Origin of the sequence: Micromonospora sp. WMMC241 (genome assembly GCF_027460165.1) — a bacterium.
Classification (GTDB): Bacteria; Actinomycetota; Actinomycetes; order Mycobacteriales; family Micromonosporaceae; genus Micromonospora; species Micromonospora humi.
The window spans coordinates 4839488-4896412 of the sequence record NZ_JAPZBF010000001.1 but is presented as its reverse complement, the minus strand read 5'-3'; the positions used below and the strand labels follow the sequence as shown (position 1 = coordinate 4896412).

Annotated in this window: 49 protein-coding genes and 1 riboswitch (1 of these 50 running past the window's edge); of the genes, 36 read left to right on the top strand and 13 right to left on the bottom strand. The window is 74.6% G+C overall.

Annotation, left to right across the window (positions count from 1 at the left end):
- The 3 genes from O7598_RS22055 to O7598_RS22045 form a co-directional block, all read left to right on the top strand.
- Positions 1–836, top strand: the 3' portion of a protein-coding gene (locus O7598_RS22055; protein WP_269693204.1) for a sugar ABC transporter substrate-binding protein. It extends 412 nt beyond the left edge of the window; the window shows 836 of its 1248 coding nt (coding positions 413–1248); its start codon lies beyond the left edge, outside the window; the stop codon is at positions 834–836.
- A gap of 83 nt (positions 837–919) precedes the next feature.
- The gene (locus O7598_RS22050) at positions 920–2038 is read left to right on the top strand and encodes a carbohydrate ABC transporter permease (RefSeq protein ID WP_269693203.1); all 1119 of its coding nucleotides are present in this window, start codon (positions 920–922) and stop codon (positions 2036–2038) included.
- A gap of 1 nt (position 2039) precedes the next feature.
- Positions 2040–2924, top strand: coding sequence for a carbohydrate ABC transporter permease (locus tag O7598_RS22045; protein WP_269693202.1), 885 nt, complete (start codon positions 2040–2042; stop codon positions 2922–2924).
- 79 nt (positions 2925–3003) lie between these two features.
- Here the strand turns inward: O7598_RS22045 and O7598_RS22040 are convergent, their stop codons facing one another.
- The gene (locus O7598_RS22040) at positions 3004–3588 is read right to left on the bottom strand and encodes a GNAT family N-acetyltransferase (RefSeq protein ID WP_269693201.1); all 585 of its coding nucleotides are present in this window, start codon (positions 3586–3588) and stop codon (positions 3004–3006) included.
- Between the two features lie 35 nt (positions 3589–3623).
- Between O7598_RS22040 and O7598_RS22035 the strand changes: the two genes are divergently transcribed.
- Positions 3624–4934, top strand: coding sequence for a glycosyltransferase 87 family protein (locus tag O7598_RS22035; RefSeq protein WP_269693200.1), 1311 nt, complete (start codon positions 3624–3626; stop codon positions 4932–4934).
- Here O7598_RS22035 and O7598_RS22030 read toward each other — a convergent pair.
- A complete protein-coding gene (locus O7598_RS22030) occupies positions 4833–5384 on the bottom strand; it encodes a GNAT family N-acetyltransferase (RefSeq protein WP_269693199.1) in 552 nt (183 codons plus the stop codon). The two genes, O7598_RS22035 and O7598_RS22030, sit on opposite strands and share 102 nt — an antisense overlap.
- Before the next feature lie 80 nt (positions 5385–5464).
- Between O7598_RS22030 and O7598_RS22025 the strand changes: the two genes are divergently transcribed.
- From O7598_RS22025 to O7598_RS21995, 7 genes are all read left to right on the top strand, one after another.
- Positions 5465–6694 (top strand): winged helix-turn-helix domain-containing protein, encoded by a 1230-nt coding sequence (locus O7598_RS22025; RefSeq protein WP_269693198.1) that lies wholly within the window; start codon positions 5465–5467, stop codon positions 6692–6694.
- Positions 6684–7364: a DUF2752 domain-containing protein gene (locus tag O7598_RS22020; protein WP_442929883.1), complete on the top strand. Its 681-nt coding sequence runs from the start codon at positions 6684–6686 to the stop codon at positions 7362–7364. Before O7598_RS22025 ends, O7598_RS22020 begins: the two co-directional genes overlap by 11 nt.
- Positions 7365–7786: 422 nt before the next feature.
- Positions 7787–8524, top strand: coding sequence for an FAD-dependent thymidylate synthase (gene thyX / locus O7598_RS22015; protein ID WP_269694938.1), 738 nt, complete (start codon positions 7787–7789; stop codon positions 8522–8524).
- Positions 8525–8576: 52 nt separating this feature from the next.
- Positions 8577–9503 carry a 4-hydroxy-tetrahydrodipicolinate synthase gene (dapA, locus tag O7598_RS22010; RefSeq protein WP_269693197.1) on the top strand — a complete coding sequence of 309 codons (927 nt, stop codon included), beginning with the start codon at positions 8577–8579 and terminating at the stop codon, positions 9501–9503.
- 51 nt (positions 9504–9554) lie between these two features.
- Positions 9555–11243, top strand: a complete 1689-nt coding sequence (locus tag O7598_RS22005) for a ribonuclease J (protein ID WP_269693196.1) — start codon at positions 9555–9557, stop codon at positions 11241–11243.
- A gap of 174 nt (positions 11244–11417) precedes the next feature.
- On the top strand, positions 11418–12962 hold the full coding sequence (locus tag O7598_RS22000) for a S1 family peptidase (RefSeq protein ID WP_269693195.1): 1545 nt from the start codon (positions 11418–11420) through the stop codon (positions 12960–12962).
- Between the two features lie 191 nt (positions 12963–13153).
- On the top strand, positions 13154–14056 hold the full coding sequence (locus tag O7598_RS21995; RefSeq protein ID WP_269693194.1) for a TolB family protein: 903 nt from the start codon (positions 13154–13156) through the stop codon (positions 14054–14056).
- A 22-nt stretch (positions 14057–14078) separates the two neighbouring features.
- On the opposite strand, the gene O7598_RS21990 is transcribed toward O7598_RS21995, so the two are convergent.
- Together O7598_RS21990 and O7598_RS21985 are read right to left on the bottom strand one after the other, a co-directional pair.
- On the bottom strand, positions 14079–15659 hold the full coding sequence (locus O7598_RS21990; protein ID WP_269693193.1) for a YbjN domain-containing protein: 1581 nt from the start codon (positions 15657–15659) through the stop codon (positions 14079–14081).
- Positions 15656–16135, bottom strand: coding sequence for a YbjN domain-containing protein (locus tag O7598_RS21985; protein ID WP_269693192.1), 480 nt, complete (start codon positions 16133–16135; stop codon positions 15656–15658). Before O7598_RS21985 ends, O7598_RS21990 begins: the two co-directional genes overlap by 4 nt.
- Positions 16136–16248: 113 nt before the next feature.
- Between O7598_RS21985 and O7598_RS21980 the strand changes: the two genes are divergently transcribed.
- The gene (locus O7598_RS21980) at positions 16249–18708 is read left to right on the top strand and encodes a DNA translocase FtsK (protein ID WP_269693191.1); all 2460 of its coding nucleotides are present in this window, start codon (positions 16249–16251) and stop codon (positions 18706–18708) included.
- Positions 18709–18765: 57 nt separating this feature from the next.
- On the opposite strand, the gene O7598_RS21975 is transcribed toward O7598_RS21980, so the two are convergent.
- Both O7598_RS21975 and O7598_RS21970 read right to left on the bottom strand, forming a co-directional pair.
- A complete protein-coding gene (locus tag O7598_RS21975; protein WP_091070989.1) occupies positions 18766–19011 on the bottom strand; it encodes a hypothetical protein in 246 nt (81 codons plus the stop codon).
- A gap of 86 nt (positions 19012–19097) precedes the next feature.
- The gene (locus tag O7598_RS21970) at positions 19098–19412 is read right to left on the bottom strand and encodes a DMT family transporter (protein WP_269693190.1); all 315 of its coding nucleotides are present in this window, start codon (positions 19410–19412) and stop codon (positions 19098–19100) included.
- Between the two features lie 56 nt (positions 19413–19468).
- A riboswitch (guanidine-III (ykkC-III) riboswitch) is annotated at positions 19469–19533 on the bottom strand.
- A 96-nt stretch (positions 19534–19629) separates the two neighbouring features.
- Here O7598_RS21970 and O7598_RS21965 point away from each other — a divergent pair.
- From O7598_RS21965 to pspM, 7 genes are all read left to right on the top strand, one after another.
- On the top strand, positions 19630–20553 hold the full coding sequence (locus O7598_RS21965) for an ornithine cyclodeaminase family protein (protein WP_269693189.1): 924 nt from the start codon (positions 19630–19632) through the stop codon (positions 20551–20553).
- Between the two features lie 63 nt (positions 20554–20616).
- Positions 20617–22116, top strand: coding sequence for a 30S ribosomal protein S12 methylthiotransferase RimO (gene rimO, locus O7598_RS21960; protein ID WP_269693188.1), 1500 nt, complete (start codon positions 20617–20619; stop codon positions 22114–22116).
- 47 nt (positions 22117–22163) lie between these two features.
- Positions 22164–22745: a CDP-diacylglycerol--glycerol-3-phosphate 3-phosphatidyltransferase gene (gene pgsA, locus O7598_RS21955; protein ID WP_175441531.1), complete on the top strand. Its 582-nt coding sequence runs from the start codon at positions 22164–22166 to the stop codon at positions 22743–22745.
- Positions 22746–22795: 50 nt separating this feature from the next.
- Complete coding sequence (locus tag O7598_RS21950; RefSeq protein ID WP_269693187.1) at positions 22796–23341, top strand: CinA family protein; 546 nt, start codon at positions 22796–22798, stop codon at positions 23339–23341.
- Positions 23342–23509: 168 nt separating this feature from the next.
- A complete protein-coding gene (locus tag O7598_RS21945) occupies positions 23510–23959 on the top strand; it encodes a helix-turn-helix domain-containing protein (RefSeq protein WP_269693186.1) in 450 nt (149 codons plus the stop codon).
- A 127-nt stretch (positions 23960–24086) separates the two neighbouring features.
- Positions 24087–24941, top strand: coding sequence for a PspA/IM30 family protein (locus O7598_RS21940; RefSeq protein WP_269693185.1), 855 nt, complete (start codon positions 24087–24089; stop codon positions 24939–24941).
- A gap of 14 nt (positions 24942–24955) precedes the next feature.
- Positions 24956–25717: a phage shock envelope stress response protein PspM gene (pspM, locus tag O7598_RS21935; protein ID WP_269693184.1), complete on the top strand. Its 762-nt coding sequence runs from the start codon at positions 24956–24958 to the stop codon at positions 25715–25717.
- A gap of 246 nt (positions 25718–25963) precedes the next feature.
- Here the strand turns inward: pspM and O7598_RS21930 are convergent, their stop codons facing one another.
- Together O7598_RS21930 and O7598_RS21925 are read right to left on the bottom strand one after the other, a co-directional pair.
- Positions 25964–29644, bottom strand: a complete 3681-nt coding sequence (locus O7598_RS21930) for a fibronectin type III domain-containing protein (RefSeq protein ID WP_269693183.1) — start codon at positions 29642–29644, stop codon at positions 25964–25966.
- Between the two features lie 170 nt (positions 29645–29814).
- Positions 29815–30606, bottom strand: a complete 792-nt coding sequence (locus O7598_RS21925) for a DNA-formamidopyrimidine glycosylase family protein (RefSeq protein WP_269693182.1) — start codon at positions 30604–30606, stop codon at positions 29815–29817.
- Between the two features lie 107 nt (positions 30607–30713).
- Here O7598_RS21925 and O7598_RS21920 point away from each other — a divergent pair, with 107 nt between their 5' ends.
- Positions 30714–31961: a hypothetical protein gene (locus O7598_RS21920; RefSeq protein WP_269693181.1), complete on the top strand. Its 1248-nt coding sequence runs from the start codon at positions 30714–30716 to the stop codon at positions 31959–31961.
- A gap of 100 nt (positions 31962–32061) precedes the next feature.
- On the opposite strand, the gene O7598_RS21915 is transcribed toward O7598_RS21920, so the two are convergent.
- On the bottom strand, positions 32062–32850 hold the full coding sequence (locus O7598_RS21915; RefSeq protein ID WP_269694937.1) for an SAM hydrolase/SAM-dependent halogenase family protein: 789 nt from the start codon (positions 32848–32850) through the stop codon (positions 32062–32064).
- Positions 32851–32960: 110 nt separating this feature from the next.
- Positions 32961–37922 (bottom strand): Lhr family helicase, encoded by a 4962-nt coding sequence (locus O7598_RS21910; RefSeq protein ID WP_269693180.1) that lies wholly within the window; start codon positions 37920–37922, stop codon positions 32961–32963.
- 178 nt (positions 37923–38100) lie between these two features.
- Here O7598_RS21910 and O7598_RS21905 point away from each other — a divergent pair, with 178 nt between their 5' ends.
- The 10 genes from O7598_RS21905 (at position 38101) to O7598_RS21860 (ending at position 48732) form a co-directional block, all read left to right on the top strand.
- The gene (locus tag O7598_RS21905; RefSeq protein ID WP_269693179.1) at positions 38101–38454 is read left to right on the top strand and encodes a hypothetical protein; all 354 of its coding nucleotides are present in this window, start codon (positions 38101–38103) and stop codon (positions 38452–38454) included.
- A 462-nt stretch (positions 38455–38916) separates the two neighbouring features.
- Positions 38917–41748, top strand: coding sequence for a Na+/H+ antiporter subunit A (locus O7598_RS21900; RefSeq protein WP_269693178.1), 2832 nt, complete (start codon positions 38917–38919; stop codon positions 41746–41748).
- Positions 41745–42224: a Na(+)/H(+) antiporter subunit C gene (locus O7598_RS21895; protein ID WP_269693177.1), complete on the top strand. Its 480-nt coding sequence runs from the start codon at positions 41745–41747 to the stop codon at positions 42222–42224. Before O7598_RS21900 ends, O7598_RS21895 begins: the two co-directional genes overlap by 4 nt.
- The gene (locus O7598_RS21890; RefSeq protein WP_269693176.1) at positions 42221–43726 is read left to right on the top strand and encodes a Na+/H+ antiporter subunit D; all 1506 of its coding nucleotides are present in this window, start codon (positions 42221–42223) and stop codon (positions 43724–43726) included. Before O7598_RS21895 ends, O7598_RS21890 begins: the two co-directional genes overlap by 4 nt.
- Positions 43723–44337 carry a Na+/H+ antiporter subunit E gene (locus O7598_RS21885; protein WP_269693175.1) on the top strand — a complete coding sequence of 205 codons (615 nt, stop codon included), beginning with the start codon at positions 43723–43725 and terminating at the stop codon, positions 44335–44337. The genes O7598_RS21890 and O7598_RS21885 overlap by 4 nt, the downstream gene beginning before the upstream one ends.
- Entirely contained in the window at positions 44334–44597 is a 264-nt protein-coding gene (locus O7598_RS21880; protein WP_269693174.1) for a monovalent cation/H+ antiporter complex subunit F, read from the top strand. The genes O7598_RS21885 and O7598_RS21880 overlap by 4 nt, the downstream gene beginning before the upstream one ends.
- Before the next feature lie 120 nt (positions 44598–44717).
- Positions 44718–45047 carry a monovalent cation/H(+) antiporter subunit G gene (gene mnhG, locus O7598_RS21875; RefSeq protein WP_269693173.1) on the top strand — a complete coding sequence of 110 codons (330 nt, stop codon included), beginning with the start codon at positions 44718–44720 and terminating at the stop codon, positions 45045–45047.
- 163 nt (positions 45048–45210) lie between these two features.
- The gene (locus tag O7598_RS21870) at positions 45211–46566 is read left to right on the top strand and encodes a hemolysin family protein (RefSeq protein ID WP_269693172.1); all 1356 of its coding nucleotides are present in this window, start codon (positions 45211–45213) and stop codon (positions 46564–46566) included.
- Positions 46563–47627, top strand: coding sequence for a hemolysin family protein (locus tag O7598_RS21865; protein WP_269693171.1), 1065 nt, complete (start codon positions 46563–46565; stop codon positions 47625–47627). Before O7598_RS21870 ends, O7598_RS21865 begins: the two co-directional genes overlap by 4 nt.
- A 175-nt stretch (positions 47628–47802) precedes the next feature.
- A complete protein-coding gene (locus O7598_RS21860; protein WP_269693170.1) occupies positions 47803–48732 on the top strand; it encodes a sporulation protein in 930 nt (309 codons plus the stop codon).
- Positions 48733–48815: 83 nt separating this feature from the next.
- Here the strand turns inward: O7598_RS21860 and leuE are convergent, their stop codons facing one another.
- Both leuE and O7598_RS21850 read right to left on the bottom strand, forming a co-directional pair.
- Positions 48816–49478 carry a leucine efflux protein LeuE gene (gene leuE, locus O7598_RS21855; RefSeq protein ID WP_269693169.1) on the bottom strand — a complete coding sequence of 221 codons (663 nt, stop codon included), beginning with the start codon at positions 49476–49478 and terminating at the stop codon, positions 48816–48818.
- On the bottom strand, positions 49478–50722 hold the full coding sequence (locus O7598_RS21850) for a bifunctional pyridoxamine 5'-phosphate oxidase family protein/GNAT family N-acetyltransferase (protein WP_269693168.1): 1245 nt from the start codon (positions 50720–50722) through the stop codon (positions 49478–49480). Before O7598_RS21850 ends, leuE begins: the two co-directional genes overlap by 1 nt.
- A 38-nt stretch (positions 50723–50760) precedes the next feature.
- Here O7598_RS21850 and O7598_RS21845 point away from each other — a divergent pair, with 38 nt between their 5' ends.
- Both O7598_RS21845 and O7598_RS21840 read left to right on the top strand, forming a co-directional pair.
- Complete coding sequence (locus tag O7598_RS21845) at positions 50761–52098, top strand: aminotransferase class I/II-fold pyridoxal phosphate-dependent enzyme (protein ID WP_269693167.1); 1338 nt, start codon at positions 50761–50763, stop codon at positions 52096–52098.
- A gap of 82 nt (positions 52099–52180) precedes the next feature.
- A complete protein-coding gene (locus O7598_RS21840; protein ID WP_269693166.1) occupies positions 52181–52879 on the top strand; it encodes a UdgX family uracil-DNA binding protein in 699 nt (232 codons plus the stop codon).
- Between the two features lies 1 nt (position 52880).
- Here the strand turns inward: O7598_RS21840 and O7598_RS21835 are convergent, their stop codons facing one another.
- Entirely contained in the window at positions 52881–53537 is a 657-nt protein-coding gene (locus O7598_RS21835; RefSeq protein ID WP_269693165.1) for a 4a-hydroxytetrahydrobiopterin dehydratase, read from the bottom strand.
- Between the two features lie 83 nt (positions 53538–53620).
- Between O7598_RS21835 and O7598_RS21830 the strand changes: the two genes are divergently transcribed.
- From O7598_RS21830 to O7598_RS21815, 4 genes are all read left to right on the top strand, one after another.
- Positions 53621–54154, top strand: coding sequence for a hypothetical protein (locus tag O7598_RS21830; protein ID WP_269693164.1), 534 nt, complete (start codon positions 53621–53623; stop codon positions 54152–54154).
- Positions 54155–54174: 20 nt separating this feature from the next.
- Entirely contained in the window at positions 54175–55317 is a 1143-nt protein-coding gene (locus tag O7598_RS21825; protein WP_269693163.1) for an acyl-CoA dehydrogenase family protein, read from the top strand.
- A gap of 67 nt (positions 55318–55384) precedes the next feature.
- Positions 55385–56704, top strand: coding sequence for an MFS transporter (locus O7598_RS21820; protein WP_269693162.1), 1320 nt, complete (start codon positions 55385–55387; stop codon positions 56702–56704).
- Positions 56705–56708: 4 nt separating this feature from the next.
- Positions 56709–56909 (top strand): DUF3046 domain-containing protein, encoded by a 201-nt coding sequence (locus O7598_RS21815; protein WP_018785963.1) that lies wholly within the window; start codon positions 56709–56711, stop codon positions 56907–56909.
- Positions 56910–56925: the final 16 nt, after the last annotated feature.

Genomic DNA, 56925 nt, shown 5'->3' with positions numbered 1-56925 from the left:
CCTACGAGGGCAAGCTCTACTGCGCGCCGAAGGACTTCTCCACCCTGGCCCTGCAGATCAACACCGATCTGTGGACCAAGGCCGGCCTCACCGACGCCGACGTGCCGACCACCTGGGACCAGCTCACCGCCGTCAGCCAGAAGATCAAGGCGAAGGGCCAGGTGGCGATCGCGCTCGGCGACACCCGGGACCGCATCGGCGCGTTCATGGTGCAGAACGGCGGCTGGCTGATGAGCAAGGACGGCAAGCAGCCGACCGCCGACACCCCGGAGAACCTCCAGGCCCTGCAGTACGCCAAGTCGCTGCTCACCAACGGCTACGCGAAGTTCCCGAAGCAGCTCGACTCCGGCTGGGCCGGCGAGGCGTTCGGCAAGGGCAAGGCCGTGATGACGATCGAGGGCAACTGGATCAAGGGCGCCCTGCAGAACGACTTCCCGAACGTCAAGTACAAGGTGGTGCCGCTGCCGGCCGGCCCGAAGGGGCAGGGCACGCTCTCCTTCACCCAGTGCTGGGGCATCGCCGCCAAGTCCAAGTACAAGGACCAGGCGATCAAGTTCGTCGAGGCGATGACCGCCGGCGAGCAGCAGATCGGCTTCGCCAAGGCGTTCGGCGTGATGCCGTCCCGCCAGTCGGTCCGCGACCAGTACAGCAGCGCCTTCCCGGCGGACAAGCCGTTCATCGACGGCGTCGAGTACGCCCAGGGCCCGGTGAACGCCCCGAAGATGGACAGCGTGCTGCGTGACCTGGAGGCCGGCCTGCAGGGCCTGGCCACCGGCGACCCGAAGAGCATCCTGGCCAACTTCGACAAGAACGCCAAGGCGGCGCTCGGCGGCTGAGGTGTGAGAAGGGGCCCCTTGTTAACAGACGGGTGTTAATAGAGGGCCCCTCCTTCCACCTCCACCGAGCGAAGGAGGAGGGAATGGCAACGGACACGCTCGCCGCGCCGGGCACCGCGTCGGCCGGCCCGCCGCGCCGCCGTCGGGGCGGCATCCGCAGCAACGAGAACCTCGCCGGCTGGCTCTTCGTCGCGCCGGTGATCCTGATCCTCGGGCTCTTCATGGTGCTGCCGATCCTGATGGCGCTCTGGGTGAGCCTCACCGACTGGAACGGCCAGGGCAGCCCGTTCACCGGCGACGTGCCGTTCGTCGGCGGCGACAACTACGGCCGGCTGTTCACCGAGGACGGGCTGGCCCGCCGCGACTTCATGACCGCCATCCGCAACAACATCTACTACGTCGGGATCGTGGTGCCGGTGCAGACCGCGCTCGCGCTCGGTCTCGCCCTGGTGGTCAACAACCGGCTGCTCAAGGGGAAGGGCTTCTTCCGCAGCGCGTTCTACTTCCCCTCGGTCACCAGCTCGGTGGCGATCAGCGTGGTGTTCCTCTTCCTGTTCGCCAACTCCGGCGCGGTCAACCGGCTGCTCGCCCTGCTCGGCATCGACGGGCCGGAGTGGTTCGCCGACGGCCGCGGTGTGCTGCACCTGCTGCTCGGCGCGTTCGGCGTCGACACCCCACCGGCCGCGCTCACCTCCGGCGGCCCGCTCGGGCTGACCTGGTGGGACTGGCTCTCCGGGCCGAGCGTCGCGATGACGTCGATCATCTGCCTGGTCATCTGGACCACCTCGGGCACGTTCATGCTGATGTACCTGGCCGCGTTGCAGAACGTTCCGGTGGCGCTCGACGAGGCCGGCATGCTCGACGGGGCCACCCGCTGGCAGCGCTTCCGGTACGTCACCCTGCCGCTGCTCAAGCCCACCACGTTCCTGGTGGTCACGCTGGGACTGATCGGCTCCTGGCAGGTCTTCGACCAGGTGTACGTGATGAGCCAGGGCGACCCGGCCAAGACCACGCTCACCCCGGCGTACCTGTCGTACCGGACCGCGTTCCGGGACTTCGACTACGGCTCCGGCGCGGCCATCTCGTTCGTGCTGTTCCTGATCATCATCGTGCTCACCCTGTTCCAGCGCCGGCTGATGGCCGACCGGGACGGCCCCCGGCGTGGCCGGTGTTGGCGGCGACGCGTACCGGAGGGGTCCTGACATGGCCGTGCTGACCGACCGGCCGGCGCCCGCCGCGCGCCGCGCCGACCGCGGGCCGCGCGCCCGGGTCAACCGCTTCCTCGGGTACGGCGTCCTGATCTTCTTCGGGCTGGTCTTCCTCTACCCGTTCGTCATCCAGCTCGCCAACTCGCTCAAGACCGAGCCGGACGCGGCGGCCAACCCGCTCTCGCCGCTGCCCGACCCGCTCACCCTGGCCGGCTTCGAGCGGATCTTCGCGGGCACCGCCTTCCCGCTCTGGCTCGGCAACTCGCTGCTGGTCACCGTGGTGGTGACGCTCGGCCGGGTGTTCCTCGACTCGCTCGCCGGCTACGCGCTGGCCCGGCTGCGGTTCCGGGGCCGGGCCGGGCTGTTCGCCGCCGTCATCGCGGTGATGGCGGTGCCGGGCGTGGTGCTGCTGATCCCGAAGTTCCTGGTGCTCAAGCAGATCGGCCTCTACGACAGCTACGCCGGCCTGATCGTGCCGCTGCTCGCCGACGCGGCCGGCGTCTTCATCATGAAACAGTTCTTCGAGTCGATCCCGGTCAGCGTGGAGGAGGCGGCCCGGATCGACGGCGCCGGCGTGTTCCGCACGTTCTGGTCGGTGGTGCTGCCGATGGCCCGGCCGGCGCTGATCACGCTGACCATCCTGTCGTTCCAGGGCTCCTGGAACGAGTTCCCGCACAGCCTCGTCGCGGTGCAGGACCCGGACCTGTTCACGTTGCCCCGTGGACTGGCCGACCTGGTCAGCGGCTCGCTCGGCAAGGGCACGCAATATCCGCTGAAGCTCGGCGCGGCGCTGCTGGCCACCATCCCGGTGGCGGTGCTCTTCGTGATCTTCCAGCGCTACTTCGTCCGGGGCGCCAACGACGGCGCCGACAAGGGGTGAACGGCGGCCGGCGGTCCCGCCCCGTGCCGGGACCGCCGGTGTCTCCCGTCAGGTGTCAGACCGGCGGGCGGGCGCGAACTCATCGCTGCGCGGGGACTTTTTCCTCCGGGACGGCCACGTGCAGCCTGAGCTGGGGGACCAGCATGTCGTCCACGTCCAGCGCCCGGGTCGCGCCGTCCGGCTCCCAGCCGGTCGACCCGAGGAACGCGCGGGTCGCCGCGTCCGCGTCGAACGTCCACGCCACCGCGCGGGTGAAGCCGTCCGTGCGCCAGTGCTCGACCGCGGCGGCGAGCAGCCGGCTGCCGTGCCCGCGCCGGCCCCAGCGCGGCTCCACCAGCAGGTCGGTCACCGCCACCACGCCCGACGCGAGCGCGTCGGGCGGCTCGCCCGGTGCGAGCGCCTCGGCGTCGGCCGGACCGGAGGCGGCGAACCCCACCAGATAGGATTGCGCGGCCTGTTCGACGGCGACCAGCACCCGGTGCGCGCCCGAGGGCGGCTCCTGCACCGCCGCGCCCCACCGCCGCGCGAGGTACGCCTCGTCCAGGTTGTCGAGCACGTGCCGGGGCAGGATCCGGCGGTACGCGACCCGCCAGGTCGCGAGCTGGATGCGGGCGATCTCGGCGACGTCCTCGGGACGCGCGGGGCGGACGTAGCCTTCAGCCATGGCACGTGAGCCTACGCAGGGCGAGGAGGGTGACGGTGGCGCAGGGTGCCGGGCGGACGACCGCGCAGGTCGTCGCCGTGGCGGCGCTCGCCGCGGCGGTCACCGTGTTCCTCTCCGTGGCGGCGGTCCGGCACGGCTTCTTCGACCTGCGGGTCTACTACGGCGCGCTGACCTACTGGGCGCGTGACGGCGGGGAGATCTACGACTTCCTGAAGGCCGGCACCCAGTACGGCTTCACCTACCCGCCGTTCGCGGCGCTCGTCATGCTGCCCATGGCGTACCTGCCGTGGAACGCCGCGATCGTGGTCAGCGTCGCGGCGACCGTGGTGGTCAGCGCCGTGGTGATCTGGTGGCTGCTGGACCCGGTGGCCCGCCGCTGCGGCTGGACCCGGTGGTTCACCCTCGCGGTCGCGCTCTGCCTGGCCGCCGCGTACGAGCCGATGCGCGAGACGGTCAACTTCGGGCAGGTCAACATGCTGCTGCTGTTCCTGGTGGCGGTGGACCTGCTCCGGCTGCTGCCGGCGGGCAACCGGTGGGCCGGCGTGGGCATCGGGCTGGCCACCGCGATCAAGCTGACCCCGGGCATCTTCGTCGTCTACCTGCTGGTCACCGGCCGCTGGCGGGCCGCCGCGACCGCGGTGGGCGCGGCCGCCGTCGCCACGCTGGTGGCCGCCGGCCTCTTCCCGGACGCCTCCCGGGAGTTCTGGACCGAGGCGCTGTGGAACACCGACCGGGTCGGCGAGCTGGCGTTCGTCTCCAACCAGTCGCTGCGCGGGGTGGTGGCCCGGCTCGACCCGGAGCACCCGAGCACGCTGGCCTGGCTGCTGCTCGTACTGGTCACGCTGGTGGTCTGGGGCTGGCGGTGCCGACGGGCGGTGGCCGCCGGCGACGAGGCCACCGGTCTGGCCCTGACCGGTGCGGTGATGTGCCTGGTCAGCCCGGTGACCTGGGTGCACCACCTGGTCTGGCTGCTGCCGGGGCTGATCCTGCTCGTCGACAACGGCACGGCGGCGCCCGCCCGGGGGCGCCGACGCCGCGTGCTGCTGGCCGCCGCGCTGGTCGGGTACGCGCTGCTGTGCAGCCGGATCGTCTGGGCCTGGGAGAAGGACTTCACCGGCGTGGACGGCTTCCTGGGCAGCAACACGTACGTCTGGATCAGCCTGGCGCTGCTGCTCGGCCTGCCGATCCGGCGCCGGGCGACGCCGACCGGCGGCGGCCGGGACGGCGTCCGCGGACCGGACGGGTCAGCCGTCGAGCCGGCCGGTGTAGCGCAGCTCGCGGAGGACGACGGGGTCGCGCCCGCCGTGCAGCGGCACCGGATAGGCGGACTCCTCCCCGTCCGGTGAGTGCCCGGCCCGTTCGTAGAAGCGGCGGGCCCGGGCGTTGTCGGCGAGCACCCAGAGCCGGTAATCCGTCCACCCCCGCTCGGCCAGGCCGGCCCGGGCCGCCGTGAGCAGCGCCGAGCCGGCGCCGGAACCCCAGTGCGCCGGCTCCAGGTAGATGGCCAGCAGTTCGCCGTGCGCCGGGTCGAGGTCGCCGCGGTCCTGGTTGTTCCGGTACGGCCCGAACGTGGTGAAGCCGGCGAGCACGCCGTCGGCCTCGGCGACCAGCGTGGTGAACGGGTGTTCCGGGTCGGCGGTGCCGAGGTCGCGGCGGCGCTGCGCCCAGGCGCGCGGGTTGAGCCGGCGCAGCACCTCGTCCGGCATGATCCCGGCGTACCCGGCCTGCCAGCCGTGGATGTGCACCCGGGCGATCGCCTCGGCGTCGTCGGACTCCTCCTGGCGGATGGTGAGCACCTGTCCGTTGTATGCCCCGACGGGCGAGGGGTCCAGCCGCCGCACCGGCGACGTCGTAGGTGTGGATTAGGGTCCCGACGATGGCCGCACCGGAATCGCTCTCGCTCGCCCAGGCCCGCCGGGTCGCCCTGGCCGCCCAGGGCTTCGCCGACCCGGCACCCACCGGCGTGCCCACCCGCCGGCACCTGCGCCGGGTGCTCGACCGGGTCGGGTTGATCCAGATGGACTCGGTGAACGTGCTCCAGCGCGCGCACTACCTGCCGCTCTACAGCCGGCTCGGGCCCTACCCGACCGCCCTGCTCGACACCGCCGCCTACCGCCGCCCCCGCGAGCTGTTCGAATACTGGGCGCACGAGGCGTCGCTGGTCCCGGTGGGGCTGCACCCGGCGCTGCGCTGGCGGATGGCCAAGGCGCGCGACGAGGCCTGGGGCGGGATGCGCCGGATCGCCCAGGAGCAACCCGAGCTGGTGACGTGGGTGCGCGACGAGGTGGCCGCCCGCGGTCCGCTCACCGCGGCCGAGATCGAGCACGACGCGCCCCGGGAGACCGGCAACTGGGGCTGGAACTGGTCGACCGTGAAGCGGGCGCTGGAGTTCCTGTTCTGGTCCGGCGAGGTCACCGCCGCCGACCGCACCAGCTCGTTCGCCCGCCGCTACGACCTGCCCGAGCGGGTGCTGCCGGCGGCGGTGCTGGACGCGCCCACCCCCACCGACGCGGACGCGCACCGCACGCTTGTCGCGATCGCCGCCCGGTCGCTCGGCGTCGCCGCCGAGCCGGAGCTGCGCGACTACTTCCGGCTGCCGGTGGCCGGGGCCCGGCGGGCGCTCGCCGAACTGGTCGAGGCGGGCGAGCTGACCCCGGTGACGGTGCAGGGCTGGCGGCAGCCGGCCTACCTGCACGCCGAGGCCCGGTTGCCCCGCTGGGTGCTGGGCAACACGCTGGTCAGCCCGTTCGACCCGCTGGTCTGGGAGCGGGCCCGCGCCGAGCGGCTCTTCGGCTTCACCTACCGCATCGAGATCTACGTGCCGGCGCCCCAGCGGGTTTACGGCTACTACGTGCTGCCGTTCCGGCAGGGCGAGCGCTTCACCGCCCGGGTCGACCTGAAGGCCGACCGGAAGGCCGGCGTGCTGCTGGTGCCGGCCGCCTGGGCCGAGCCGGGCGTCGAGGAGGGGGAGACCGCGATGGCGCTCGCCGCCGAGCTCTACCGGCTCGCCGGCTGGCTCGGCCTGGACGCGGTCGCCCCACCCGCCGCCGGCGACCTGGCCGCTCCGCTGGCCGCCGCGTTGGTGGGCGTGGCGGGTGTACGGTGAGCGCGTGACGAGCGTTGACCGGCCTGCCACCGCGCCCGACCCGCACGCCACCGCGCCCGGGCCCGCCGAGCCGCACGCGCACGCCGTCCCGCACGGGCACGCCGGCCCGCACATGCACTCCCATGCCGGCCCTGCCGGACCTGCCGCGCCGACCGGACCTGCCGCGCCGACCGGACCTGCCGGAGGGCCGTGGCCGGCCGGGGTGGCCTACCAGCCGGTCGAGCCCGACCGGTTCACCCGGATGGTGCTGCGCCTGCACGCCCGCGCCCCGCGCTGGGCGGTGCCGTTGGCCGCGCTCGGCTGCGTCGGCCTCGGCATGACCTACGCGCTGATCAGCGATCCCACCCAGAGCGACCCGGACGCCCGGCCGACCTGCCTGCTCAAGCTCACCACCGGGCTGGACTGCCCGGGCTGCGGCGGCACCCGCGCCCTCTGGTACGTGCTGCACGGCGACCTGCCGGCGGCCGCCCGGCACCACTTCCTGTTCGTCTTCGCGCTGCCGTTCCTGGCCTGGCTCTTCGTCGCCTGGGCCGGCAACCGGGCGTTCGGCTGGCGACTGCCCGAGTTGCAGCTCAGCCCGAAGGTGATCGGTGTGTTCCTGGCCGCCTGGGCGGTCTTCTCGGTGGCCCGCAACCTGCCGTGGGCGCCGTTCCCCTCGCTCTACGTCTGACGGCACCGCCACGCACGACGTGGTGGCGCGCCGTCCGGCCGTGGACGACCCGCTTCCCGACGCCCTGTCGAGATCACGCGACACGCGCACCTGGATGCCAGCTGCGGCAGCGCACGCGAACGCCGAGCTGCCGAATCCCACCGGCCCTTCGCGCATCTCCCGCGACCTGAGAGCCGTGTGCCACAATTCGAGAACGCCGAAGATCTTGGTATGAAATGGCCCCTGGAGGGGCCGATTCGTACCAAGATCTCGAAGCCGAATCCGGTGATGTCACCAACGACTCAGCTCGAAAGGCGCTTCAGGGGGAGCGCCGGGCCGCGCGAGACGGTGGCCAACGGCGCGGGATGCGACGGTGCCGACCCGGCCGCGTGCCCGATTTCCTCGGCGGGCGGGCGCCAACTACAGTCCTCGGCATGCCGGAGATGGTGCAGCCCCAGGTCAAGCTGATCGCGTGGACGCAGTTCCAGGCACCGGACGAGGTGCCGTGGTCGACCGACGCCGACGGTGGGCAGGCGCTCGCCGAGTTCGCCGGCCGGGCCTGCTACCAGAGCTGGAAGAAGCCGAACCCGGTCACCGCGACCAACGCCGGCTATCTGGCGCACATCCTCGACGTCGGTCACCTCTCCGTGCTGGAGCACGGCTCGGTGAGCTTCTACTTCAGCGGCGTCTCCCGGTCGTTCACGCACGAGCTGATCCGGCACCGGCACTTCTCCTACTCGCAGCTCTCCCAGCGCTACGTGCCGGAGCGGGACGCGGCGATGGTGGAGCCGGCGGTGATCGCCGAGGACCCGGAGCTGCACAAGCGGTTCGTCGAGGCGTCCGAGGCGGCGGTACGGGCGTACACCGATCTGCTGGAGGGGTTGGAGGCCCGCTTCGTCGACGAGCCGAACCCGACGCTGCGCCGCAAGCAGGCCCGGCAGGCGGCCCGGGCCGTACTGCCGAACGCGACCGAGACGCGGATCGTGGTGACCGGCAACTACCGGGCCTGGCGGCACTTCGTGAAGATGCGCGCCACCGAGCACGCCGACGTGGAGATCCGCGAGCTGGCCGTGGAGTGCCTGCGCCAGCTCCAGGGCGTGGCCCCGAATGTGTTCGCCGACTTCGTGATCTCCACGCTGCCGGACGGCACCGAGGTGGCGGCCTCGCCGCACGCCGAGTGAACCGTCGCCCTTCGCCGCCGGGGCACCGGTGGTCGTCCGCTAGGTTGTGAGCATGACGCACGACCACTCCGCCACCTCGGACCGTGGCCCGTCGCGCCCGTTCGGGCGGGTGATCACGGCCATGGTGACGCCGTTCACCCCCGACGGCGCGCTCGACCTCGACGGCGCGGCCCGCCTGGCCCGCCACCTCGTCGACGAGCAGGGCAACGACGCGCTGGTGCTCAACGGCACCACGGGCGAGTCGCCGACCACCACCGACGCGGAGAAGGAGAACCTGATCCGCGCCGTGGTCGAGGCGGTCGGCGACCGGGCCCGGATCGTCGCCGGGGTGGGCACCAACGACACCCGGCACACCGTCGAGCTGGCCGCGCAGGCCGAGAAGGCCGGCGCGCACGGCCTGCTGGTGGTCACGCCCTACTACAACAAGCCGCCCCAGGCCGGGCTGCTGCGTCACTTCACCACCGTCGCGGACGCCACCGGGCTGCCGGTCATGCTCTACGACATCCCGCACCGCTCCGGCGTGGCGATCGCCACCGAGACGCTGGTGAAGCTCGCCGAGCACGGGCGGATCGTGGCGGTGAAGGACGCCAAGGGCGACCTGATCGCCTCCGCGGAGGTGCTCGCCCGCAGCGACCTCGCGTTCTACAGCGGCGAGGACGCGCTGACCCTGCCGTTCCTGTCGATCGGCGCGGTCGGCGTGGTCGGCACGTCCACCCACTTCACCGGCGGGCAGACCAAGCAGATGATCGAGGCGTTCGCGGCGGGCGACACCGCCGGCGCGCTCGCGCTGCACCGTCGGCTGCTGCCGCTCTACACCGGAATCTTCCGCACCCAGGGCACGATCCTGGTCAAGGCCGGGCTCGCCGCCCAGGGCCTGCCGGCCGGCCCGGTGCGACCGCCGCTGGTGGAGGCCACCGGCGACGAACTGGCCCAGCTGCGCGCGGACTGCGCCGCAGCGGGCCTGCCCCTGCCCGAATGACCCGACGACACGACGGACGCCGCGCGGCGGCGTCGCAGAATGAGGTGACGCGTGACCGAGGCGCACATCGAGGGTGAGCTGCCCCCGCCGCTGCCGGAGGGCGGTCTGCGGATCATGCCGCTCGGCGGACTCGGCGCCATCGGCCGGAACATGACCGTCTTCGAGTACGACGGCAAGCTGCTCGTCGTCGACTGCGGGGTGCTCTTCCCCGACGTCGAGCAGCCGGGTGTGGACCTGATCCTGCCCGACTTCGGCCCGATCCTGGACCGACTGGCCGACGTGCAGGCGATCGTGCTCACCCACGGCCACGAGGACCACATCGGCGCGGTGCCGTACCTGCTCGCCCACAAGCCGGACATCCCGCTGGTCGGTTCCCAGTTCACCCTGGCGCTTGTCGAGGCGAAGCTGGCCGAGCGGCGGATCCAGCCCTACACGCTGACCGTGCGGGAGGGCGGCCGGGAACGGCTCGGCCCGTTCGAGTGCGAGTTCTTCGCGGTGAACCACTCGATCCCGGACGCGCTGGCGGTGGCCATCCGTACCCCGGCCGGCCTGGTGCTGCACACCGGCGACTTCAAGATGGACCAGCTCCCACTGGACGGCCGGATCACCGACCTGGCCGGCTTCGCCCGGCTCGGCGCCGAGGGCGTCGACCTGCTGCTGTCCGACTCCACCAACGCGGAGATCCCCGGCTTCGTCACGCCGGAGCGGGAGATCGGCCCGGTGCTCGACTCGATCTTCGCGAAGGCGAAGGGGCGGATCATCGTCGCCTCGTTCGCCTCGCACGTGCACCGGGTGCAGCAGGTCTTCGACTCGGCGATCGAGCACGGCCGCAAGGTGGCGCTGATCGGCCGGTCCATGGTCCGCAACATGGGCATCGCCCGCGACCTGGGCCTGCTCAACATCCCGGCCGGCCTGGTGGTCAACATCGAGGAGGCCACCAACCTGCCGCCCGAGCAGATCGTGCTGATGTCCACCGGTTCGCAGGGCGAGCCGATGAGCGCGCTCGGCCGGATGGCCAGCGGCGACCACCGGCACATCACCATCGCGCCGGGCGACACCGTGGTGCTGGCCTCGTCGCTGGTGCCGGGCAACGAGACCTCGGTCTACCGGGTGATCAACCGGCTGGCCCGGGCCGGCGCCGTGGTGGTGCACAAGGACGTGGCGAAGGTGCACGTCTCCGGCCACGCCCCCGCCGGGGAGCTGCTCTACCTGCTCAACGTGGTGCGACCGAGCAACCTGATGCCGGTGCACGGCGAGTGGCGGCACCTGCGCGCGCACGCCCGGCTCGGCATCGAGTCCGGCGTCGCGGCGGACCGGGTGGTGCTCTGCGAGGACGGCGACGTGGTCGACCTGGTCGAAGGCCGGGCCAGCCTGGTGGGGCACGTGCGGAGCCGCTACGTCTACGTCGACGGCCTCGCCGTCGGCGACGTCAGCGAGTCGCTGCTCACCGAGCGGCGGATCCTCGGCGACGGCGGTTTCATCGCCACCACAGTGGTAGTCGACTCGGTCACCGGCAAGGTGGTCGCCGGTCCGACCGTCTCGGCGAAGGGCTTCTCCGAGGACCCGGGCGCGTTCAACCCGGTGATCCCGCTGGTCACCGAGGCGCTCAACCGGGCCGCCGCAGACGGCATCACCGACCCGCACCAGCTCCAGCAGATCGTCCGCCGGACGGTCGGCCGCTGGGTCAACGACGCGTACCGCCGCCGTCCCATGATCGTCCCGACCGTCGTCGAGGTCTGACCCGACAGGTTCGCGCGCCGGCCCACCGTTCGCGGTGGGCCGGCGTCGTCGCATTCCGGGTACGCACCGACACGCTGCGTCGAAACCATTTGTCGCCGTTCAACCGATCGGCGCGCGTCTCCGTACTCCCTCCCGACCGGCGTGCCCCCGCGCCGGTCGGGAGGAGCGTGGCGGATGGACCGCAGACGGATGACAGCCATCGGCGTCGTGGTGGCGGCGGCCGGACTGACCGCGGCGGTGACCCTGCCGTCGTTCGCCGGTGAGGAACCCCGGCGGGCCGCTCCGGCGGCCGACGGCATCGCCCCGGAGGTCCTGGACGCGCTCGGCCGCGACCTCTCGATCACGCGCGACCAGGCGGTACGCCGGCTGAAGACCGAACGCTGGGCCGCCGGCACGGTCACCAAGCTCCGCACCGAACTCGGCGCCGACTACGGCGGCAGCTGGCTCAGCGACGACGGCGCCACGCTCAACGTGGCGGTTGCCGACCCGGCGGCCGAGGCCCGGGTGAAGGCGGCCGGCGCGGTGCCGAAACGGGTGGCACGCCCGGTGGCCGAGCTGGACGCGGTCAAGAGCCGGCTGGACGCGGCCGGCGCGGACGCGAGCCCTGACATCGCCGGCTGGTACGTCGACGTGGCCAGCAACTCCGTGGTGGTGGTCGCCCGGCCCGGTGCGGAGGCCGCCGGCCGCCGGTTCGCCGCCGTCGGCGGGACGGGCGCCGGCCCGGTCCGGGTGCGTACCGCCGACGAGGCCCCCCGCCCGCTCTTCGACGTGCGCGGCGGCGACGCCTTCTTCATCAACAACGCCGGCCGCTGCTCGGTCGGCTTCTCGGTGGTCGGCGGCTTCGTCACCGCCGGGCACTGCGGCCGGCCGGGGGACCGCACCGACGGGTCGAACCGGGTCGCCCAGGGCACGTTCTCGGCCTCCTCGTTCCCCGGTGACGACTGGGGCGTGGTCAAGGTGAACGGCGACTGGACGCCGCAGGGCGTGGTGAACGACTTCAACGGCGGAACGGTGCCGGTGAACGGCTCCACCGAGGCCCCGGTCGGCGCCTCGATCTGCCGGTCCGGCTCCACCACCGGCACCCGCTGCGGCGTGGTGCAGGCCAAGAACGCCACGGTCAACTACCCGGAGGGGACGGTCACCGGGCTGACCCGCACCGACGTCTGCGCCGAGCCGGGCGACTCGGGTGGCTCGTGGCTGTCCGGCGACCAGGCTCAGGGCGTCACGTCCGGCGGCTCCGGCGACTGCACCCGGGGCGGCGTCACGTTCTTCCAGCCGGTCAACGAGATCCTCCAGCGCAACAACCTGACGCTGGTCACGGCCGGCCAGCAGGCGCCCGCGGAGCCACCGGCCGGTGGTGGCGAGACCGCACCGCCGGCCAGCGCGCCGCCCGCCCCGCCGGCCGCCGACACCGAGTGCGCCGGCCAGGTGAGCCGGACCGGTCGGATCGCCGCCGGACGCGCCCAGGTGCAGCCGGACGGCCGGTTCTTCCGGGTGGCCGGCGGCGCGCAGGAGGCCTGCGTCGCCGCGCCGGAGGGCGCCCGGGTGGTGCTGGAGCTGCAACGCTTCACCGGCGGCACGTTCCGCACCGTGGCCCGCGCCGACAACGCCGACGGCATGGCGAAGCTGACCGCCGACACCCCGGCCGGCGCCTACCGCTACCGGGTCGTCGGCCTGGCCGGCTCCGGCGAGTACACGCTGGCGTTCTCCGCCCGCTGACCGCCGCCCGGCGGCTCCGAGACCGCGGCCCCCGACTGCCACCGCCCGGTGGTCGGGGGCCGCGCCGCGTCGGCGGCGCAGATCCTCCGGCACCCCCACCGCCCGGTGGTCGGGAGCCGCGCCGCGCCGGCGGGGCAGCAGGCCGCCCGTCGGACCTCTAGGCTCCGATGTGGACATCAACGGGGGTGGGCATGGCGAAGCGCGCGATGGCGGCGACGGTCGGTGCGATGATGGTGCTGGGGCAGGTGCTGCTCGGGGGCGCCGCGGCGGGTGCCGCCGAGCCGAGCGGCGGCCTGCTGGCCTCCGGCTACGACTCGACCCAGCGCCTGGACCCGGTCACCGGCCAGGTGCTCGGAGTGGTGGGCGCCGGTCAGGACGCCACGGTCAGCCGCTCCGGTCGCCCCGCCTACGTCCGCGACGTCGATCCCTGCCACCCGGAGACCGAGGGTTGCTTCGGCGCGGACGACCTGCTGGTCGCCGCGCGCGACGGCACGCGGGAACGGGTCCTGGTGCACAATCCCAATGCGCAGGGCGGTGTGTCCTGGCCCGATTGGTCGCCCGACGGCCGGTGGATCACCTACTACTGGGGCACGCGCGGCGAGCGCGGGCTCAACATCATCAATGTCGACGGCACCGGCAACGACCAGTTGGTGCAGGTCGGCGGGCCGGGCACGTTCTCGCCGGACGGCAGCTCCGTCGCCTACGTCAAGGACGGCGACGTGTTCGTGATCGACCTGGCCACCCGGGAGTCCCGCGCGGTGACGACCGAAGGGCTGGCCCAGTTCTCCCCGCCCGACTGGTCGCCCGACGGCGCGACGATCGTCTACGCCGGCCAGTCGGAGTTCCTCACCGTGCCGGCCGCCGGAGGGCCGTCCACGCACGCGGGCGTCTGGTCCGCCTCGCTGAGCGGCGTCGGCGCGCCGGTCTTCTCCCCGAACGGAGCGAAGGTCGCCTTCACCGCCACCGAGGCGTCCTCCGACCCGGACCTGCCGGGGATCCGGCGCGTCTTCACCGCCCGCGCGGACGGGTCGCGACTGCGCGCGGTGGCCGACCTGGACGCCGAGCTCACCGACTGGCTGCGGGTGCGCGGCTAGCGGACGGTGGATCAGGCCGGGGTCAGGGCAGCGCGGCGACCGCGTCGGCGTAGGCCGTGCCGGTGCGGACCGCGGCGGCCACCAGCACGGCGAGCTGCGTCGGGGCGACGCCGCAGGACAGGTCGGTGGTGATGCCGGCGGCCAGCACCAGCGTCTCGTCGTCGGGCTCGTGCACGTAGGCGGCGGGTAGCAGCCGGTCGTGGTTCCAGACGTTGCAGAACGCGTACGCCTCGGCGCGGCGGGCGGCCGGGAGCCGGCGGGTCGCCACCACCCGGGTGTGCAGCACGTCGCCGTGCCGGCCGAGCCGCCGGAACTGGATCGTCGCCTCGCCCCACCGCCCGACCAGCGTGCCGTCCGGCTCCACGGTGTACGTCTCGCCCCGGCCGTCCAGCACGGCGGCGAGCGTCGCCAGGTCGAGCGGGGCCGGTTCGTCCGGGTTGGCGCGGCCGGGTTCGGCCTCCTCGACCGCCGGCTCGTCGTCGAACTCGCTCTCGGCGGCCAGCGACACCGGCCCGGCGAGGGGCCGTTCGGCCAGCCAGGAGGCGATCCGCCCGGACTGGTGACCGGTGCCGTTGCGGGCGTCGAAGCTGCCGGCCAACGCGGTGGCCAGCGCCTGGAGTTGCGCGCCGAGCGTGGCCACGTCCACCTCGGCCGCCGGCCGGGAGCCGTGCCCGGGGCGGTGGATCCGCCGGCCGCCGAGACCGGCCTCCGCGGCCAGCCCGCAGAGCAGCGCGCCCGCCGCCGCGAACTCCATCGCGGACAGGTCGTCGGCCGGGTGGTCCAGTCGGGGCAGCTGCGCGGTCAGCAGCTCCAGCCCGCGGTGCAGGTAGCCACCCAGCGCGCAGAACCGCAGGTGCGTGGCGAGCAGCGGGAACGCGGTGCGCTCCCGCCGGTGCCGGCGGTATGCGCGCACGTGGGCCCGCGCCGCCTGGGTCACCGCGCCGGTGCGCAGCCACGGGAGAAGTCCCGCGGCGAGGGACCGTTCGGGTTGGTCGGTGCAGCCCGCCGGGTCGGTCGACGCCAGCGCCGCCAGGGCCGCCTCCGGCTCGCCCCAACGGGCCAGCAGGTCGGCCCGCCGTGCCGGGGCGCAGCCCGGGCAGCCGCCCACCGGGTCCGCCGGGTCGCCGGCCGTCCAGTCGGCGTACGCGCGCCGGGCGGCCGGCTCGTCACCGAGGTGGTCGGCGAGCCGGCAGCGCAGCTCGGCGACCGGCGCGGCGTCCGGGCCCAGCTCCTCGGCGAGCGTGTCGAGCAGGGACCGGGCCTGGTCCAGCCCCACCCGGGGGGTGCCGAAGAGCGCCTCGACCGCCTGCCGCTGGTGCCGGCGCAACCGGGTCAGCTCGTCGGGCCGGGCGTCGAGCAGCCCGGGGTGGCGGGCCAGTGTGGCCCGCAGGTGGCGGACCGGCTCCACGGTGCGCCACCGCTCACCCAGGTGCAGGTACGCCTCGACCAGCGCGAACCGCGCGGCGAGGGCGGTACGTGGGTCGCCGGTGGCGTCGGCGCGGGCGGCGATCCGCTCCAGCTCGGCGCAGCGTTCCTCGCCGTCGGGGCGGTCCCGGGCGTCGGCGAGCGCTGCGGCCAGCCCTCGGTCGCGGGCCGTCGTCATCGGACCGACCCGCCGGGCAGCTCGGCGACGGCGTCGGCGAGCTGGCAGCCGGTGGTGACGCCACAGTCGACCAGCCGGTCGAGCTGGTGCGGGGTCACGCCGCGTTCCAGGTCGGTGGTGACCTCACCGCAGACCTGGGCCGTCCCGTCGTCGGCGACGTGCACGTACGCCTTGGGCCAGAGCCGGTCGTGGTTCCAGGTGTTGCAGAACGCGTGCAGCTCGGGCACGCGTTCGATGCCGAACCGGGGCGCGGTGACGGTGCGCACCTGGAACTGTTCGCCGGCTGCGCCGCGACGGTGGAACCAGACCAGGCTCCGCTCCCAGCGGCCGACCAGGGCACCGTCGGGCTCCTCGACCACCGCGTATCCCCGGTGGGTCAGCACGGCGGCGATCAGCTCACCGGTCAGTGGCCGCAGCGCCTGGGGGTGCCCGGCCAGCGGACCGTCCGGACCGTCCTCGATCTCCGGCGACGCCATCGGGCATCCCTTCTGAGGCGAATAACACAAACGACGGTCCGATCCGTGCTGTGACACGCGGACACGACCCGGAAAAGCGGCGTTCCGCCGGGTACCGCCGTTACCGTGACTCTATGGCGGGCCGTACCTCTCAGGCGAGCCGGCGGCGCGGCGCGTCGCCACGTGGCTCCACGAACAACCGTGCCCGGCAACCGGCGAAGAAGGCGGCGCGCAAGCCCGCCCGGCGGCGACCGGCCCGCGGGCCGAGCCCGGCGGCGTTCGTCGGCGGTGCGGCCAACGCCCTGTGGATGGGGCTGGCCCACTCGGTCGGGTGGGTGTTCCGGGCCGCCGGCCGGCAGGCCGCGTCCACCCGGGAGCTCGACCCGGAGCACCGCCGCGACGGCGCCGGCCTGTTGCTGTTCGGGCTGGCCATCCTCGCCGCGGTGGGCATCTGGGGCGGCGGCGCCGGCCCGGTCGGCCGGCACCTGGCCGACACCGTGCGCCTCTTCGTCGGGGCGATCTCGATAGTGCTGCCGGTGCTGTTGATGGTCGGCGCGTGGCGGCTGATGCGTACCCCGGTCGACCCGGAGCACCGCGGTCGTGGCCTGGTCGGTTGGGGTTCGATGCTGCTGGCCACCGCCTCGATGCTGCACATCGGGCAGAACCCGGTCGACGAGGTCCAGCGCGACTACGCGGGCGGCCTGGTCGGCGCCGGCGTGGGCGACCTGCTGAAGTCGGCGGTGACCGCCTGGGTGGCCATGCCGCTGCTGGTCCTGCTGCTGGTGTTCGGCCTGCTGGTGGTGACCGCGACCCCGATCAACCGGATCCCGGAGCGGCTCGGCCTGCGCGCCGACCCGGACGCCCCCGAGGCCGTCGACGAGGTGGATGAGGTCGAGGCGCCGCCGAAGCCGGCGCGCAGGCGGCCGGCGAAGCGGCTCCCGCCGCCGCTGGACCCGGCGGAGTTGGACCCGGACGACGAGTTGGCCGGCGTCGACCTGCAGGAAACCATCGTGCTGCCGCGCAAGATGCCCAAGGTGCCGGCGAACCGCAAGCCGGCCGAGCCGCCGGAGCACTCGCCGCTGCCCACCCGCGCCGAGCAGCTCGCGCTCACCGGGCTGGCCGGCGACTACACGCTGCCGCCCGCCAACCTGCTCGGCGCCGGGGCCGCGGCGAAGACCCGGAGCAAGGCCAACGACGAGGTGATCGCGGCGCTGACCGGTGTCTTCGACCAGTTCGACGTGGACGCCGCGGTCACCGGTTTCACCCGCGGCCCGACCGTCACCCGCTACGAGGTCGAGCTGGGGCCGGGCGTCAAGGTCGAGCGGATCACCCAGCTGTCCCGCAACATCGCGTACGCGGTGAAGTCGCCGGACGTGCGGATCCTCAGCCCGATCCCGGGCAAGAGCGCGGTCGGCGTGGAGATCCCGAACACCGACCCGGAGAACGTGGCGCTCGGCGACGTGCTGCGCTCGCGGGCCGCGACCAGCGACCACCACCCGATGGTGGTGGCGCTCGGCAAGGACATCGAGGGCGGCTACGTGGTGGCCAACCTCGCGAAGATGCCGCACATCCTCATCGCGGGCGCCACCGGCGCCGGCAAGTCGTCCTGCCTCAACTCGCTGCTGGTGTCCGTCCTGACCCGGGCCACGCCGGACGAGGTGCGGCTGCTGCTGATCGACCCGAAGCGGGTCGAGATGACCGGCTACGAGGGCATCCCGCACCTGGTCACGCCGATCGTGACCAACCCGAAGAAGGCGGCCGACTCGCTGGAGTGGGTCGTGCGCGAGATGGACATGCGCTACGACGACCTCGCCGCGAACGGGGTCCGGCACATCGACGACTTCAACCGCAAGGTGCGCAACGGCGAGATCAAGGCCCCGCCCGGCAGCGAGCGGGAGATGCGGCCCTACCCCTACCTGCTGGTGATCGTGGACGAGCTGGCCGACCTGATGATGGTCGCGCCGCGCGACGTGGAGGACTCGGTCGTCCGGATCACCCAGTTGGCCCGCGCCGCCGGCATCCACCTGGTGCTGGCCACCCAGCGTCCGTCGGTGGACGTGGTCACCGGCCTGATCAAGGCGAACGTGCCGTCCCGGCTGGCGTTCGCCACCTCGTCGCTGGCCGACTCCCGGGTCATCCTCGACCAGCCGGGCGCGGAGAAGCTGCTCGGCCGCGGCGACGGCCTGTTCCTGCCGATGGGCGCGTCGAAGCCGGTGCGGATCCAGGGCGCCTGGGTGACCGAGCGCGAGATCGCCGACGTGGTCAAGTTCTGCAAGGACCAGCGCGAGCCGGAGTTCCGCCCGGACGTGCTCGCCCCGGCGCAGGACAGCAAGAAGAAGATCGACGAGGACATCGGCGACGACCTGGACCTGCTGGTGCAGGCGGTCGAGCTGGTGGTCACCTCGCAGTTCGGCTCGACCTCGATGCTCCAGCGCAAGCTGCGGGTCGGCTTCGCCAAGGCGGGCCGGCTGATGGACCTGATGGAGACCCGGGGCGTGGTCGGCCCGTCCGAGGGCTCCAAGGCCCGGGACGTGCTGGTCAAGCCGGACGAGTTGGAGGAGGTCCTGGCCGGCCTGCGTGGCGGCGAGGGCTGACGGCGGACACGACACGGGCCCGCCGGACGACCGGCGGGCCCGTGTGACGTGGTGGCCTCAGGAGTTGAGGATGGCGTAGCCGATGATCATGCCGAGCACGGCGCCGGCCACGCTGGCGGCGGCGGCGTACCAGCCGAGGGGCTTGTCGCCGAGCACCGCGCCGACGATGCCCAGCACGAGGCCGACCAGGCCGAACAGCGGCGGCAGGATGAAGATCGCGATGGCCGCGAAGACGAACGCGATGATGGTGCAGATCCGGGCGGCGCTGCTGCGCGGGCGGGCGGTGGCGTGGACGTCGGCCATGGGTTCCTCCGTGGGGTGATCTCTCTCGGTGAGCTGCGGATCACCTACCCCGACCGTGCGGCCGTCCAAACCGGATCGCGTATCGATCAGTGGAAGACTTTCAGGCCGACCACACCGGCCACCACCAGCAGCAGGCAGGCGATCCGAGGCAGGTTCGCCGACTCGCCGAGCGCGAGCATGCCGACGAGCGCGGTGCCCACCGCGCCGATCCCGACCCAGACCGCGTAGCCGGTGCCGACCGGGATGTCGCGCAGCGCGTACGCCAGGCCGGCCATGCTGCCGACCAGCGTGACCGCGAAGACGGCGGAGGGGAGGGGGCGGGTGAAGCCGGCGCTGCGGTCCAGGGCGATCGCCCACGCGGTCTCCAGCAGTCCGGAGAGCACCAACACGATCCAGGCCATGATGAGTCACCTCTGACGGGCGGGCCCGGTCCGTCGCACCGGGCGGTGGTCGTTGCCGCGGGGCGTCGTGCCTGACCGGGTACGCCCACCACTCGTCCGGGACGGCCCGAGGACCGTCGTGGCCGACGCTAGCACCGGCCGGGCGGGACCGGGGGCGGGGTGAGAAAGCCCACCATCGCTGGAGTTCACGCGAACTTCAGGTTGCACGATTGGCGTCATGACCGTGCTCTTCTCCGACGAGGACGTCGCGGCGGCCGTGGACGCCCCGCTCACCGTCGCCGCCATGCGGGACGCGCTGCTCGCCGCGCACGACGGGCGGTTGATCGCCCCACCCCGGGCGTCCGCACCGCTGGGCGCCGGGCGGATGGTGCTCACCGCCGGCCACCTCACCGGGGAGTGGTACGGCTTCCGCTCGTACGACACGTTCGGGCACCCGGAGAGCGGGCAGCTGGTCGTGCTGCACGACGCGACCACCGGCGCGGTACGCGCCATCGCCGTCGGCGAGGAGCTGGGCTCGCGGCGTACCGGGGGACTGGGCGGGGTGGCGGTGGACGCGCTGGCCCGTCCGGACGCCGCCACGCTCGGCGTGGTGGGCTCCGGCCGGCAGGCGTGGACCCAGGTCTGGGCCGCGGCGGCGGTCCGGCCACTGCGCGAGGTGACAGTGCACAGCCGGTCGACCGCCCGGCGGGAGGCGTTCGCCGCCCGGGTCCGGGCCGAGCTGGGCGTGCCGGCCCGGGCCGTCGGCTCGGCCGCCGCCGCGGTGCGTGATCGCGATCTCGTGGTGATCGCCACCACCAGCACCACGCCGGTGCTGGCCGCCGCCGACCTGGCGCCGGGCACGCACGTCAACACCGTCGGCTTCAAGCAGGTCGACCGGCACGAGTTCGGCACCGACCTGCTGGACGCCGCCGACCTGCTGGTCACCGACTCGCCGGGGCAGGCCGCCGCGTACGCGCCGCCGATGCTCGCCGCCGTCGAGCCGTACGCCGGGCGGCTGCGCGACCTGGGCGCGGTGCTGGCCGGGGCGGTCCCCGGCCGGACCGGCGCGGACCAGATCTCGGTGTTCTGCTCGACCGGCCTGGCCGGCACCGAGGTGTTCCTGCTGGACCGCCTCGCCCGCGCGCTCACCTCGGCGCGGTGAGAGAGGGACCCTTCTCTACCGCAGGCGTTGACAAGGGGCCCTTCCTTGCACCTGTACCCTCGGATGGTGTCTGATGCTTCCTCTCCGCAGTCCGACGGGCGCCGGGTTGCGCTGCTGACCCTGGGCTGCGCCCGTAACGAGGTCGACTCGGAGGAGTTGGCCGCCCGGCTGCACGCCGACGGCTGGCAGGTGACCACCGACGGCGAGGGCGCCGACGTGGTGGTGGTGAACACCTGCGGCTTCGTGGAGAAGGCCAAGCAGGACTCGATCCAGACGCTGCTGGCCGCCGCCGACACCGGCGCCAAGGTGGTCGCCGCCGGCTGCATGGCCGAGCGGTACGGGCGGGAGTTGGCCGACAGTCTTCCCGAGGCGCAGGCGGTGCTGAGCTTCGACGACTACCCGGACATCGCGGCCCGGCTGGACGCGGTGGTGGCCGGCGAGGCGATCGACGCGCACACCCCGCGCGACCGGCGCGAGCTGCTCCCGCTGACCCCGGTGAAGCGGCGCGAGGCGGCGGTGTCGTTGCCCGGCCACGGCACCCCGACCCGGGTCGCGCCGGAGACCGACGCGCACACCCCGGCGCACCTGCGGCAGGTGCTCCGGCACCGGCTCGACACCGGCCCGGTGGCCTCGCTGAAGCTGGCCAGCGGCTGCGACCGGCGGTGCGCGTTCTGCGCCATCCCGGCGTTCCGCGGCGCGTTCGTCTCGCGTACCCCGGACGAGCTGCTCGCCGAGGCCGAGTGGCTGGCCAAGACCGGCGTCCGCGAGCTGGTGCTGGTCAGCGAGAACTCCACCTCCTACGGCAAGGACCTGGGCGACCCGCGCGCGCTGGAGAAGCTGCTGCCGCAGCTCGCCGCGATCGACGGCATCGTGCGGGTACGCGCCAGCTACCTCCAGCCCGCCGAGACCCGGCCCGGCCTGGTCGAGGTGATCGCCACCACGCCCGGCGTGGCCGCCTACTACGACCTGTCGTTCCAGCACTCCAGCGAGCCGGTGCTGCGCCGGATGCGCCGCTTCGGCTCCACCGACCGGTTCCTGGAGCTGCTGGCCTCGGCCCGTGCGCTGGCGCCGGAGGCGGGCGCCCGGAGCAACTTCATCGTCGGCTTCCCCGGCGAGACGAAGCAGGACGTCGCCGAGCTGGTCCGGTTCCTGACCGAGGCGCGGCTCGACGCGATCGGCATGTTCGACTACAGCGACGAGGACGGCACCGAGGCCGCCGGGCTGCCCGGCAAGGTCTCCGCCGGCACGGTCAAGCGGCGCTACGACAGGCTCAGCGCGCTCGCCGACGAACTCTGCTCCCAGCGGGCCGAGGAGCGGCTCGGTTCGACCGTGGAGGTGCTGGTGGACTCCGTCGCCGACGGGGTGGTCGAGGGTCGGGCCGCCCACCAGGCGCCCGAGGTCGACGGCTCGACCACGCTCGTCGCGCCGGACGGCGGCGGGGTCGACCTGGCCGCGCTGCGCCCGGGCGACCTGGTCCGGGCCCGGGTGACCGCGACCGAGGGTGTCGACCTGGTGGCCGTGCCGGATGAGATGATCTCGGCGGCGCCCGGCGCGGCACGGTGACGGCGGGCCCGGACGGAGCGGGGAAGCCACGTGGCGCGATGCCGGACATGACCGGGGCGGAGTCGACGGTGGCGGCCCCCGTGCCGCTGCTCAACGCCGCGAACCTGCTGACCGCGGCGCGGCTGGTGCTGGTGCCGGTGTTCGCGGTGACCGTGGTGGCGTCCGGGATGAGCCATGCCGGCTGGCGGATGGCGGCCTGCCTGATCTTCGTGGTGGCCTCCGCGACGGACCTGGTCGACGGGTGGATCGCCCGCCGGTTCGCGCTGGTCACCTCGCTGGGCAAGGTCGCCGACCCGATCGCCGACAAGGCGCTCACCGGCGCCGCGCTGGTGCTGCTCTCCTGGTACGACCGGCTGCCCTGGTGGGTGACCGTGGTGATCCTGGTCCGGGAGCTGGGCATCACCGCGATGCGCTTCTGGGTGATCCGGCACGGGGTGATCGCGGCCAGCCGCGGCGGCAAGATCAAGACAGCGCTCCAGATCCTGGCGATCACCTGGTACCTCTGGCCGATGCCGGCCGCGCTGGCCCCGGTCGGCCCCTGGATCATGGGCGCGGCGGTGCTGGTCACCGTCGCCACCGGCTTCGACTACGTGGCCCAGGCGCTGCGGCTGCGTCGTCCCGCCCGTTGATCCGGGCAGCCGGCGAGTAAGCCGGCGCGACGCGGGAAGAAGGGGCGGTCATGGAGGACACCGACGCGAGACACCAGCGGCCCGCCGGCAGTCCGGCGGCATCCGTGGTGCACCGCCTGCACGACTGCGGCGAGACGCTGGCCACGGTCGAGTCCCTGACCGGCGGCCTGCTCGCCGCCGCGATCGTGGAGATCGCCGGGGTCAGTTCGATCTACCGGGGCGGGCTGGTGGTCTACGCCACCGAGCTGAAGGCGACGCTTGCCGGCGTACCCGAGGACCTGCTGGCGTCGCGCGGGCCGGTGGACCCGGACGTGGCCCTCGCGCTGGCCGAGGGCGGGCGGCAGCGTTGCGGCGCGGACTGGGGGCTGGCGACCACCGGCGTGGCCGGTCCGGAACCGCAGGACGGCAAGCCGGTGGGCCTGGTCTACGTGGCGGTGGCCGGCCCGGCCGGCTCCGAGGTGCGCCGCCTCGACCTCGACGGCGGTCGCGACCACATCCGCACCGCCGCGGTGATCGAGGCGTTGCGGCTGCTCGCCGAGCGGATCCAGGTGGCCCGCGACGCCGAGACCGACCCGGCGGGCGCCGGCCGGCGATGATCTCCGTCCCGGCGCCGGCACGCCCGACCGCGGGCGCGCGGCACCGGCCGGGCCGGTCGGATTGGACAGGCGGGGTGGGATGTCGTCGTGGCGGTCAACGGGTACGGTTGCGGGAAGGCTCCGGCGCTGTCGGTCGGGCATGGTGACCCGATTTCAGGGGGAGGTGCGATGGTCCTGCTACGCCGGGTGATCGGTGACGCACTGCGGGCGCGCCGGCAGGGGCAGCACCGCACCCTCCGCGAGGTCTCGTCCGCCGCCAACGTCAGCCTCGGTTACCTCTCCGAGATCGAACGCGGCCAGAAGGAGCCCTCCAGCGAGCTGTTGGCCGCGATCTGCGACGCGCTCGGCGCCCGCCTGTCCGAGCTGCTGCGCGAGGTGAGCGACACGGTCGCCCTGGCCGAGCAGATGCCGGGCGTGCTGGTGCCGGTGGCCGACGAGTCGGTCGAGTCGACGCCGGTGGCCGCGGCCGCCGTGCGCAAGGCGACCAACCGCGGGGTTCGGCAGGTCACCTCCGACGGCGCGGTGGCCGTCCAGGTCCGGCAGGATTCGCCGCTCAAGGCGACGCTGCGCAGCACCCGGGTTCGCCCCGCCGAGCGGGACGTGGTCTGCGCCGCCTGATCCCGGCCGATCGCGCATGGTCGCCACTGGCGCTCGCGTCGTAATGTTGATCAGGGACGTACGGGTGCCGGAGTGGCGTCCGACTGGGACGATGTAGGCGCGACGCTACTGAGGGGACGAGGCGGAGATGGCTAACCCGTTCGTCAAGGGTTGGAAGTACCTGATGGCGGCCTTCGGCGCGAAGATCGACGAACACGCCGATCCGAAGGTGCAGATCCAGCAGGCGGTCGAGGAGGCGCAGCGGCAGCACCAGGCCCTGGTCCAGCAGGCGGCTGCGGTGATCGGCAACCAGCGCCAGCTGGAGATGAAGCTGTCCCGGCAGATCACCGAGGTGGAGCAGCTCCAGGGCAACGCGCGGCAGGCGCTCACGCTGGCCGACCAGGCCCGGGCGAAGGGCGACGAGACCGAGGCCGGCCGCTACGAGCAGTCCGCCCAGATGCTCGCCACCCAGCTGGTCTCCGGCGAGCAGGCGCTGGAGGACCTGAAGACGCTGCACGACCAGGCGCTCAACGCGGCCGCCCAGGCCCGCAAGGCGGTCGAGAACAACTCGATGATCCTGCAGCAGAAGCTCGCCGAGCGCACCAAGCTGCTCAGCCAGCTGGAGCAGGCCAAGATGCAGGAGAGCGTGGCCCGCTCGTTGGAGTCGATGTCCTCGCTCACCGCGCCGGCCAGCACCCCGTCGCTGAACGAGGTGCGCGACCGGATCGAGAGCCGCTACGCCACCGCGATGGGCCGTGCCGAGCTGGCCGGCAACTCGGTCGAGGGTCGGATGCTGGAGATCCAGAAGGCGTCGCTCGACTCGGCCGGATCGGCCCGACTGGATCAGATCCGGTCGAGCATGGCCGGCGACCAGCTCGGCGGCCGGCAGGAGCGCCCGGCGGTGGGGCAGCAGGCGTCCGACCCGGCGGCCTCGGCCCGGCTGGACGAGATCCGGGCCAGCATGAGCCGCGACCGCGGCACCGGGGAGACCACCACCGGCTGACGGCGAGGAGAGCCATGGCGGACGAGCGAGCGCGACACTTCCGGCGGCTGGGCAAGCTGCGGCGTTCGGCCCGGCGGTGGAGCGTGCTGGCCGGTGGGCTCGGCGGCGCCGCCGCGGTGCTCACCCCGTACGCCGGGCTGGGTCTGCCGGACGCGGCCTGGGCCGGCGCCGCGGGCAGCGCGATCGCGGTCGCCGTCTGGCGCTGGGCCGACCATCGCGCACTCGCCGCCGTGCCGGCGCCCCCGGCGCTCGACCCGGCGGTGGCCGCCGCCCGCTCCCGCGCCCGGCTGGTCGCCGCCGTCGAGCGGCTGCCCGTCGGTCCCGGCGTCCTCGCGGAGGTCCGCCGGGTCCGGTCCCGCCTCGCGCTGCGCGGCACCGCCGCGGCCGAGCCGTGGGCCCGTCTCGACCGGGCCGCGCTCACCCTGGCCGGCCTGGCCGGGCGGCTGACCGGGCTGGCCGAGCCGGCGGTCCGGGAGGCGGCCGAGGCGGACCGTTCCCTGCGCGAGCTGGCCACGCGGGTGGCCGGCGTGGAGGGCGCGGTGAAGCTGGCGCCGCAGGGGCCGCTCGCCGAGGTGCACGCGACGCTCGTCGCCCAGTTGGAGGACGGCGTGGCCGCCTACGAGCGGCTGGTGGTCGCCGCCGCCGGCTACGTGGCCGAGGACGCCCGCCCGAACACCGCGCACCCGGCCGCCGCCCGCCTCACCGAGGCCACCGACCTGCTGCACGGCGTCGCGTCCGCCCTGGCCGAGCTTCGCACTCCGCTCCGCGCCCCCTGACCGCCCGCGTCCCGTCCTGGCCCGCGTCCCGTCCTGGTTGTCGAGCGGACTCTGCTCGGCCGTTACGTTCTGTGACGCCTTCCCTGGGGCAATGCGGTCAAGACTCGGATACCTCGGAGTCATAATTATGCCTCTGAGGTATGCCGCACCGAAGTGATGTCTTCTTCGGCGCCGTCCGCGCGATCCGGGTCCGCCCGGCGCGACGCGGTGCGCTCCCGACCGGACCCGGGAGGTCACGCGGCCGGGTCAGTCGGGGGTGGTGACGGGGATCGGCGGGGTCCAGGCGGAGGTGCCGACCACGTTCGTCGCGCGTACCCGGTAGTGGTAGGTCACGCCGCGGGCCAGGCCGGTGTTGGTGAAGCCCCGGCCGGTCACCCGGAACGTGGCCGGCTCCCGGGCGAACGCCGCGTCCGCGGCGCGCTGCACCACGAACCCGGCGCCCGGCCCGGCGGGCGTCTCCGCCGACCAGCTCAGCGTCACCGTGGCCGTGTCCGCCGACGGCGTGCCGGCGGTGGCGGACACCCCGGTGGGCGCGGCCGGCCGGGGCGGGATGGTCACCGTGGCCACCGTCGACCAGGGTGACGCCGCACCCAGGTACGTCGTGCGTACCCGGTAGTAGTACGTGGTATCCGGGGCGACGGCCGGGTCCAGGTGGGACTCGCCGACGGCGATCGCCGTGGTGCCCGGCCCGCTGGTGAACGTCGGGTTGGTGGCCCGCTGCACGTCCACGCCGGTGGCGAAGGAGTGGTTCGCCCAGCGCAACGCCACCCGCGCGGGCGCGGCGGGCGGCACCGACGCGGTCAGCCGGGCCGGCGCGGTCAGCCGCACCGAGGCCGGCGCGCTGTTCGACCAGGCCGAGCAGCTCACCGCGTTCTCGGCCCGGATCCGGTAGTGGTAGGTGACGCCGGGTGTCACCGTCGCGTCCGTGTAGCGGGTGGCGGTGGCGGCCACGGTGATCTCGGTGAGGCCGGTGGTGAAGGCGCTGTCGGTGGCGCGTTGCAGCCGGTGGCTGGTGGCCCGGGGGCGGCTGCCGTTGCCGGTCCAGGTCAACGCGATGGCGGGTAGCGCGGTGGCCGAGCCCGGGGCCGGGGTCGCGGTCAGCCCGGTCGGCGCCCGGGGCGTCACCCGCAGCACCAGCGGCCGGCTCATGCCCTGGTCGCGCAGCCCCGCCGAGCGGGTCTGCCAGCGGTACTCCCAGCCCAGGTTGACCAGTTGGTTGACCACCACCGTGGGCCGGCCGTCGACCGGGCTGACGCCGCCGGCATCCAGGCGGGCGCCGGCCGGCCGGCTCGGGTCGAGCAGCCGTACGCTGTCGCCGATCGTGAACGGCAGGCTGGGCGGGACGGGGCGCAGCGCCACGATCACGTCCTCCCGGGGGTTGACCCGGACGGTGTCCTTCCACCCCAGCTCACCCGGATCCGGCGGCCGGAGCGTGCCGTCCCGGCCGACCCGGTTGACCAGTTGCACGTCGCAGCCCTCGACGTGCACCGGGTGGGTGCGGTCCGCGTCGCCGACGATCCGCCAGAGCTGGGTGCCGTCCGCCGGCGCGCCCACCGGCACCGCCGGGTCGGTCACGAACAGCACCTCGGTGGCCGGCTCGGTCGGGCCGAGCGGCAGGACGGCCGGGGCGAGCGGACCGCCGACCGGGTGAGCGACGCCGAGCCGCCCCACCGCCCGGCCGTGCCGGGGCTCGAACACCTGCCCGACCGCCTTCACCGACAGCGGCAGGGTGACCGGGGCGGACGCGCCGGCCGGGGTGAACGTGACCGAGGTGGCCCGCGCCGGGACGAGGGTCGGGCCGGCGGTGCGGGTGCCGAACGCCGGGTCGTACGCCGGTTGCGGCACGATCGGCGGCGGCTGGCTCCGCGCGTACGCGCCGGGCAGGTGGGCGGCGAGCCGCCGCAGGTCGTACCGGGCCGCCGGGGTGCCGGTGACCCGGATCTGGAGCAGCGTCCGGGTGTTCGGGCCGTAGCCGGGGCGTGCCGGCGGCAGGCCGCCCGAGGCGGTGCGGTCCGGTGCGCCGGTGTGGTGGTCGTGGCGGGTGTCGAACCGGGGCAGCGGCGCCGGGCAGTCGTTGTAGAGGATCAGCGTGGTGCCCGGCGGCACGGTCGAGAAGTCCACCAGCACGTCGGCGCGTTCGCCGGGGGCGAGCAGCAGCGCGTGCCCGTCCACGTTGAGCACCGTCGCGTCCTGCCTGTCGTACCGGTAGTCGACCGGCCGGTTGGCCAGCACCACCGGGGCCGGCAGCAGGCCGCCCTCGTTGCCGATCTGGATCAGCTCCGGCCCGGCGGCGGCCGGGTCGGGCACGCCGCCGTCGCGCCCGTCGACCGGCCAGTACGCCGGCCGCCCGGCGGCCCGGACCGCCTCGACCATCGGCACCTCACCGGCGCGCGGGTCGCCCGGGCCGCCGTCCGGCGCCCACATCGGCGCGTCCGAGGCGGCCCGGTAGAGCTGGAGGTTGAGCGCCCGGTCCGTGCAGGCGTTCAGGATCCGGAACCGGTACGCCCGCGGGGCGACCTCCAGGTAGGGGTAGGCCACGCCGTTGACCAGCGGGGTGTCCCCGTACGCCTCGGGGACCGCCGACGGGTGCGGCACGCCCGGGACCAGCGGCGGCTCGTCCGGGTCGGAGACCGGGTCGTGGTGCGGATTCGGCACCGGGGCCACCCAGGGACTCGCCCCGCCGTCCGGGTCGTGGGCCCACGGCCCGTAGTCCCAGCGGCCGGTCGGGTTGGTGCCGCTGAGCCGGTACGGGTTCTGCCGGGGCTGGTAGACGTGCGGGTGCCAGAGGCTGCCCTTGGCGCCCCAGCGCTCCCGGTCCCAGGTCGGGTCCTGGGCGGCGAGCTGGGCGTCGTCGGGCACGAACGTCTTGTCCTCGATCACCAGCGGGAACTGGTCGGCGGGCAGCACGCCGTCATCCACCAGCTGATCCTCGGCCGGGTCGGTGAGCAGGTAGAGGGCGATCTGTCCGGAGTAGACGGTGAGCCGGGACAGGCCGAGCGTGTTGTCGTGCAGCCACATCAGCCGGCCGCTCTGGTCGTTCGGGAAGTAGAGCGTGGTGGCGCCCGCGCCGGGGGCCGGCATGTCCGGCACCGGCGTCACGCCCACCCCGGTCGGGTACGGGGTGATCTCGCCGGCCGGGGTCACCCACTGCCACGGGTTGCCGGCGCTGATCCACCCGGTCCGGGCGCCGGCCAGGTGCGGCACCGCCCGGTTCTGGGGGTACGGCGCGGGCCCGTCCAGCGGTCCGGCGCCGGCCCCGTCGACCGTCTCGTCGACCGGCAGGAACAGTTCGCCGGCCCGGCCGGTGGGAAGCTGGTTGATGAACTTGATCCGCACCGGTCGGCCCCGCCGGGCCACGATCATCGGGCCGAGGTGCCAAGGCCGGTCGGGCGGGCTCACCGTGTTGTGGCCGGACGCGTCGGTGCCGAGGTTGAGCTGGCGGTAGCCGCGCAGGCGGGTGGCGGGCAGGTCCCGGTGCAGGCGCTGCGCGTACTCCTGGAGGCCGATCTCGTAGTAGTCGCAGCCCGGCCAGGTGATGGTGTCCGGAACCGCGACCGGCAGCCGGGCGCCGAGCCCGGCGGTGGGCGGCCGGCCGGGCAGCGGCAGCGGGTCGACGAACTTGCGGATGCCGGTGCCGGGCACCGGCCGGCCGTCCGGGTCGAGCGTGGGCAGCGGGCTGCCGGCGGTGTTCGGCACCGGCCCGAACAGGCGCGGCACGGCGGCCGGGTCCAGGCTGGCCGGTTCGGCCGGCGCCGCGGGCCCGCCACGCTCGGCCGGCGTCACCGGCTCGGCGGGCGTCACCGGCTCGGCGGGCGTCTCCGGCGCCTGGTCGGCGGCGCGGGCGGTGGGAACGGTGGGCGCGGTCTCCTCGGCGACCGTGGCGGCCCGGTCCGGCCGGCCCGGCCGGAGTCTGCGGAACAGCACCATGGCTCTCCCCGGGATCGGGGCGCGGCGGCCGTCACCCCGGCGTGGCGGGCGTACGCGCTGCTGACGATCGGTGAGCGGTCCACCGCAGCATGCGACACCGAGAGCGTGGGAGGGAATTACCCAATCGTCCGTATCTCAGGTGATCTTAGATGGTTCGTGGAAGTTCCACGTCAATCGCGTTCCGGCTGGCAGACCGGACACCAGTAGGTGACCCGCTCACCCAGCTCCTCCTTGCGGATCGCGGTCCCGCAGCGCCGGCACGGCTGCGCCCGCCGGCCGTAGACGTAGCTCGTCCCGCCCCGGCGCAGCACCCCGGTGGTGCTCTGCGTCCAGCGACCCCGGTTGGCCGCCAGCAGCCGCTGGGCCAGCGTGACGGTGCCGGCCAGGTCGGGCACCGCCCGCACCGGCGTCCACGGCGACACCCCGCGCAGGAAGAGCACCTCGCACTTGTAGAGGTTGCCCACCCCGGCCAGGTTGCGCTGGTCGAGCAGCGCCTCGCCGATGCTCTGCTCCGGGTGCGCGGCGAGCCGGCGGACCGCCTCGTCCGGATCCCAGTCCGGGCCGAGCAGGTCCGGGCCGAGGTGCCCGACAAGCGAACTCTCCTCGGCGGTCGGAACCAGCGCCACCTCGTGCAGGTGGTAGCCGACCGCCACCGCGCCGGGGGAGCGGAGCACCACCCGGATCAGGTGGGCCGGCCGGGCCGTCCACCGTTCGCCCGGCGCGTACGCCCGCCAGGCGCCGTCCATCCGCAGGTGCGAGTGCAGCGTCCGCTCCTCGCCGGCCGGGCCGTCGAGGCGCAGCAGCAGGTGTTTGCCCCGGCTGGCCGACTCGCGGACGGTCCAGCCGGTCAGGTCGGTGGTGGCGAGCTGCGGCACGCGGAAGTCGGACCCGGTGAGCCGGGCCCCGGCCAGCGCGCGGTGCAGGACGCGGGCGGTGTTCCAGACGGTGTCACCTTCGGGCACGCCACCATTCTCCCCGACCGAACGAAATTCGCATGTTTCGCTATTTGTACCTATGTTCCCCTTCATCCGATTGGCGGCAAGGATCAGGGGGTTCTGAGGAGAATCCCATGGCCCGTGTCCGCCGTACCCTGAGCGCCCTGACCGCCCTGACCGCCCTGACCGCCGGCGTGCCCGGCACTCCCGCGTCGGCCGCGCCACCGGCCGCCGGCTCGCCGTCGGGCGCCGCCGCGCCCGACGCCGAGCGCTGGTCCGCCGACCTCGCCGTCGCCGGCGGCGACGACGTCAACGTCACCTGGCGATCCGGCCGCCTGCGGCTGGCCGACACCCGCCCCACCACCCGCACCCGCCCGGCCGCCGCGGCCGGCCCGGTCGCCGAGGGCATCCTGCTCTCCGCGCCGCGCGTGCTGGACCGGCCCGCCACCCGGGTACGCGCCCGGCTCGCCGCCCGGGCCCGCGACGGCGGCACGGCGACGGCCCAGGTGCGCGGCTGGCGGTCCGGCCGCTGGACCGAGTGGCGCGACGCCGCCGAGGCGGTCTTCGACCAACCGGTCACCCGGGTGCAGGCCCGGGTCGTGCTGACCACGCCGGACGCCGCCGCCGAGGCGACAGTGACCGGGCTGACCCTCGCCGCCGACCGGGCCGCCCCCACCGCGGCCCCGCCGGCCGTCGCACGCACCTACCGGGTGTACGCGACCAGGATCGGCCTCGTCGGCGGCGTCACCGCCAACGGGCACACCGTCGGCGTCCGCGACCACTTCGCGGCGCTGCCCACCCGGCGCGGCCTCTCCCCGCGCGGAACCGGCGACTACACGGTCAAGGTCTGCACCACCGGCGGCAGCCGCTGCGAGTACGCGCCGGTCTGGGACGTCGGCCCGTGGAACACCCGGGACGACTGGTGGAACCCGCCGACGGTCCGGGAGAACTGGCGGGACCTGCCGCAAGGGCTGCCCGAGGCGCAGGCCGCCTACCAGAGCGGCTACAACGGCGGGCGGGACCAGTTCGGTCGGACCGTGCGCAACCCGGCCGGCCTCGACCTGGCCGACGGCACGTTCTGGGACGGGCTGCGGCTCACCGACAACGCGTGGGTCACCGTGACACTGCTCTGGACGGCCGGCGGGCTGCGGGGGGTCGTCGGCTCCGGGCCGCTGAACCTGCGCAGCGGGGCCGGCACGTCCTACCCGAGCCGGGGCCTGGCCGCCACGTATGCGCAGGTGCCGATCGAGTGCTACGTGACCGGGCAGCGGATCGCCGGGCCGTACCGCACCACCACCCGGTGGTACCGGCTGACGGGCGGCTTCTACGTGAGCAACGCGTACCTGTCCACGGTCTCCGGCGGCACCCCCCCACCCTGCTGACCCCCCGTCCCCGCCCCCGTTTCGTTGATCTTGCAGTTTGTGCCAGGCTTTTGCGGCTTTCGTAACTTTTGTCGGGGCACAAACTGCAAGATCGCGGGGCTCAGCGGGGCGTGACGGTGACCAGGTCGCCGGGGGAGAGGGTGAGGACGTCTGCGGCGCGGCCGGTGCGTACCGCCACGGCCACCAGGCCGGCCGAGTCGACGTAGACCACCAGGCCGCCCGGGGCGGCGTCGCCGAACGTACGGCCGTGCACGGCCCCGCGGCCAGCCACCCGCACCCGGGCCGGCAGCCCGTCGAGCAGGGCGCCGGGCGCGGCGAGCTGGACGTTGCCGAAGTGGTCGACGGTCAACACCTCGGCGGTGAAGCCGGCGGCGTCGGCGCGGACCACCGGCTCCGGCAGCCGGGCCAGAATCGCCGGGTCGACCGCCCGCCCCGCCCCGGCCAGCGGCGCGCCGAGCGCCAACCGGGCCGCCACCGGCGCGAACACGTCCCGCCCGTGGAAGGTGCGGGGGATGGTCGGCGCCAGCCACCACTCCGGGTCGGTCAACTCCACCGCGTCGGTCACCCCGCCGAGCGCCTCGGCGGCCGGCAGGAGCAGCCCGTTGTCCGGCCCGACCAGCAGCCCGCCGGGCGTGGCCAGCGCGACCCCGCGCCGCTCGGTGCCGACCCCCGGATCGACCACCGCGACGTGCACCCCGACCGGCAGGTACGCCACGGTCTGCGCCAGCACCGCCGCGCCCCGGCGGACGTCGGCCGGCGGCACCAGGTGCGTCACGTCGATCACCCGGGCGGCGGGCGCGAGCCGGGCGAGCACCCCGTGACAGGCCGCCACGAACCCGTCGGCGAGCCCGTAGTCCGTGGTCAGCGAGACGCAGGACGGTGCATGCATCTCGACCATCCGTCCTCCACAGGGTGCGAGATCCCCTTCGAGATCCAGGTACGAAACGGCCCTCGACGGGGCCCGGTACCAAGATCTCACGGTCGAGCCGGTCGAGCCGGTCAGCCGCGTAGGCGCAGGCCGCGGGGGGTGGCCCGGAAGCCGGCGGCGGTGAGCGCGTCGCGCAGCGGCGAGGAGTGCACCGCCTCGCCGTCGGCGCGCTCCACCGAGATCGCGCCCAACGCGCCGGAGTGCACCGCGTCGGCCAGCGCCTTGCCCGCCGCGCCCAGCGCGTCCACGTCGTCGGTGAACGACAGGATCGTCCGCCCGCCCCGCTCGACGTAGAGCACCAGGTCGCCGCCGACGAGAACCACCAACGCACCCGCCTTCCGCCCGGCCCGGTGACCGGTGGCCGGGGCCGCGCCGTCACCCGAGTCGACCACCCGCTCGGGCCAGGGCAGCGCGGCGCCGTACGGGTTCGCCGGGTCGGTGGCGGCCAGCACCACTGTCGGCCCGCCGCCGCTGCGGCCCCCGTCGGCCGGGTCGGCCAGGGCACGGATCCGGTCGACCGCACCGGGCACCGCGAACTGGGCCGCGCCCAGGCCTTCGACGAAGTAGCCGCGCCGGGCCGCCCCGCGTTCCTCCAGCGCGGACAGCACCGGATAGACCGCGGCGAAACCGCCGGTCACCTGCTCGGCCATCACCGCGCCCCGGGTCACCACGCCGTGCCGCTCCAGCAGCAGGTCGGCCAGGGCGGCGGCCCGGCGGGTCGGGTCGAGGTCACGCTCGGGCAGCCGGGACCAGCGGCCGGCCATCGTCGGCGGGCCACCGCGGCTGGGCAGCGCCGCCCGGCCGGGGCGGCGGTAGCGGGTCCGCGGGGCCGACGGCCGGGACCGGTGCGCCCCGCCGGCGCCCAACGCGGCGCGCAGCGGCGCCAGCGTGTCGTTGGTCAGGTGCCCGGCCCAGACCAGATCCCACACCACTGCCGACAGGGCGGCGTCGTCGGTGGCGCCGACCCGGTCGGAGAGCGCGCGGAAGAAGAGCGCCTGCCCGCCGGCGAGCGCGTCGAGCACCGCCTCGTGCGGCGGGGTGAGCGTCAGCGCCTCGTCCGGCGGCGGCAGCAGCAGCGGCGCCACGTCGGCGTACGCCAGCGTCACCCACCCGTCGCCGCCGGAGATCGCGCCCGCGCCGGCCCAGACCAGCTCGCCGCTCGCGCACAGCTCGTCGAGCTGGGCGGGCGAGTAGTCGGCGACCCGGGCCGGCAGCACCAGCCGCTCCAGCGCGGACGCCGGCACGGTCACCCCCTGCAACTGCTCGACGGTGGCGGCGACCGCCTCGACGCCCCGGGCCGACGACCCGACCTGCTGCCAGCGGGGCAGGAACGCGGCCAGCGCCCGGGGTGGCACCGGCTCGATCTCCCGGCGTAGCGCCGCCAGGGAGCGGCGGCGCAGCAGGCGCAGCACCTCGGCGTCGCACCACTGCGTGCCCACGCTGTCCGGCGCGAACTCGCCGGAGACCACCCGGCCGTTCGCCGCGAGCCGGCGCAGCGCCTGCTCGACCACGAACACCCCGAGCCCGAACCGGGCCGCGCAGGTCGCCGCCGCGAACGGGCCGTGGGTGCGGGCGTAGCGGGCGACCAGGTCGCCGAGCGGGTCGGCCACCGGCGCGAGGTAGGCCTCGGCCACCCCGACCGGCAGCGCCACCCCGAGCGCGTCACGCAGCCGGGCCGCGTCCTCGACGATCACCCAGCGCTCCTCGCCGGCGATCCGGAGCCGCAGCACCCGGCGGGCCGCCGCCAGCTCCTCGGGCCAGGCCTCCGGCACCCCCCGCTCGGCCAGCTCGGCGGCGCTCAGGTCACCGACCACCCGGAGCAGCTCGACCACGTCCTCGGCGTCGCGGGGCCGCCGCTGCTCGGTGCGCCAGCGCAGTTGGCGTTCGGTCTCGGCGAGCACCGCCGGGTCGAGCAGCTCCCGCAGGTCGACCCGGCCGAGCAACTCGCCGAGCAGCCCGGAGTCGAGCGCCAGCGCGGCGGCCCGCCGTTCGGCCAGGGGGGCGTCGCCCTCGTAGAGGAACGCGCCGACATAGCCGAAGAGCAGCGACCGGGCGAACGGCGACGGGCGTTCCGACTCGACCTCGACCAGGCGCACCTTGCGGGCGGCGAGGTCGCGCATCAGCTCGGCCAGGGCCGGCTGGTCGAAGACGTCCTGCAGGCACTCCCGGGCGGCCTCCAGGGTGACCGGGAAGTCGGCGTACTCGCGGGCCACGTCGAGCAGTTGCGCGGCGCGTTGGCGCTGCTGCCACAGCGGCTGACGGCGACGCGGGTCGCGGCGGGGCAGCAGCAGCGACCGGGCCGCGCACTCGCGGAACCGGGAGGCGAACAGCGCCGACGTGCCGACCGACTCCTCGACCAGCTGGGCGATCTCGTCCGGCTCGAAGACCACCACGTCGGCGCCGGGCGGCTCGTCGGCGGTGTCCGGCAGCCGGACCACGATGCCGTCGTCGGAGGGCATGACCTGGGCGTCCACGCCGTAGCGTTCGGCCAGCCGGCGACCGATGGCGAGCGCCCACGGCCCGTTGACCCGCGCGCCGAGCACCGAGTGCACGGCGAGCCGCCAGTCGCCCAGCTCGTCGCGGAACCGTTCGACCACCACCGTGCGGTCGTCGGGCAGCGAACGGGTGGCCGCCTTCTGCTCGCGCAGGTAGTTCATCAGGTTGCCGGCGGCCCAGTCGTCCAGCCCGCCGGCGCGCAACGCCGCCACCGCGTCGGCGTCGGACTGCCGCAGCAGCGCCCGGACCCGGGCGCCGATCGCCCGGCCCAGCTCGACCGGGCGGCCGAGCTGGTCGCCCTTCCAGAACGGCATCCGGGCGGCCTGGCCGGGGGCGGGGGAGACCAGCACCCGGTCGGGGGTGATCTCCTCGATCCGCCAGGACGACGAGCCGAGCAGGAACACGTCGCCGACCCGGGACTCGTAGACCATCTCCTCGTCCAGCTCGCCGACCCGGGCGGCCCGCTCGGCGCCGGCCAGGAAGACCCCGAACAGGCCCCGGTCGGGGATGGTGCCGCCGCTGGTGACGGCGAGCCGCTGGGCGCCGGGCCGGCCGGTCAGCACGTCGGTCGCCCGGTCCCAGACCAGCCGGGGACGCAGCTCGGCGAAGGCGGTGGACGGGTAGCGGCCGGAGAGCATGTCGAGCACCGCGTGCAGCGCCGAGTCGGGCAGCTCGGCGAAGGGCGCCGCCCGGCGGACCAGCACGGCCAGGTCGCCGAGCGGCCACGGCTCCAGCGCCACCATGGCGACGATCTGCTGGGCCAGCACGTCGAGCGGGTTGCGCGGGTAGTGCAGCTCCTCGATCGCGCCCACCCCCATCCGCTCGGCGACCACGGTGCAGGAGAGCAGGTCGCCGCGATGCTTGGGGAAGACCACGCCCCGGGAGACGGCGCCCACCTGGTGCCCGGCCCGGCCCACCCGTTGCAGCCCGGCGGCGACACTCGGCGGCGCCTCGATCTGCACCACCAGGTCGACCGCGCCCATGTCGATGCCCAGCTCCAGGCTGGAGGTGGCGACCACGGCGGGCAGCTGACCGGACTTCAGCGCCTCCTCGATGTGCTTGCGCTCCTCCCGGGAGACGCTGCCGTGGTGCGCCCGGGCGATCACCGTCGGCGCGCCGGCCGCCGCGCCGGACTGCGCCATCACCTCGGCCGGCTGCCGGGGCGCGCGGACCGGCCCCACCGGCCCACCGAACGCGTCCGCGCCGCGCCGCCCGCCCCGGCCCGCCGGACCCGCGCCGTCGCCGGTCGCCGGGCCGCTGCCGCCGTCAGCCGTGCCGTCGCCGGTCGCCGGGCCGTCATCGCCGGTCGCTAGGCCGCCGTTGTTCGCCGGGCCGCTGCCGCCGGTCGCCGGGCTGTTGCCGGTCGCCGGGCTGTCGCCGGTCGCCGGGCTGTCGCCGGTCGCCGGGCTGTCGCCGGTCGCCGGGCCGTGGCCGGTCACCGGGCCGCTGTCGCGGGTCGCCGGGCCGTCGTTGTTCGCCGGGCCGTCGTCGGCCGGCGGGCCGTCGAGGCCGGGCAGGAGGTCGGATACGCGCACCGGGGCCCCGCCCCGGGTCATGCGGGCGGCCTCCGTGGCGGCCGTCGCCTCGGCCTCCTCGGCGGCCAGCTCGTTGAGGCGCGCGCAGAGACGTTCGGCGCCGCGTCGGGAGTTGGTGAAGACGATGGTGGACCGGTGCGCACGGATCAGCGCGAGCACCCGTTCCTCGACGGCCGGCCAGATCGACGGCCGGCGCGGACCGAGCCCGCCCAGCTCGTCCTCCGGCGGCTCCTGCTCGTCGAGGCGGGTCATGTCCTCCACCGGGACCTGGACGCTGACCTCGATGGTCTTGTCGGCCGCCGGCTGCACCACGTCGACCGGGCGCGCACCGCCCAGGAAGCGGGCGCAGACGTCGATCGGGCGCACCGTGGCGGAGAGCCCGATCCGCTGGGCGGGCCGGTCGAGCAGCGCGTCGAGGCGTTCCAGGGAGAGCGCCAGGTGCGCGCCGCGCTTGGTGCCGGCCACCGCGTGCACCTCGTCGACGATCACCGTGTCCACCCCGCGCAGGGAGTCGCGGGCGGCGGAGGTGAGCAGCAGGAACAGCGACTCGGGCGTGGTGATGAGGACGTCGGGCGGGGTGCGGGCGAAGGCCCGCCGCTCGTCGGCCGGGGTGTCGCCGGTGCGCATGCCGACGGTGATGTCGGGCGGGACGAGGCCGAGCCGGGTGGCGGCCTGGCGGATGCCGATGAGCGGGGTGCGCAGGTTGCGCTCCACGTCGACGGCGAGCGCCTTGAGCGGGCTGACGTAGAGCACCCGGCAACGCCGTCGGGGATCGGCCGGCGGTGCCTCCTTGCCCAGCCGGTCGAGTGACCAGAGGAACGCCGCGAGCGTCTTGCCGGAGCCGGTCGGGGCGACCACCAGGGCGTTGCGGCCGGCGGCGACGGAGCGCCACGCGCCCTCCTGGGCGGGTGTGGGCGCGGCGAATGCCGCGGTGAACCACTCCCGGGTCGCCGCGCCGAAATCCGCCTGCCCCCCGCTCGCCGGGGTCACCTCGTCCGCCACGCCACCAATCCTGCCGCGCCGGTGTGACATCCGGCCCGGCGTCGTGGCGGTTCTGTCCGGCCCGAGCAATTGAACTGATGAATAACGGCTTTAATCCGTTAAGTCTTACTTAACTGCTTGCTTGTGGCGTGCAACATAAAGTAACTTCACTCGCAACGCGGCGCGGCTGGAGGCGTGGATGACCGTTGAGGAGCGAGGCTCCAGGCTCGGCACCGACGTGCTCATCCGCAAGGTCGACAGCCGGCTCGCCACGCTCCGCACCGGCCTCCACGGCACGGAGCTGGAGTTGGCCGAGGAGCTGGCCCGGCGCCTGCGCGAGTTGGTCGTCGCCACCGCGCGCTCCAGCGCCGCCGACCGGGCATTGGTCCGCGCCGCAGTGCACTACTTCGTCCTGCGGCGGGAGAGCCGCGACGCCCGGCTGCCGGTCCGCTCCCTCGCCGACGCGCAGCGCGTGGTCGACCGCACCGCCCGCCAGCTCGCCACCTCCCACCCCGCCGCGGCCGCCCGCCGCGATCCCGCCCCGCTGCGCTGACGCACCGGCTCACGCCCGTCTCCCGGTCCGCGGCCTGCTGCCCGCACCGCTTCTCTCCGTCCCGTAGGGCTGCCCCTTCCACAAAACGAGATGCTTGTTCCATCCGGTGGGAGAGATGTAGATCTTGGTACGAAAGGGCCCCTATGGGGGCCGATTCCTTCCAAGATCTCGCCGAGCCGCCGAGCCGCCGAGCCGCCGAGCCGCCGAGCCGCCGAGCCGCCGAGCCGCCGAGCCGCCGAGCCGCCGAGCCGCCGAGCCGCCGAGCCGCCGAGCCGCCGAGCCGCCGAGCCGCCGAGCCGCCGAGCCGCCGAGCCGCCGAGCCGCCGAGCCGCCGAGCGCGCCCGGGCGGTGCGGCGTTTGGGCGGGTTTCGGAGAAAACGGCGCGCCCGGGTGGGAAGTGGCGTGTGATCGGTCGTGCCCCCAGCGTGCGCCGCCGCGCTGTCACCTCGACCGGGAGTGCGTGTGCTCGTCCTGCTGATCCTGCACCTGGTGGCGGCACTGGTCGCCCCGCTGCTGGTCCGCAGGTGGGGGCCGCGCGCCTGCCTGCTCCTCGCGCTCGTCCCGGCCGCCGCGGTCGGCTGGGCGGTGGCCCACACCGGCGCGGTACGCCACGGCGGGGCGGTCGTCGAGACGTACCCCTGGATCCCGCAGCTCCGGTTCGACGTGGCCCTGCGGGTCGGCACGCTGTCCTGGCTGATGATGCTGCTGGTCGGCGGCGTCGGCGCGCTCGTGCTGGTCTACTCGGCCCGCTACTTCCGGCCCGGCTCGGTCGGGCTGGGTCGGTTCGCCGCCGTGCTGGTGGCCTTCGCCGGCGCGATGCTCGGCCTGGTCGTCTCCGACGACCTGCTGCTGCTCTACGTCTTCTGGGAGCTGACCACGGTCTTCTCCTACCTGCTGATCGGGCACAGCACCGAGCGGCGGGCCAGCCGGTGGGCGGCCGCCCAGGCGCTCACCGTCACCACGCTGGGCGGGCTGGCCATGCTGGTCGGGTTCCTGCTGCTCGGTCAGCACGCCGGCAGTTACCGCTGGTCGGCGGTGGTCGCCGCACCGCTGCCCGACGGCGGCCGGCTGACCGTCGCGGTGCTGCTCGTCCTGGCCGGCGCGTTGGCGAAGTCCGCGGTGTTCCCGTTCAACGCCTGGCTGCCGGTGGCGATGGCGGCACCGACGCCGGTCAGCGCCTACCTGCACGCCGCCGCGATGGTGAAGGCCGGCGTCTTCCTGATCGGGCTGCTCGGGCCGGCGCTCGCCCCCGCCGGGCCGTGGCGGCCGGTCACCGTGGTCGCCGGGCTGGTCACCCTGGTCGCCGGCGGCTGGGCGGCGCTGCGGCAGTGCGACCTGAAGCTGCTGCTGGCGTACGGGACGGTCAGCCAGCTCGGCCTGCTCGCCGTGGTGCTCGGCGCGGGCACCCCGCACGCGGCCCTGGCCGGCGTCGCCATGCTGGCCGCGCACGCGCTGTTCAAGTCCGCGCTCTTCCTCGTCGTCGGCATCCTCGACCACGAGGCGGGCAGCCGGGACCTGCGGGACCTGTCCGGGGTGGGTCGGGGCGCGCCGGTGCTCGCCGTCGTCGCCACGCTGGCGGCGGCGTCGATGGCCGGGGTGCCGCCGCTGCTCGGGTTCGTGGCCAAGGAGGCGGTGCTCGCCGCGTTCACCGACCACCCGTGGGTGCTGGCGGTGCTGGTCGCCGGCAGTGCGCTGACCGTGGCCTACAGCATCCGTTTCCTGTGGGGCGCGTTCGGCACCCGGCCCGGCGTCGCGGACACCGAGGTGACCCGGCCACCCGCCGCGATGCTCGTACCCCCGGCTCTGCTCGCCGTGGCCGGGTTCGCCGCCGGGCCGGCCGCCGGCTGGCTGAGCGGCCTGCTCGAGCCGTACGCGGAGCTGTTCGGTCCGGTCGACGAGCACCTGGCGCTCTGGCACGGGCCGACCACGGCGCTCGGCCTCTCCGCCCTGGTGCTGGCCGGCGGCGCGGCGCTGCACCTGGTCCGCGGCCCGCTCGCCCCGGCGCTGGCCCGGCTGCGCTCGCCGATCTCCGGCAACCAGGGGTACGAGTGGGTGACCCACCGCTTCGACCGGCTCGCCATCGAGGTCACCAGCGTCACCCAGCGCGGTTCGCTGCCGCAGTATCTGGGCACCGTCCTGCTGGCCCTGGTGCTGGTGCCGGGCGGGGCGATGCTGGCCACCGCGCCGTGGCGGGTCGACCTGGCGCCCTGGGACAACCCGACCCAGCTGGTGGTCTGCGTGGTGATCGCGGTGGCCGCGGTGCTCGCGGTCTCCGCCCGCCGCCGGCTCACCGCGATGCTGCTGGTGGGCGTCACCGGCTACGGCACGGCGATGATGTTCGTCCTCTACGGCGCGCCGGACCTGGCGCTCACCCAGTTCCTGGTGGAGACCGCCACCATCGCCGTCTTCGTGCTGGTGCTGCGGCGGCTGCCGGAACGCTTCTCGGCCCGGCCGTTGCGCCGCAGCCGGTGGGTGCGTCGGGGCGTCGGGGTCGCCGCCGGGCTGGTGATGGCCGGTCTGGCGCTGGCGGCGGCCGGCGCCCGGCGGGCGCCGTCGATCTCCGCGGCCTTCCCCGACCTCGCGGTTGCCGAGGGGTACGGCCGCAACGTGGTCAACGTGACCCTGGTCGACATCCGTGCCTGGGACACGATGGGCGAGATCTCGGTGCTCGTGGTGACCGCGACCGGGGTGGCCAGCCTGATCTTCGAGCGCTCCCGCACCGGTCCGCGCCCGCGCCGCCCCCGCCCGGCGATGCCGCGCTCGGGGCGGACGGTCTGGCTGCTCGGTGGGCAGACGCTGGGCGAGCGGCGGCGCTCGATCGTCTTCGAGGTGGTCACCCGGCTGATCTTCCACACCGTGCTGCTCTTCTCGCTGTTCCTGCTCTTCTCCGGGCACAACGCGCCGGGCGGGGGTTTCTCCGGTGGGCTGGTCGCCGGCCTCGCGCTGACCCTGCGCTATCTGGCCGGCGGCCGGTACGAGCTGGCCGAGGCGGCGCCGGTCGGCGCGGGCGTGGTGCTCGGCGCGGGCCTGGCCGTGTCGGTCGGCAGCGGCGTGCTCGGCCTGCTGCTCACCGGCGAGGTGCTGCAGAGCGTCAAGGTGGACCTGTGGCTGCCCCTGCTCGGCCACTTCTACGTGGTCACCTCGCTCTTCTTCGACGTCGGCGTGTACCTGGTGGTGGTCGGGCTGGTGCTGGACATCCTGCGCAGCCTCGGTGCCGAGGTGGACCGGCACGTCGAGGCCGCCGGCGAGCCGGGCCGCGGCCTGACCGTGCAGCGTCAGGGTCCGCCCTCATGACGCGGGGGGCGGCCGGGCCGACGCTGGTGCTGGTGCTGGCGGTCGGGGTGCTCGTCGCCACCGGCGTCACGCTGCTGCTGGAACGCAGCCTGACCCGGATCCTGCTCGGCATCATCCTGCTCGGCAACGGGGTCAACCTGCTCATCCTGCTCGGCGGGCGGTCCGGTGCCGCCCCGTTGGTCGGTACGGCGTCGCCCGGCGGGATGAGCGACGCGCTGACGCAGGCCATGGTGCTGACCGCCGTGGTGATCACGTTCGGGCTGACGGCGTTCCTGCTCGCGGTCGCCTACCGGGCCTGGTTCACCAGCGGCGACGACGAGGTGCCGGACGACCTGGAGGACCGGCAGATCGTCCGGCTGGCCGTGCGCGACGAGGTGGCCGCCGCGGACCTGGGCGGGGAGGGCGCGGGCGACGACCCGGAGCAGGTCGACCCGGAGCCGGCCCGCCGTCGACTGCGCCGGGACGAGGAATCATGAGTGGGCTGGTGCCGCTGCCGGTGGTGGTGCCGCTGCTCGGCGCGGCGCTGACCCTGATCCTGACCGGGCGGCCCCGGTTGCAGCGTTCGATAAGCGTGCTCTGCCTGGGCAGTGTCCTGCTGGTCGCGGTGGTGCTGCTGGTGCAGGCGTACCGGCACGGGCCGGTGGTGGTGCGGGTGGGCGGCTGGCCGGCGCCGGTCGGCATCGTGCTGGTGGCCGACCAGCTGGCGGCGCTGATGGTGGTGGTCTCCTCGGCGGTCACGCTCTGCGTGCTGCTCTACTCGATCGGCCAGGGCCGGGCGGAGACCGGCGAGACCGCGCCGGTGAGCATCTACCACCCCACCTACCTGGTGCTGACCGCCGGCGTGACGAACGCGTTCCTCGCCGGTGACCTGTTCAACCTCTTCGTCGGCTTCGAGATCCTGCTGGCCGCGAGCTTCGTGCTGATCACGCTGGGCGGCACCGAGGCCCGGCTGCGCACCGGCTCGACGTACGTGGTGGTCAGCATCCTGTCGTCGCTGCTCTTCCTGTCCGCCGTGGGGCTGGTCTACGCGGCCACCGGCACGCTGAACATGGCGCAGCTCGCCGGCCGGCTGGACGCGGTGCCGTCCGGCGTACGCCTGACCCTGCAGCTCATGCTGCTGCTCGCGTTCGGCATCAAGGCGGCGGTCTTCCCGGTGTCGGCCTGGTTGCCGGACAGCTATCCGACCGCGCCCGCGCCGGTCACCGCGGTCTTCGCCGGCCTGCTCACCAAGGTCGGCGTGTACGCGATCATCCGGACCGAGACGCTGCTCTTCCCCGGCGGCCGGGTTTCCGGCCTGCTGATGGTGGTGGCCGGCCTGACCATGGTGGTGGGCATCCTCGGCGCGGTCGCCCAGTCGGACATGAAGCGGCTCTTCTCCTTCACGCTGGTCAGCCACATCGGCTACATGATCTTCGGGGTGGCGCTGAGCAGCGTCGCCGGCCTGTCCGGGTCGATCTTCTACGTGGTGCACCACATCACCGTCCAGACCACGCTCTTCCTGGTCGCCGGCCTGGTCGAGGAGCGGGCCGGCAGCACCGACCTGCGCCGGCTCGGCGGGCTCGCCCGGGTCACCCCGGTGGTCGCCGTGCTCTTCTTCGTGCCGGCGATGAACCTGGCCGGCATTCCGCCGTTCTCCGGTTTCCTCGGCAAGCTCGGCCTGCTCCAGGCCGGGGTGGCGGCCGGCGGGGCGCTGCCCGCCGTGCTGGTCGGCGCGGGCACGGTGACCAGCCTGCTCACCCTCTACGTCGCGTCCCGGGTGTGGAACATCGCGTTCTGGCGGAGGCCGCAGGTGGCCACCACCACCCCGGTCGCCCGGCTGCCCGGCCTGATGGTCGGCGCCACCGCCGCCCTGGTGGCGCTCGGCGTGCTGCTCACCCTGGTGGCGGGCCCGCTGTTCCAGGTCACCGCGGACGCCGCCACCGACCTGCGCCAGCGCACCCCGTACGTCCGGGCGGTCCTGCCCCGGGACGTGCCGTGACCGGCGACCCGGGCCGGGCGGCCGCCGACGAGCCGGCCGCCGACCCGCCCGCGGTGGGCCGGGGCGGGCGGCGGCGCGACCAGGCGGTGGCGCTCGGCTGGCTGGTCGCCGCCTGGCTGCTGCTCTGGGGCGACGTGTCCTGGGCCAACCTGCTCACCGGCCTGGTGGTCGGCGCGGCGGTGCTGTTCTTCTTCCCGCTCCCGCCGGTCACCTTCGGCGGCCGGCTGCGACCGGGGCCGCTGCTGGTGCTCGCCGGCACGTTCGCCGGGGAGCTGGTCAGCGCCAGCGTGCACGTCGCCGCCGTGGCGTTACGTCCGGGCTACCGGCCGCGCGGCGCGATCATCGCGGTGCCGCTGCGGGTCCGCACCGACCTGAACCTGGCGCTCACCGCCGAGGTGATCTCGCTGGTGCCGGGCACCCTGATCCTCGACATCGACCGGACGCGGGGCGTGCTCTACGTGCACGTGCTCGACGTGCGCGGCCCCGAGGACCTGGCCGGCAGCCGCGACCGCGTGCTCGCCGTCGAACGGCGCATCGTCCGCGCCGTCGGCTCTCCCACCGAGGTACGCCAGCTCGACCTCGAACCCGTCGAACGGAGGAACCACCCGTGACCGTCCTGCTCGCCGTCGCGCTGACCGTGTTGTTCTCGGCCACCGCGCTGCTCGCCCTGGTCCGGATCTACCGCGGCCCGTCCCTGCTCGACCGGGTCGTCGGCGCCGACCTGCTGCTGGCGGCCATGCTCGGCGCGGTGGGGGCGGAGGCGGCGGTGAACCGGCACGCCACCACGTTGCCGGTACTTGTGGTGCTCTCGCTGCTCGGCTTCGTCGGTTCGGTCTCGCTGGTCCGCTTCGCCGTCCGGGCCGAATCGTGAGCGCGAGGAGTGAGCCGGGGTTGCGAGCCCCGCAGTCGCGAACGGAAGGTGGCTCAGCGTGAGCGCGAGGAGTGAGCCGGGGTTGCGAGCCCCGCAGTCGCGAACGGAAGGTGGCTCAGCATGAGCGCGGTGGCGGACTGGGCCGGGGGACTCCTGCTGCTGGCGGGGGCGCTGCTGAGCCTGGTCGCCGGCATCGGGCTGGTGCGCTTCCCGGACACGCTGGACCGGATGCACGCCGCCACCAAACCGCAGGTGCTCGGCGTGCTGCTGCTCCTGGTCGGGCTGGCGTTGCGCCTGCGTACCGGCTCGGACCTGGGCATGCTGGCGCTGGTGGCGATCTTCCAGCTCTCCACCGCGCCGGTCGCCGCGCAGATGATCGGGCGGGCCGCCTACCGGTCCGGGCGGATCGACCGGTCGCTGCTCGACGTCGACGAGTTGGCCGGTCGGTGAAACGGGACGTGGGGGAGGGTTCCCGGCACCTTCAGCGGGCGTCCAGCGGGCACCGATAAAATGGCCGCATGATCGACTCTCCTGCCCCGGAGGGCAGCAGTAGCCGGCCGGGTCGTACCCGGCATCTTCCCTCCCCGACGACCCCGGGAGCCCTGAACCTCCCGTGCTGATCCTCGTCGGTTTCCTTCTCATCACCGTGCTCACCGCCGCCACCGGTTACTTCGTGGCGCAGGAGTTCGGTTACGTCGCCGTGGACCGCGGCAAGCTCAAGCAACTCGCCGACGGTGGCGACCGCGCCGCCGCCCGCGCCCTGGAGGTGACCGGGCGGCTCTCCTTCATGCTCTCCGGCGCCCAGCTCGGCATCACCGTGACCGCCCTGCTCGTCGGTTACGTCGCCGAGCCGTACCTGGGCGCCGGGCTGGCCGACCTGCTCGGCCTCGCCGGGCTGTCGAGCGCGGTGGCGCTGCCGCTGTCGGTGGCGCTGGCCCTGGTCATCGCCACCGTGGTGCAGATGGTCCTGGGCGAGCTGGCCCCGAAGAACCTCGCCATCGCCCGGGCCGTGCCGCTCGCCCGGGCACTGTCCCGGTCCACCCTGATCTACCTGCGGATCGCCGGTCCGCTGATCACCCTCTTCGACCGGGCCGCCGTACGCCTGCTCCGCCGGGTCGGCATCGAGCCGATCGAGGAGCTGCCCAGCGGTGCCACCCCGGCCGACCTGGAGCAGATCATCGCCGAGTCCCGCGAGGAGGGCCACCTCGACGCGGAGATGTCCGACCTGCTCGACCGGGGGCTCGACTTCCGGGGGCTCACCGCGGGCGAGGCCATGGTGCCCCGGGTGGACGTGCACACCGTCCGCGCCGACGAGCCGGTCAGCCGGGTCGTCGAGATGCTCGACACCGGCCACTCCCGGTTTCCGGTGCGCGGGGCCGAGGGCGTGGACGACCTGATCGGCGTGGTCGGCATCGCCGACGTGCTGGGGGTGCCGCCGGCCGAGCGGGCGCGGACCCGGATCGACGCGGTCGCCGTACCCCCGTTGCTGGTGCCGGAGACGCTGCCGCTGCCGACGGTGCTGGACCGGCTGCGGTCCGGGCACCGGCAGTTGGCCTGCGTGGTCGACGAGTACGGCGGGTTCGCCGGCGTGATCACGCTGGAGGACCTCGCCGAGGAACTGGTCGGGCCGATCCGCGACGAGGACGACCCGCCGGAGCGGGCGCCGGCCCGGCAGGAGGACGGCTCCTGGGTGGTGCCGGCCCGCTGGCGGATCGACGAGGTCGCCGACAGCACCGGCATCGAGCTGCCCGAGGCGCCCGAGTACGACACGCTCTCCGGCCTGGTGATGCGGGAGCTGGGCCGGGTGCCCGAGGTCGGCGACCGGCTGGAGATCGCGCCGGCCGGTGACGGCGACGAGCCGTCCACCGGCCCACGGGTGCTGGTCGAGGTGCTGGCGGTGGACCGGCACGTGGCCGACTCCGTCCGGCTGCGCACGACCGCCGGCGTGTCCGGGGAGGGTGCCGCATGAGCCCCGGTTTCGCGCTTCTCTTCTCCGTGGTGCTGCTGGCGCTCAACGGGTTCTTCGTGGCGGCCGAGTTCGCGCTGGTCGCCGCCAAGCGTTACCGGCTGGAGCAGTCGGCGGCCGGCGGCGGCCGGGCCGCCCGCGCGGCGCTGGACGGCGTCCGCGAGCTGAGCCTGATGCTGGCCGGCGCGCAGCTCGGCATCACGCTGTGCACGCTGGGGCTGGGCGCGCTGGCCGAGCCGGCCATCGAGCACCTGCTCAGTCCGCTGCTGCACGCGGTCGGCCTGCCCGACGCGGCCAGCCACGTGGTCGCGCTGGTGTTCGCACTGGGCCTGGTGACGTTCCTGCACCTGGTGGTCGGCGAGATGGCGCCGAAGTCCTGGGCGATCACCGACGCGGAGCGTTCGGCGATGCTGCTGGCGCTGCCGTTCCGGGCGTTCGCCCGGATCGCCCGGCCGGTGCTGTCGCTGCTCAACGGGCTGGCCAACGCGATGCTGCGGCTGGTCGGGGTGCAGCAGCAGGACCAGCTGGCCCAGGTGCACGGCCCGGACGAGCTGCGCATCCTGCTGGAGCAGTCCCGGGAGCACGGGCTGCTCGGCGCCGAGCAGCACCAGTTGCTGACCAGCATGCTGGAGTTGCAGGGCACCACGGTGGCGCAGGTGATGGAGCCGTTCGACAAGATCGTCACGGTGCGCCGGGACGACACCGCCGAACGGATCGAGCACGTGTCGCGCGACAGCGGCCGATCCCGCCTCGCCGTGGTCGACACCGGCGGCGAGGTGTGCGGCCTGGTGCACGTACGCGAGGCGGTGCGCGCGGTCACCACCGGTCGGCCGGCGACCGCCGGCGAGCTGATGACGAACGCGTTCACGCTGCCCGCCGAGGCGTCGGTGACCGAGGCGGTGGCCGCCATGCGCGGCCGGCAGGCGCAGCTCGCGCTGGTGCGCAACGGCGGCGGGCCGACCCGGCCGATCGGCTTCGTCGCGCTGGAGGACCTGCTGGAGGAGGTCATCGGCGAGTTCGACGACGAGACCGACCCGGTGCCGCGGGGCCGCCGCCTGCGCTGACCACCCTCCGATCGACACCAGTACGCCGAGGTGGCGGTGTCCGGGCGACCGGGACACCGCCACCTCGCCGTACCGGCGGTGGGCCGGCACGTCCGGTGGGCCGGGATCGCCCGGAGCCGGTGGCATTGCCCGGCCGCCCCGGCATGGCCGGCTGGGCAGCGGGAATGCCGCCGGCATGCGGTTGACCGGGGTGTCGAGAGGGTCGGCCTGGACCGGGCTCTCGGTGAGCACCACGCTGCCCAACCCGAGCACCCGCCCGGGCCTGCGCCTGCCGGGGCGGGTGACGCTGCACGCCGACGGCGAGGACGTCCTGGTCCGGCACATCCGCCTCGGGCTGGTCACGCAGGTGGAGCCGGAGGACCCGGGGGCGCCGCGCCGGCTGGTGCAGTACCACCAGTGGCCGATCGCGGGCCGGTTCGTGGTGCCGGGCGGGCGGCGGCGGGCGGTCGACTTCGCCGTACCGCTGCCCTGGGAGGCGCCGGTGACGGTCTTCGGCGGGGTGCCGCTGATGACCCTGCGCACCGGGCTGCGAACCGAGGTCTCCGTCGACCCGGACGAGGACCAGGGCGAGATGGTGCCGGTCCTGATCCACCCGCTGCCCACCCAGCAGCACCTGCTCGCCGCGCTGGACACGCTCGGTTTCGTGATGCGCCAGGCGGGGCTCCAGCAGGGCCGGCTGCCCGGGGTGACGCAGACGCTGCCGTTCCAGCAGCGGCTCGGCTTCTGGGCCGCCCCGCTCTACGCCGGGCCGATGACCGAGCTGGAAGTAATCATGCTGACCGACTCGGCCGGCATGGAGGTGCTGTTCTGGCTGGACCGGCGGCTCTCGCTGGCCGGGGTGACCCACCAGAGCATCAGCCGGTTCCGGGTCTGGCACGCCGGGGCGGACCGGCGCGACTGGGTGTCCACGGTGGACGGCTGGTTGCGGCAGACCATCGACCGGCACGCGGCGGCCGCCGCGCACGCCGACTGGTCCGCCACGATCCGGGAGTCGGCGCACGTGAGCCGCCACCCCGACCAGCCCGTCGCGCCCGGCTACGGCCTCAGCGGCACGGCCGGCGGCGCGGGCGTCGGCGGCGGTGGTGGCGGCGGCGACGGCACCTGAACGCCGCGCTCCCGGCCCGACGGCGTGTTAAAAGGGGGCCCCTGCTCTACCACAGGCGTTAACAGGGGGCCCCGCCTTACACCTCAGCCGGCGGCGAGCTTGAGGCTGAAGCCGAGGAACAGCATCGCGATCGCGGTGGTCCCGGTGGCGGCGAGCCGCCGGCGGCGCTGGAACTGGGCGGCCAGGAACGTCCCGGTGAAGATCAGCGCGGTCAGGTAGAGCGCGCTGGCCACCTGCGCGATCAGCCCGAGCAGCAGGAACGACAGCGCCGGCCACGCGTACCCGGGGTCGACGAACTGGATGAAGAACGAGACGAAGAACAGGATCGCCTTCGGGTTGAGCAGGCTGACCGTCAGCGCCCGCCGGAACGGGTCGCGCTCCGCCGCCGGCTCGACCTCGTCGATCAGGCGCGGCGTGGCCGGGTCGTCGCGGTCGCGCCAGCGCCGCCACGCGCCGCGCAGCATCGCCAACCCCAACCACCCGAGGTACGCCGCGCCGGCGTACTTGATCACGAGGAACAGCGGCGGGTACGCCCGGAGCAGCGACGCCACCCCGGCGGCGGAGAGCGCCATCAGCACCGCGTCGCCGACGAACACCCCGGCGGCGGCCCGGTAGCCGGTGGCCACCCCGCGCCGGGCGGCGGTGGCGAGCACGAAGAGCGAGTTCGGCCCGGGCAGCAGCACGATCGCCACGGTGCCCAGCACGTACGTCCCGATGTCGGTGATCCCCAGCACGCCGGACATCATCACCCGACGGGGGCCGCCGGGCGAAGCCGTTCCCGCAGCCTGGCCTGTGCGTTCGGCCACTCCTCGGCGAGCATCGAGTAGAGCGCGGACTGCCGCCAGGTGCCGTCGGCACGTCGCCGGTTGGACCGCAGCGTCCCCTCCCGCACCGCGCCGAGCCGCTCGATGGCTCGCTGCGACCGCTCGTTGAGCGTGCTGGTCTGCCAGGTGACCCGCACCGCCTCGAGTTCCTCGAAGGCGCGGGCGAGCAGCAGCAGCTTGGCCTCGGTGTTGATCCCGGTGCGCCACCACGCCCGGCCGAGCTGGGTGGAGCCGATCTCCGCCGCCCTCAGGTCGGCGTCGGGCTCGTGGAAGGAGGTGGTGCCCACCACCACCCCGGTGACCGCGCAGCGCTGCACCCACGCCGTCCGGACGCCCCGCTGACCGGCGTCGAGGGCGGCGCGGATCAGGTCGGCCATGCCGTCCACGCTCGTGGGGCGCGGGCTGCCGACGTACCGCCAGACCTCCTCGTCGTCGAGCGCGGCGTGCAGGTCCTCGGCGTGGGAGAGGTCGAGCGGCTCCAGCACCACGTGCGCGCCGCGCAGCACCACCGGCTCCAGCCACGCCGACCGGGCCGGCCGCAGGTACGCCGGCACCGGCGCGGTCACGCCCTCGGCCGGTTCGGGTCGCCCCGGCGTGAGTCGCAGCGGCAGCACCCCGGCCCAGTACGGCAGGCTCTCGTCGACCGGCTCGTCGTTGACCCCGCCGGTGCGGACCCGTACCGAGACCTCGCGCAGCGGCAGCGCCAACACGGCGGTCTCGGCCAGCTCGCGCCGGTTCGGCGGCCGGCTCTCCGCGGACCGGCCGGCGGCCACCTTCTCCACCAGCGCGGTCAGCACCCGGGCCTTCTCGTCGGCGTCGCCCACCAGCCGGGCGGTGCCGTGCGCGACCACCGAGCGGTAGTTGGCGCTGTGGTGGAACTGGGAGCGCGCGTAGACCAACCCGTCGAGGTGGGTGACCGAGACGCAGACCGGCAGCCCGGTGTCGCCCCGGGCGGCGAGCAGTGGCCGGCTGCCGGTGGAGCCGTGCAGGTAGAGCGTGTCGTCGACGCGCACGTGCAGGGTCGGCAACACCCGCGGCTCACCGTCCACGACGAACGCCAGCGCGCAGTGGTAGGCCTCGTCGAGCAGCGCGTGGGCGGTGGCGCGGTCGTAGTGCATCCGGTCCCGGGTGCGGGTGGCGGTGGTGCGGCCGGTCGGAGGGTACATGCGACATCCCGCCTTTGTTCTAGTACAATCGCTAAACTGTGGCAGCACATTATCAGCTCACCGGGTCCACGTCGGCGGCCATTTCGGCGAGCGTGGAATCCGGCATCCGCACCGGCGCCCTCGCCCCCGGCGACGCCCTGCCGGCGGTCCGCGCGCTCGCCGGCCAGCTCGGCGTCAGCCCGGCCACCGTCGCGAAGGCCTACCAGGAGCTGCGGCACCGGGGCCTGGTCGCCACCGCCGGCCGGCACGGCACCCGGGTCCGGCCCCGCCCGCCGGTCGCCGGCCGCCGCGCCGCGCTCGCGCCGCCGCCGCGACCCGGCACCCGGGATCTCTCCGACGGGCACCCCGACCGCCGGCTGCTGCCCCCGCTCGGGCCGCACCTGGCCGCGCTCGCCGCCGAGGTCGGGACCCCGACCGGGTACGCGGACGCCGCCGTCCTGCCCGAGCTGGCCGACGCCGCCCGGGACCGGTTCGCCGCCGACGGTGTGCCGGCCGCCGAGCTGACCGTCACCGGCGGCGCGCTCGACGGCATCGAGCGGCTGCTCGCCGCGCACCTGCGCCCCGGCGACGCGGTCGCGGTGGAGGACCCGGGCTGGGCCAACCTGCTCGACCTGGTCGCCGCGCTCGGCCTGCGTACCGTCGGGGTGCCGGTGGACGACGAGGGCCCGAGCGTGGCCGGGGTGCGGGCCGCGCTGGCCGCCGGGGTCCGCGCGCTGGTGGTCACCAGCCGGGCCCAGAACCCGACCGGCGCGGCCGTCTCCGCCGAGCGGGCCGCCGCGCTGCGGACGCTGCTCGCCGGCCGGGCCGACCTGCTGCTGATCGAGGACGACCACGCCGCCGAACTGGCCCGCGTACCCCTGCACCCGCTCGCCGGGGCGACCCCGGCGTGGGCCTTCGTCCGGTCGGTCAGCAAGCCCTACGGGCCCGACCTGCGGCTCGCCGTGCTGGCCGGCGACGAGGCCACCGTGGCCCGGGTGGCCGGCCGGGCCCGGGTCGGCGCCGGCTGGGTCTCCACAGTGCTGCAACGCCTGGTCCTGTCGCTCTGGCGCGACCCGGCCACCGCCGAGCTGGTGCGGCGCGCGGCGGACGGCTACGACCGGCGGCGCGACGGGCTGGTCGCGGCGCTCGCCGCGCACGGGCTGGCCGCGCACGGGCGCACCGGGATCAACGTGTGGGTGCCGGTGCCCGACGAGACGGTCGCGGTCACCGCGCTGCGCGACGCCGGCTGGTCGGTGGCGCCCGGCGGCCTCTACCGGATCGCCGCCGCCCCGGCCGTCCGGATCACCGTCAGCCCTCTCGACGAGCCCGACCTGCCCCCGCTGGCCGCCGCCCTCGCCCGCGCGCTGCACCCGGTGCAAGGCGGGGCCCCCTATTAACGCCTCCGGTAGAGGCGGGGCCCCTTCTCAACACGCCCGCAGATGCGGCGTGGCGGGCGGCGGACGGGGTAGAACGGTCGGCATGGTCGACACCGGGAGCGCGCCTGGGGCGCAGGAGTTCATCCCGCCGGCGGCGGACACCATCGACGAGCTGCGCGCCGCGGCGGCCGGCTGCCGGGGCTGCGAGCTCTACCGGGACGCGTCGCAGACCGTCTTCGGCCGGGGCGACGAACGCGCCCGGGTGGTCTTCGTCGGCGAGCAGCCGGGCGACGTGGAGGACCAGCAGGGGCTGCCGTTCGTCGGCCCGGCCGGGCGGCTGCTGCGCAGGGCGGTGGACGACGCCGGCCTCGACCCGCGCCACATCTACCTGACCAACGCGGTCAAGCACTTCCGCTTCGAGCTGCGCGGCAAGCGGCGCATCCACCAGACCCCGGACCGGGTGCACGTCACCGCCTGCCGGCCCTGGCTGGTCGCCGAGTTCGCCCGGCTGCGCCCGGAGGTCGTGGTGGTGCTCGGCGCCACCGCCGCCAAGGCGCTGCTCGGCCCGACCTTCCGGGTGACGAAGCAGCGTGGCGAGCTGCTGCCCTGGCCGGCCGCCGCGCAGCACCCGGAGGACTTCGCGCGGGTGCCGGTGGACCGCGCCGGCGCGGTCGCCGACGCGCCGGACACCCGGCTGCTCGCCACCATCCACCCGTCCGCCGTGCTGCGCGCGGACAACCAGGACGTCGCGTACGAGGGCCTGGTCGCCGACCTCACCGTGGCCGCCGGCGCGCTGCGCTGAATCAGGAGCGGCCCTGCCAGGTGCAGAGGCAGACCCGGTTGCCGTCCGGGTCGGCGAGCACCCAGAAGTTGGGTGCCTCGGCATCGCTGACCAGCGTGCCGCCGGCCGCCAGCGCCGCCTCCATCCGCGACGCGACCTCGGCCGGGTCGACCCACACGTCCGGGTGCCACCGCTGCCGGGGCTCGTCGCGCCCGGAGCCCTGGAACCAGATCGTCGGCAGCGTGCCGGCCGGGTCGCGCACCTCGTCGTCGGCGGAGCCCGGACCGGTCGGTCGCTCCCAGGCCAGGACCGCATGCCAGAACGGTGCCACCGCGGCGTGCTCCGGGCTGTCCAGCCCGAACTCCAGCCGGGTCAGGCCGGCATGGGAGAGCGTCAGCCCGGCCTCGGCGGCGAGCGCGGTGACGGTCCGGGCCAGCCGCAGGTCGCGCCCGGTCACGCCGCCCGAGTCGTGCGACCGGAGCCGCACGTCGACGTGCGTGTAGCGCAGGTCCAGGTCGGGATGGTGGTCGACCCGCTCGGCCTCCGCGCCGACCGCGGCCACCAGCGCCAGGCCGGCGGCGAAATCCGGGGTACGGATACGGGTGTGCAACGCGCCGAGCAGGAAGGTCCACCCGTCCAGCCCGGCGTCGGCGATCTGTGCTCCGGTCAGCGTGCCCATCCGGCCATCCTGACGTGCCGCGGCCCGGCCGGCCACCGTCCACACCGGATTGCCGGCCCGCGCCTCGGGGTACGGCCCCCGGCATGGCCGCCAACGACCGTCTCGCGCCCCTGGTACGGCTCGGCCAACCCGGGCCGTACGTGATCTTCATGATCATCGCTGCGCTCCTCTGGCTGCCGCTGCGGCTCTGGGACGAGCGCGACGGATCCGCGCTGGTCGCGGTCGTCCGGGCCGGCCTGGGCGGGGTGGTCTGGGGCGTCTTCCCCTTCGCGATGAACCTGGGCGTCCGGATGGGGCGGAAGCGACGCACGGCCGCCGAGCAGGAGCGGGCGGCCGGCTGGCGGGTGACCGAGGTCGCGCTACGCAGCGGCGAGCCGCCCGCCGACGAGGCCGGCCGCGCGGCGGTCACCGACGACCTGGCGGCGGTACGCCGGGGCGCGCTGGGGGGAGCGGCAGTGGGCACGCTCTTCCTCGGCGCGCTGGCCGCGCTCGCCGTCGCCGTCGGCTGGACGGCCAGCGCGATCGGGTTCGGCGTGGTCCTGGTCGTGGTGCTTGCCGTCGCCGTCCGCACCGCCCGCCGCGAGCGCCGGTTGCGGGCGGCTGTGCTGACCGGGTGAGCGGTGCCAGACTGGCCGCCATGGAGCAGCATCTGTACGAGCCCGTGCACGAGGAGTTCCGGGACCTGTGCCGCCGGTTCCTCGCCCGGGAGGCCGTGCCGCACCACGAGCGGTGGGAGGCCGATGGCATCGTCGACCGCGAGGTGTGGCGGGCCGCCGGCGCGGCGGGGTTGCTGGGTCCCGACGTCGACCCGGCGTACGGCGGTGGCGGCCAGCGCGACTTCCGGTTCAACGCGGTCCTCGACGAGGAGATCGTCGCGAGCGGCTGCACCGGTCTCGGGTTCGGGCTGCACAACGACGTGGTGGCGCCGTACCTGACCGAGCTGACCACCGACGAGCAGCGCAAGCGCTGGCTGCCGGGCTTCTGCTCGGGCGACCTGGTCACCGCCATCGCGATGAGCGAGCCGGGCGCGGGCAGCGACCTGGCCGGCATCCGCACCTCCGCGGTCCGCGACGGCGACACACTCGTCCTCAACGGCCAGAAGACGTTCATCACCAACGGCGAGCTGGCCGACCTCGTGGTGGTGGTGGTCAAGACCGCGCCGGAGCAGGGCGCGCACGGGGTGAGCCTGGTGGTGGTGGAGCGCGGCACCCCGGGTTTCGACCGGGGGCGCCGGCTGGCCAAGGTCGGCCTCAAGGCCAACGACACCGCCGAGTTGTTCTTCGACGACTGCCGGGTGCCGGCGGAGAACCTGATCGGCGCCGAGAACCAGGGCTTCTACCACCTGATGGCGAACCTGCCTCGGGAGCGGCTGAGCATCGCGGTCGGCGCGGTGGCGGCCTGCGAGAAGCTGCTCGCGCTCACGCTGGAGCACGCCCGGTCCCGGGAGGCGTTCGGCCGGCCGATCGGGAGGTTCCAGCACAACCGGTTCCTCCTGGCGGAGCTGGACACCGAGGTCACCATCGCCCGGACGTTCGTGAACCACTGTGTCACCGAGTACGACGCGGGCCGGCTCTCGGTGACCGACGCGGCCAAGGCGAAGTGGTGGACCACCGAGCTGCAGAACAAGGTCGCCGACCGGTGCGTGCAGCTGCACGGCGGCTACGGCTTCATGCTGGAGCACCCGGTGGCGAGGGCCTGGCTGGACAGCCGGGTGCAGACCATCTACGGCGGCACCACCGAGATCATGAAGGAGATCATCGGGCGCGGCCTCGGCCTGTAGCGAAACCGGTTGCCGACCGGCCGGTCCGGTGCGCGACGATGAGGCACCCGTCCTCACCAGGAGCGTCATGGCCACCGATCTGACCGCGCCGGCCCCGCCCCGGCAGTCCGACGTCGCCGGCATCCAGCGGCGTACCCTCCGGCTGCTCTTCCTCACCCAGATCGTCGGCGGTGTCGGCGTCGCCATCGGCATCTCGGTCGGCGCGCTGCTCGCCGCCCGGGTCGCCGGCACCGCCCTGGCCGGGTTGGCGCAGAGCGCCGGCGTGGTCGGCGCGGCGCTGCTCGCCGTACCGGTGACCCGGCTGATGGCGGCGCGCGGGCGCCGACCCGGTCTGGTCCTGGCCTACCTGGTCGGCGCGGTCGGCGGCGCGCTGGTGGTGGTCGCCGTGGTGAGCGGTGTGGTGCCGCTGCTCTTCGTCGGCATGCTGTTGTTCGGCGGCGGCACCGCGGCCAACCTCCAGGCCCGCTACACGGCCGTCGACCTGGCCGAGCCGGCGCGCCGGGGCCGGCAGCTGTCGCTGGTGGTCTGGGCCACCACCATCGGCTCGGTGGCCGCGCCGAACTTCGCCGCGCTCGCCGACGACGTCACCCACGGCTGGGGCCTGCCGCTGCTGGCCGGTCCGTTCCTGGTCAGCGCCGTCGCATTCACGCTGGCCGCCGGCGTACTCCTGGCCCTGCTGCGGCCGGACCCGCTGCTCACCGCCCGCCGGCTGGCGGCGGCCGAGCCCGCCGCGGACGCCGCCCGGCCGGTCACCCGCCGCGGTGGCATGGCCGCCGCGTGGCGCACGGTACGCCGCCGGCCGGCCGCCCGGCTCGGCATCGCCGCGGTCGCGGTGGGGCACCTGGTGATGGTCGCGGTGATGTCGATGACCCCGGTGCACCTCGACGAGTGGCACTCCGACGCGGACCTGCTGCGCGTGGTCGGCATCGTGCTCAGCCTGCACATCGCCGGCATGTACGCGTTCTCGCCGGTGGTGGGCTGGCTCACCGACCGGGTGGGCCGGCGGCCGGTGATCCTCGGCGGGGTGGCGCTGCTGCTGGCCGCGTGCGCGGTCGCCGGCGCCGCCGGGCACCGCACCCCGGCGCTCTCGGTGGGGCTGGCACTGCTCGGCCTGGGTTGGTCGGGCACCATGGTGGCGGGCTCGACGCTGCTGTCGGAGTCGGTGCCCACCGCCGACCGGCCCGGCGTGCAGGGCCTGTCCGACCTGCTCATGGGGCTGGCCGGGGCGGGCGCGGCGGCGGTGAGCGGGTTCGTCATGGGGGCCGTGGGGTACCCGACGCTCACCCTGCTGGCGGCGATCGCGGTGGTTCCGCTGGTCGCGCTCGCGCTGCGGCACCCCGGCGCGGGCGGCGGGTCCGGTGCGGACAGACATGACGAGGAGGACTGAACACGTGCGGCTGACCGACTTCTGGACGCGGCTGGAGGAGGCGTTCGGGCCGGGCTACGCGGCCAGCATCGCCAGCGACCAGGTGCTCTCCCAACTCGGCGGGCGGACCGTCGAGCAGGCGCTCGCGGCCGGTGAGGAAACGCACGTGGTGTGGCGTGCGGTGGTCGCCGCGTATCCCGACCGGGTGCCCGCTCGACTACGCTGAGCAGCCTTTTCGTTGG

Bases quoted from the DNA above. Each gene is read 5' to 3' on its own strand.
- O7598_RS22050 (WP_269693203.1), top strand. From the start codon at position 920: ATGGCAACGGACACGCTCGCCGCGCCGGGCACCGCGTCGGCCGGCCCG.
- O7598_RS22045 (WP_269693202.1), top strand. From the start codon at position 2,040: ATGGCCGTGCTGACCGACCGGCCGGCGCCCGCCGCGCGCCGCGCCGAC.
- O7598_RS22040 (WP_269693201.1), bottom strand. From the start codon at position 3,588: ATGGCTGAAGGCTACGTCCGCCCCGCGCGTCCCGAGGACGTCGCCGAG.
- O7598_RS22025 (WP_269693198.1), top strand. From the start codon at position 5,465: ATGGCCGCACCGGAATCGCTCTCGCTCGCCCAGGCCCGCCGGGTCGCC.
- thyX (WP_269694938.1), top strand. From the start codon at position 7,787: ATGGTGCAGCCCCAGGTCAAGCTGATCGCGTGGACGCAGTTCCAGGCA.
- dapA (WP_269693197.1), top strand. From the start codon at position 8,577: ATGACGCACGACCACTCCGCCACCTCGGACCGTGGCCCGTCGCGCCCG.
- O7598_RS22000 (WP_269693195.1), top strand. From the start codon at position 11,418: ATGGACCGCAGACGGATGACAGCCATCGGCGTCGTGGTGGCGGCGGCC.
- O7598_RS21995 (WP_269693194.1), top strand. From the start codon at position 13,154: ATGGCGAAGCGCGCGATGGCGGCGACGGTCGGTGCGATGATGGTGCTG.
- O7598_RS21990 (WP_269693193.1), bottom strand. From the start codon at position 15,659: ATGACGACGGCCCGCGACCGAGGGCTGGCCGCAGCGCTCGCCGACGCC.
- O7598_RS21985 (WP_269693192.1), bottom strand. From the start codon at position 16,135: ATGGCGTCGCCGGAGATCGAGGACGGTCCGGACGGTCCGCTGGCCGGG.
- O7598_RS21980 (WP_269693191.1), top strand. From the start codon at position 16,249: ATGGCGGGCCGTACCTCTCAGGCGAGCCGGCGGCGCGGCGCGTCGCCA.
- O7598_RS21975 (WP_091070989.1), bottom strand. From the start codon at position 19,011: ATGGCCGACGTCCACGCCACCGCCCGCCCGCGCAGCAGCGCCGCCCGG.
- O7598_RS21970 (WP_269693190.1), bottom strand. From the start codon at position 19,412: ATGGCCTGGATCGTGTTGGTGCTCTCCGGACTGCTGGAGACCGCGTGG.
- O7598_RS21965 (WP_269693189.1), top strand. From the start codon at position 19,630: ATGACCGTGCTCTTCTCCGACGAGGACGTCGCGGCGGCCGTGGACGCC.
- rimO (WP_269693188.1), top strand. From the start codon at position 20,617: ATGGTGTCTGATGCTTCCTCTCCGCAGTCCGACGGGCGCCGGGTTGCG.
- pgsA (WP_175441531.1), top strand. From the start codon at position 22,164: ATGACCGGGGCGGAGTCGACGGTGGCGGCCCCCGTGCCGCTGCTCAAC.
- O7598_RS21950 (WP_269693187.1), top strand. From the start codon at position 22,796: ATGGAGGACACCGACGCGAGACACCAGCGGCCCGCCGGCAGTCCGGCG.
- O7598_RS21945 (WP_269693186.1), top strand. From the start codon at position 23,510: ATGGTCCTGCTACGCCGGGTGATCGGTGACGCACTGCGGGCGCGCCGG.
- O7598_RS21940 (WP_269693185.1), top strand. From the start codon at position 24,087: ATGGCTAACCCGTTCGTCAAGGGTTGGAAGTACCTGATGGCGGCCTTC.
- pspM (WP_269693184.1), top strand. From the start codon at position 24,956: ATGGCGGACGAGCGAGCGCGACACTTCCGGCGGCTGGGCAAGCTGCGG.
- O7598_RS21930 (WP_269693183.1), bottom strand. From the start codon at position 29,644: ATGGTGCTGTTCCGCAGACTCCGGCCGGGCCGGCCGGACCGGGCCGCC.
- O7598_RS21920 (WP_269693181.1), top strand. From the start codon at position 30,714: ATGGCCCGTGTCCGCCGTACCCTGAGCGCCCTGACCGCCCTGACCGCC.
- O7598_RS21915 (WP_269694937.1), bottom strand. From the start codon at position 32,850: ATGCATGCACCGTCCTGCGTCTCGCTGACCACGGACTACGGGCTCGCC.
- O7598_RS21905 (WP_269693179.1), top strand. From the start codon at position 38,101: ATGACCGTTGAGGAGCGAGGCTCCAGGCTCGGCACCGACGTGCTCATC.
- O7598_RS21895 (WP_269693177.1), top strand. From the start codon at position 41,745: ATGACGCGGGGGGCGGCCGGGCCGACGCTGGTGCTGGTGCTGGCGGTC.
- O7598_RS21890 (WP_269693176.1), top strand. From the start codon at position 42,221: ATGAGTGGGCTGGTGCCGCTGCCGGTGGTGGTGCCGCTGCTCGGCGCG.
- mnhG (WP_269693173.1), top strand. From the start codon at position 44,718: ATGAGCGCGGTGGCGGACTGGGCCGGGGGACTCCTGCTGCTGGCGGGG.
- O7598_RS21865 (WP_269693171.1), top strand. From the start codon at position 46,563: ATGAGCCCCGGTTTCGCGCTTCTCTTCTCCGTGGTGCTGCTGGCGCTC.
- O7598_RS21860 (WP_269693170.1), top strand. From the start codon at position 47,803: ATGCGGTTGACCGGGGTGTCGAGAGGGTCGGCCTGGACCGGGCTCTCG.
- leuE (WP_269693169.1), bottom strand. From the start codon at position 49,478: ATGATGTCCGGCGTGCTGGGGATCACCGACATCGGGACGTACGTGCTG.
- O7598_RS21850 (WP_269693168.1), bottom strand. From the start codon at position 50,722: ATGTACCCTCCGACCGGCCGCACCACCGCCACCCGCACCCGGGACCGG.
- O7598_RS21840 (WP_269693166.1), top strand. From the start codon at position 52,181: ATGGTCGACACCGGGAGCGCGCCTGGGGCGCAGGAGTTCATCCCGCCG.
- O7598_RS21835 (WP_269693165.1), bottom strand. From the start codon at position 53,537: ATGGGCACGCTGACCGGAGCACAGATCGCCGACGCCGGGCTGGACGGG.
- O7598_RS21830 (WP_269693164.1), top strand. From the start codon at position 53,621: ATGGCCGCCAACGACCGTCTCGCGCCCCTGGTACGGCTCGGCCAACCC.
- O7598_RS21825 (WP_269693163.1), top strand. From the start codon at position 54,175: ATGGAGCAGCATCTGTACGAGCCCGTGCACGAGGAGTTCCGGGACCTG.
- O7598_RS21820 (WP_269693162.1), top strand. From the start codon at position 55,385: ATGGCCACCGATCTGACCGCGCCGGCCCCGCCCCGGCAGTCCGACGTC.